Origin of the sequence: Shewanella sp. CG12_big_fil_rev_8_21_14_0_65_47_15, from assembly GCF_002783505.1 — a bacterium.
Taxonomy (GTDB): domain Bacteria; phylum Pseudomonadota; class Gammaproteobacteria; order Enterobacterales; family Shewanellaceae; genus Shewanella.
In genome coordinates this window covers 1-57,671 of sequence record NZ_PFGL01000025.1, presented here as the reverse complement: position 1 = coordinate 57,671, position 57,671 = coordinate 1, and the positions used below count along the sequence as shown (strand labels likewise).

General features: G+C 49.5%; 56 protein-coding genes and 1 pseudogene. 35 read left to right on the top strand and 22 right to left on the bottom strand.

All coding sequences use genetic code 11. The features are described 5' to 3' along the window. The first annotated feature begins 163 nt into the window (after positions 1-163). The 7 genes from COW15_RS07575 to COW15_RS07545 all read left to right on the top strand — a co-directional run bounded on the left by COW15_RS07575 (position 164) and on the right by COW15_RS07545 (position 5,442). Positions 164-340, top strand: a complete 177-nt coding sequence (locus COW15_RS07575; RefSeq protein WP_293631430.1) for a hypothetical protein — start codon at positions 164-166, stop codon at positions 338-340. Between the two features lie 94 nt (positions 341-434). Continuing rightward, entirely contained in the window at positions 435-617 is a 183-nt protein-coding gene (locus COW15_RS07570) for a hypothetical protein (protein ID WP_293631429.1), read from the top strand. 86 nt (positions 618-703) lie between these two features. Then, positions 704-1,708 carry an MvdC/MvdD family ATP grasp protein gene (locus COW15_RS07565; protein ID WP_293631428.1) on the top strand — a complete coding sequence of 335 codons (1,005 nt, stop codon included), beginning with the start codon at positions 704-706 and terminating at the stop codon, positions 1,706-1,708. Further along, positions 1,702-2,568, top strand: a complete 867-nt coding sequence (locus COW15_RS07560; protein WP_293631427.1) for a hypothetical protein — start codon at positions 1,702-1,704, stop codon at positions 2,566-2,568. The genes COW15_RS07565 and COW15_RS07560 overlap by 7 nt, the downstream gene beginning before the upstream one ends. Before the next feature lie 4 nt (positions 2,569-2,572). Beyond that, a complete protein-coding gene (locus COW15_RS07555; protein ID WP_293631425.1) occupies positions 2,573-3,088 on the top strand; it encodes a MauE/DoxX family redox-associated membrane protein in 516 nt (171 codons plus the stop codon). Positions 3,089-3,097: 9 nt separating this feature from the next. After that, on the top strand, positions 3,098-3,667 hold the full coding sequence (locus COW15_RS07550; RefSeq protein WP_293631423.1) for a redoxin domain-containing protein: 570 nt from the start codon (positions 3,098-3,100) through the stop codon (positions 3,665-3,667). Beyond that, positions 3,664-5,442 (top strand): ABC transporter transmembrane domain-containing protein, encoded by a 1,779-nt coding sequence (locus COW15_RS07545; RefSeq protein ID WP_293631421.1) that lies wholly within the window; start codon positions 3,664-3,666, stop codon positions 5,440-5,442. The genes COW15_RS07550 and COW15_RS07545 overlap by 4 nt, the downstream gene beginning before the upstream one ends. Before the next feature lie 57 nt (positions 5,443-5,499). Here the strand turns inward: COW15_RS07545 and COW15_RS07540 are convergent. From COW15_RS07540 to ilvC, 9 genes and pseudogenes are all read right to left on the bottom strand, one after another. Beyond that, positions 5,500-6,126: pseudogene (locus COW15_RS07540) on the bottom strand (IS982 family transposase). After that, a complete protein-coding gene (locus COW15_RS07535; protein WP_293631419.1) occupies positions 6,126-6,389 on the bottom strand; it encodes a hypothetical protein in 264 nt (87 codons plus the stop codon). Before COW15_RS07535 ends, COW15_RS07540 begins: the two are co-directional and overlap by 1 nt. A gap of 188 nt (positions 6,390-6,577) precedes the next feature. Further along, positions 6,578-6,838 (bottom strand): hypothetical protein, encoded by a 261-nt coding sequence (locus COW15_RS07530; RefSeq protein WP_293631417.1) that lies wholly within the window; start codon positions 6,836-6,838, stop codon positions 6,578-6,580. Between the two features lies 1 nt (position 6,839). Then, entirely contained in the window at positions 6,840-7,973 is a 1,134-nt protein-coding gene (locus tag COW15_RS07525; protein ID WP_293631416.1) for an alanine--glyoxylate aminotransferase family protein, read from the bottom strand. A 262-nt stretch (positions 7,974-8,235) separates the two neighbouring features. Then, a complete protein-coding gene (ilvA, locus tag COW15_RS07520) occupies positions 8,236-9,846 on the bottom strand; it encodes a threonine ammonia-lyase, biosynthetic (RefSeq protein ID WP_293631414.1) in 1,611 nt (536 codons plus the stop codon). Between the two features lies 1 nt (position 9,847). Continuing rightward, complete coding sequence (gene ilvD, locus COW15_RS07515; protein WP_293631412.1) at positions 9,848-11,707, bottom strand: dihydroxy-acid dehydratase; 1,860 nt, start codon at positions 11,705-11,707, stop codon at positions 9,848-9,850. 58 nt (positions 11,708-11,765) lie between these two features. Beyond that, positions 11,766-12,023 (bottom strand): acetolactate synthase 2 small subunit, encoded by a 258-nt coding sequence (gene ilvM / locus COW15_RS07510; protein WP_007651625.1) that lies wholly within the window; start codon positions 12,021-12,023, stop codon positions 11,766-11,768. Continuing rightward, positions 12,020-13,693, bottom strand: a complete 1,674-nt coding sequence (gene ilvG / locus COW15_RS07505) for an acetolactate synthase 2 catalytic subunit (protein WP_293631407.1) — start codon at positions 13,691-13,693, stop codon at positions 12,020-12,022. Before ilvG ends, ilvM begins: the two co-directional genes overlap by 4 nt. A gap of 610 nt (positions 13,694-14,303) precedes the next feature. After that, the gene (gene ilvC / locus COW15_RS07500) at positions 14,304-15,776 is read right to left on the bottom strand and encodes a ketol-acid reductoisomerase (RefSeq protein WP_293631405.1); all 1,473 of its coding nucleotides are present in this window, start codon (positions 15,774-15,776) and stop codon (positions 14,304-14,306) included. A 258-nt stretch (positions 15,777-16,034) separates the two neighbouring features. On the opposite strand from ilvC, the gene ilvY reads away from it, so the two are divergent. Continuing rightward, entirely contained in the window at positions 16,035-16,907 is an 873-nt protein-coding gene (gene ilvY, locus COW15_RS07495) for an HTH-type transcriptional activator IlvY (protein ID WP_293631403.1), read from the top strand. Here the strand turns inward: ilvY and COW15_RS07490 are convergent. From COW15_RS07490 to COW15_RS07475, 4 genes are all read right to left on the bottom strand, one after another. Next, positions 16,904-18,220, bottom strand: a complete 1,317-nt coding sequence (locus tag COW15_RS07490; protein ID WP_293631401.1) for a hemolysin family protein — start codon at positions 18,218-18,220, stop codon at positions 16,904-16,906. The genes ilvY and COW15_RS07490 overlap by 4 nt on opposite strands. Positions 18,221-18,529: 309 nt before the next feature. Beyond that, on the bottom strand, positions 18,530-18,943 hold the full coding sequence (locus COW15_RS07485) for a YkgJ family cysteine cluster protein (protein ID WP_293631399.1): 414 nt from the start codon (positions 18,941-18,943) through the stop codon (positions 18,530-18,532). Between the two features lie 91 nt (positions 18,944-19,034). After that, entirely contained in the window at positions 19,035-20,861 is a 1,827-nt protein-coding gene (locus tag COW15_RS07480) for a GGDEF domain-containing protein (RefSeq protein ID WP_293631397.1), read from the bottom strand. 16 nt (positions 20,862-20,877) lie between these two features. Beyond that, positions 20,878-21,900 (bottom strand): ABC transporter substrate-binding protein, encoded by a 1,023-nt coding sequence (locus COW15_RS07475; protein WP_363700012.1) that lies wholly within the window; start codon positions 21,898-21,900, stop codon positions 20,878-20,880. Between the two features lie 273 nt (positions 21,901-22,173). Here COW15_RS07475 and recG point away from each other — a divergent pair, with 273 nt between their 5' ends. From recG to COW15_RS07370, 21 genes are all read left to right on the top strand, one after another. Beyond that, positions 22,174-24,249 (top strand): ATP-dependent DNA helicase RecG, encoded by a 2,076-nt coding sequence (recG, locus tag COW15_RS07470; RefSeq protein WP_293631393.1) that lies wholly within the window; start codon positions 22,174-22,176, stop codon positions 24,247-24,249. Between the two features lie 189 nt (positions 24,250-24,438). After that, on the top strand, positions 24,439-25,341 hold the full coding sequence (locus COW15_RS07465) for a DUF3014 domain-containing protein (protein WP_293631391.1): 903 nt from the start codon (positions 24,439-24,441) through the stop codon (positions 25,339-25,341). Positions 25,342-25,880: 539 nt separating this feature from the next. Further along, positions 25,881-26,630, top strand: a complete 750-nt coding sequence (locus COW15_RS07460) for a beta-ketoacyl synthase chain length factor (RefSeq protein ID WP_293631390.1) — start codon at positions 25,881-25,883, stop codon at positions 26,628-26,630. After that, the gene (locus tag COW15_RS07455; protein ID WP_293631389.1) at positions 26,623-27,483 is read left to right on the top strand and encodes a lysophospholipid acyltransferase family protein; all 861 of its coding nucleotides are present in this window, start codon (positions 26,623-26,625) and stop codon (positions 27,481-27,483) included. The genes COW15_RS07460 and COW15_RS07455 overlap by 8 nt, the downstream gene beginning before the upstream one ends. After that, positions 27,467-27,721, top strand: a complete 255-nt coding sequence (locus COW15_RS07450) for a phosphopantetheine-binding protein (RefSeq protein WP_293631388.1) — start codon at positions 27,467-27,469, stop codon at positions 27,719-27,721. The genes COW15_RS07455 and COW15_RS07450 overlap by 17 nt, the downstream gene beginning before the upstream one ends. Before the next feature lie 9 nt (positions 27,722-27,730). Beyond that, complete coding sequence (locus COW15_RS07445) at positions 27,731-27,979, top strand: acyl carrier protein (protein ID WP_293631386.1); 249 nt, start codon at positions 27,731-27,733, stop codon at positions 27,977-27,979. Further along, entirely contained in the window at positions 27,979-28,527 is a 549-nt protein-coding gene (locus tag COW15_RS07440) for a hypothetical protein (RefSeq protein ID WP_293631384.1), read from the top strand. The genes COW15_RS07445 and COW15_RS07440 overlap by 1 nt, the downstream gene beginning before the upstream one ends. Next, on the top strand, positions 28,524-29,888 hold the full coding sequence (locus COW15_RS07435) for an AMP-binding protein (RefSeq protein ID WP_293631382.1): 1,365 nt from the start codon (positions 28,524-28,526) through the stop codon (positions 29,886-29,888). The genes COW15_RS07440 and COW15_RS07435 overlap by 4 nt, the downstream gene beginning before the upstream one ends. Beyond that, positions 29,881-30,285 (top strand): thioester dehydrase, encoded by a 405-nt coding sequence (locus COW15_RS07430; protein WP_293631380.1) that lies wholly within the window; start codon positions 29,881-29,883, stop codon positions 30,283-30,285. The genes COW15_RS07435 and COW15_RS07430 overlap by 8 nt, the downstream gene beginning before the upstream one ends. Next, a complete protein-coding gene (locus COW15_RS07425; protein WP_293631378.1) occupies positions 30,279-32,138 on the top strand; it encodes a glycosyltransferase family 2 protein in 1,860 nt (619 codons plus the stop codon). The genes COW15_RS07430 and COW15_RS07425 overlap by 7 nt, the downstream gene beginning before the upstream one ends. Further along, complete coding sequence (locus COW15_RS07420; protein WP_293631377.1) at positions 32,135-33,700, top strand: aromatic amino acid ammonia-lyase; 1,566 nt, start codon at positions 32,135-32,137, stop codon at positions 33,698-33,700. The genes COW15_RS07425 and COW15_RS07420 overlap by 4 nt, the downstream gene beginning before the upstream one ends. After that, positions 33,697-34,128, top strand: a complete 432-nt coding sequence (locus COW15_RS07415) for an acyl-CoA thioesterase (protein ID WP_293631376.1) — start codon at positions 33,697-33,699, stop codon at positions 34,126-34,128. Before COW15_RS07420 ends, COW15_RS07415 begins: the two co-directional genes overlap by 4 nt. After that, positions 34,128-34,988: an outer membrane lipoprotein carrier protein LolA gene (locus tag COW15_RS07410; protein WP_293631374.1), complete on the top strand. Its 861-nt coding sequence runs from the start codon at positions 34,128-34,130 to the stop codon at positions 34,986-34,988. Before COW15_RS07415 ends, COW15_RS07410 begins: the two co-directional genes overlap by 1 nt. Positions 34,989-34,990: 2 nt before the next feature. After that, entirely contained in the window at positions 34,991-37,444 is a 2,454-nt protein-coding gene (locus COW15_RS07405) for an MMPL family transporter (protein ID WP_293631372.1), read from the top strand. A gap of 23 nt (positions 37,445-37,467) precedes the next feature. Continuing rightward, entirely contained in the window at positions 37,468-38,757 is a 1,290-nt protein-coding gene (locus COW15_RS07400; protein ID WP_293631370.1) for an NAD(P)/FAD-dependent oxidoreductase, read from the top strand. A 4-nt stretch (positions 38,758-38,761) separates the two neighbouring features. Next, positions 38,762-39,559: a DUF3261 domain-containing protein gene (locus COW15_RS07395; protein WP_293631368.1), complete on the top strand. Its 798-nt coding sequence runs from the start codon at positions 38,762-38,764 to the stop codon at positions 39,557-39,559. A gap of 48 nt (positions 39,560-39,607) precedes the next feature. Continuing rightward, entirely contained in the window at positions 39,608-40,807 is a 1,200-nt protein-coding gene (locus COW15_RS07390) for a beta-ketoacyl-[acyl-carrier-protein] synthase family protein (protein WP_293631366.1), read from the top strand. A 4-nt stretch (positions 40,808-40,811) separates the two neighbouring features. After that, entirely contained in the window at positions 40,812-41,345 is a 534-nt protein-coding gene (locus COW15_RS07385) for a hotdog family protein (protein ID WP_293631364.1), read from the top strand. A 177-nt stretch (positions 41,346-41,522) separates the two neighbouring features. Next, the gene (locus tag COW15_RS07380; protein WP_293631363.1) at positions 41,523-42,248 is read left to right on the top strand and encodes a 3-ketoacyl-ACP reductase FabG2; all 726 of its coding nucleotides are present in this window, start codon (positions 41,523-41,525) and stop codon (positions 42,246-42,248) included. Continuing rightward, positions 42,249-43,508, top strand: coding sequence for a beta-ketoacyl-ACP synthase (locus COW15_RS07375; RefSeq protein WP_293631362.1), 1,260 nt, complete (start codon positions 42,249-42,251; stop codon positions 43,506-43,508). It abuts the gene before it with no gap. A gap of 28 nt (positions 43,509-43,536) precedes the next feature. Next, complete coding sequence (locus tag COW15_RS07370; protein ID WP_293631361.1) at positions 43,537-44,280, top strand: hypothetical protein; 744 nt, start codon at positions 43,537-43,539, stop codon at positions 44,278-44,280. 331 nt (positions 44,281-44,611) lie between these two features. Here the strand turns inward: COW15_RS07370 and COW15_RS07365 are convergent, their stop codons facing one another. Then, positions 44,612-45,274: a hypothetical protein gene (locus COW15_RS07365; RefSeq protein ID WP_293631359.1), complete on the bottom strand. Its 663-nt coding sequence runs from the start codon at positions 45,272-45,274 to the stop codon at positions 44,612-44,614. 408 nt (positions 45,275-45,682) lie between these two features. Here COW15_RS07365 and COW15_RS07360 point away from each other — a divergent pair, with 408 nt between their 5' ends. Beyond that, positions 45,683-46,159: a GNAT family N-acetyltransferase gene (locus COW15_RS07360; protein ID WP_293631357.1), complete on the top strand. Its 477-nt coding sequence runs from the start codon at positions 45,683-45,685 to the stop codon at positions 46,157-46,159. A 52-nt stretch (positions 46,160-46,211) separates the two neighbouring features. Here COW15_RS07360 and COW15_RS07355 read toward each other — a convergent pair whose 3' ends face one another. Beyond that, a complete protein-coding gene (locus COW15_RS07355) occupies positions 46,212-47,399 on the bottom strand; it encodes a benzoate/H(+) symporter BenE family transporter (protein WP_293631356.1) in 1,188 nt (395 codons plus the stop codon). A gap of 162 nt (positions 47,400-47,561) precedes the next feature. On the opposite strand from COW15_RS07355, the gene COW15_RS07350 reads away from it, so the two are divergent. After that, a complete protein-coding gene (locus COW15_RS07350; protein WP_293631354.1) occupies positions 47,562-48,140 on the top strand; it encodes an XRE family transcriptional regulator in 579 nt (192 codons plus the stop codon). A gap of 41 nt (positions 48,141-48,181) precedes the next feature. Then, positions 48,182-48,508 (top strand): rhodanese-like domain-containing protein, encoded by a 327-nt coding sequence (locus COW15_RS07345; protein ID WP_293631352.1) that lies wholly within the window; start codon positions 48,182-48,184, stop codon positions 48,506-48,508. A 71-nt stretch (positions 48,509-48,579) separates the two neighbouring features. Here COW15_RS07345 and azoR read toward each other — a convergent pair whose 3' ends face one another. The 6 genes from azoR to COW15_RS07315 all read right to left on the bottom strand — a co-directional run bounded on the left by azoR (position 48,580) and on the right by COW15_RS07315 (position 52,851). Next, complete coding sequence (azoR, locus tag COW15_RS07340; RefSeq protein ID WP_293631350.1) at positions 48,580-49,176, bottom strand: FMN-dependent NADH-azoreductase; 597 nt, start codon at positions 49,174-49,176, stop codon at positions 48,580-48,582. A 133-nt stretch (positions 49,177-49,309) separates the two neighbouring features. Continuing rightward, positions 49,310-49,747 carry a thioesterase domain-containing protein gene (locus COW15_RS07335; RefSeq protein WP_293631349.1) on the bottom strand — a complete coding sequence of 146 codons (438 nt, stop codon included), beginning with the start codon at positions 49,745-49,747 and terminating at the stop codon, positions 49,310-49,312. Positions 49,748-49,844: 97 nt separating this feature from the next. After that, on the bottom strand, positions 49,845-50,282 hold the full coding sequence (gene dtd / locus COW15_RS07330) for a D-aminoacyl-tRNA deacylase (RefSeq protein ID WP_293631347.1): 438 nt from the start codon (positions 50,280-50,282) through the stop codon (positions 49,845-49,847). 16 nt (positions 50,283-50,298) lie between these two features. Further along, a complete protein-coding gene (locus COW15_RS07325; RefSeq protein WP_293631345.1) occupies positions 50,299-50,898 on the bottom strand; it encodes a hypothetical protein in 600 nt (199 codons plus the stop codon). Then, positions 50,895-51,851, bottom strand: coding sequence for an alpha/beta fold hydrolase (locus tag COW15_RS07320; RefSeq protein WP_293631344.1), 957 nt, complete (start codon positions 51,849-51,851; stop codon positions 50,895-50,897). The genes COW15_RS07325 and COW15_RS07320 overlap by 4 nt, the downstream gene beginning before the upstream one ends. A gap of 22 nt (positions 51,852-51,873) precedes the next feature. After that, positions 51,874-52,851 carry a virulence factor BrkB family protein gene (locus COW15_RS07315; protein WP_293631343.1) on the bottom strand — a complete coding sequence of 326 codons (978 nt, stop codon included), beginning with the start codon at positions 52,849-52,851 and terminating at the stop codon, positions 51,874-51,876. 81 nt (positions 52,852-52,932) lie between these two features. Between COW15_RS07315 and COW15_RS07310 the strand changes: the two genes are divergently transcribed. From COW15_RS07310 to COW15_RS07300, 3 genes are all read left to right on the top strand, one after another. Further along, positions 52,933-53,154: a hypothetical protein gene (locus COW15_RS07310; protein ID WP_198781351.1), complete on the top strand. Its 222-nt coding sequence runs from the start codon at positions 52,933-52,935 to the stop codon at positions 53,152-53,154. Between the two features lie 29 nt (positions 53,155-53,183). Then, entirely contained in the window at positions 53,184-53,837 is a 654-nt protein-coding gene (locus COW15_RS07305) for a DUF2959 domain-containing protein (protein ID WP_293631342.1), read from the top strand. Positions 53,838-54,153: 316 nt separating this feature from the next. Beyond that, the gene (locus tag COW15_RS07300) at positions 54,154-55,368 is read left to right on the top strand and encodes a 4Fe-4S binding protein (protein ID WP_293631340.1); all 1,215 of its coding nucleotides are present in this window, start codon (positions 54,154-54,156) and stop codon (positions 55,366-55,368) included. A 271-nt stretch (positions 55,369-55,639) separates the two neighbouring features. Here the strand turns inward: COW15_RS07300 and typA are convergent, their stop codons facing one another. Further along, a complete protein-coding gene (typA, locus tag COW15_RS07295; RefSeq protein ID WP_293631338.1) occupies positions 55,640-57,451 on the bottom strand; it encodes a translational GTPase TypA in 1,812 nt (603 codons plus the stop codon). Positions 57,452-57,671: the final 220 nt, after the last annotated feature.

The window sequence follows — 57,671 nt, the reverse complement described above, 5'->3', positions numbered from 1 at the left end:
AACAACTACAAAAGAGGATGCCACACATTAACAATAACAACACTTTATGTTGCTTTTAATTTACCTAGTTGTTATAAAAATAACCGAAGGACTTGTGAAGTAGCTGTAGGACAGGGTCTTCTGACTTAAACACTTACTTTAAAAATCAAAAGGAATTACCAGAATGAACAGCAACAAAAAACTTTTCGCTTTTAAACTGGCAGAAAAAAAGCAACTGTCTAACGTGTCTTCACAAAAGAATGATCAATTTAAAGCGCGTGAAGGCGTTGCAATCGCCGGCTGCACAGATCCTACTGGTAGGGGACTGGTTCGCTTTAGCGACACAGGCATGTATTGCTGATTAAGCAGTAAGAAAATACCCCGGTTTCGACCGGGTATTTTTCCCCCGCTTCTATTGTTCAACTCCCACTCAAACATTAAAAGGAATTAACAACATGAACAGCAACAAAAAACTTTTCGCTTTTAAATTGGCCGAAAAAAAGCAACAGGCCCACGTTTCTCAGCAACAGAATGTGCAGTTTAAAGCACGTGACGGCGTGGCAATCGCCGGATGTACTTTGGCGCCTGCAGGCAATGGACATGCTCCCCGTTACAGCGACACCGGCATGTATTGCTGATTTACGTTGTCCGAAAATCCCCGGTTTCTGACCGGGGTAATAGTTTCCCCACTGAAATTTCTCCCTCCCCCTCATTTAAGTGGAATATGAATAGAAAACGGATTTTAATCGTCAGCAACAGCGATGATCTGCATGTCGACGTACTCACTCCCCTATTGACAGCAAAAGGCGATACACCATTTCGTCTCGATCTGGACGCTTTCCCTCGTGACTACCAGTTTCATCAACAAATCGGCCAGCAAGGGTGTGAAGGCTTTATTCAACATCTGCCGACGGGTGACAGACTCGCCATCGAGGACATAGGGGCGGTATGGCTGCGTAAGAAAGGGGAATTTGCGTTTCTCAGTGCAGATTTAGGCCTGCAGGAAAAAGCCTACGCGATCGAAGAAACTGACCACACACTGTTTGGCTTATTGTACGGCCTCGACTGCTATTGGATGAGCCACCCCTTGGCTGTGCGTGGAGCAAGCTTCAAGGGAGAGCAGATGAAAAGGGCCGTCAGGCTGGGCTTCACTATCCCGCCGTCGATCATCAGTAACACTCCCCAGGCCGTCAAGTCGTTCAAACAGGCGCTGGAGGGCGACATGGTGTTCAAGGCGATGTCGTCATCCTTTTTAGCCGCAGACAAGGTATCGCAAGCAGAGCGGGAGTCTGATGGCATTCCAACCACAGTCATCAGCGATGAAGACATGGAGCAGATGGATGCGGTCGCCCTTGTGCCTTGTCATTTCCAGGGGCATATAGAAAAAGCCTATGAACTGCGCGTGACTGTGATAGGTGAGCGGGTATTCGCGGCGAAAATTGATTCCCAGCTGGATGAGCGCACCAAGACAGATTTTAGAGATTTCAGTGTGGAGATCCCCTACAGCGCAATCGAGCTGCCACAGCATATAGAGCAGCGTTGTCGCGAGTTTGTCAAAAGTTACGGCTTGAATTACGGCGCCCTGGATTTAATAGTGACGCCGGAAGATGACTATGTCTTTTTGGAAAATAATCCCGGCGGACAATTTTGGTTTGTGGAACAACTGGTACCCGAATTAACCATGATGGATGCATTGGCCGATTGTCTGATAGAGGGAGCCAGATGCTGAATTTGGACACTATAAGGGCGTTGGAAAGCCAGCGGGACAGCAAGGTATTGGTACTCGCTGCCAGTCAGCTCGATATCGAGTTAATGCCGGCACTCTATAACTGTTTGCGCCAACTCGGTCATGTCGAGCGACTGGATGTTGTGCTCTATAGCCGCGGTGGCATAGTGAACGGTGTCAGGCGCATTGCCTTATTATTGAGAGAATTTTGCCATACCCTTACTTTCATCGTGCCGCATTACTGCGAGTCATCCGCGACTTTGCTGTGTTTGTCAGGGCACGAAATCATCGCCGGGCCTTTGGCGGTTTTTTCTCCGATAGATCCTGCCTTGCATTCGGCCGAACCAAACAATGGCAACACTCCGTCCAGCCTGTCATCTCAGGATGTGCGTTTGTTTTCACAAATGATGAAGGAGTGGTTTGAACTCGATGACGATGAAGCCAGAGCGCAGTCGGCATCACATCTGTGCAGCAGCATATTCCCGACGACACTGACGTCCTTTTATCGCTCGACGCTCGAACTGCAACAGATAGGTGAACAGTTACTGGCGTTTCAGCTACCGGAACAGGAACCAGGCCTGCGCACCAAAATTGTCGCCCAGCTCCAATACGGTTATCACTCGCACACTTATGCCATTACCCGGGAAGAAATGACGCAATTAGGCTTAAAGATAAGGCAAGATCCCCGGCTTGAAGTGAGGGCCTGGGAACTGGCTGAACAAATTCGAGCCAACCTAGGTCCGGGCGCTTGCCAATCACTGGACGACGGTTGGTTTGATGCCATCATAGCCACTGCCCATGACGTCAATGGGCGTTGGTGCCACCCTGAAAGACCTTCTCCCTGCTGGAAAATCGTGAGGTAACATCTTGGCTTATTTGGCAGAATTTTGTCGTTTCCTCATCTTCATCCTACTGGTGCTCGCCGCCTGGGGTAAGACCGCCTCATGGTCCAAATTTGCAGACAGTCTGGCGGCGACATTACATCTGGCCGCGCCATGGCGCAGCGCCGCGGCACTGGGATTAATCACAATAGAGTGGTCGTTGGCGGCCTTGTTAATTCTCGACGGGCCCTGGCGTGCCTTGGCCATGCAGGCTGCACTGCTGTTATTTGTCTGCTTTGCCCTCTTCATAGCGTCGATTCTGCTACGGCACAGGTTGGTTAGCTGTCATTGCTTCGGGCAGGAAAATCGCCACGTCAACGGGCATGATTTTTACCGCGCGTTAATCTTGATAGCGGCTTGTTGCATTATGCTCAATTTTACGTCGAGCGACCTGGTTGTGACTCCGGCTTCACAGTGGCTGCTATTGGGGTGCGCGTTTTTGTTTGCCCGGCTCACAATACACTTGTCAGATGTTGTCATGATATTACGCCATGATGCTTAAGGATTTCATATGATGGACGTGACATTATTACACCTGGTTTTGGCCTGTCTCATTGTTATCGTTGCAATTAACCTTACCCTCACGTTCAGGCTATTCGGCATGATGCGAACCATGAATATGCCCGGTGTCGATGTCCTGCCTTTAACCTTACCTGTGGATGAACAGGTGCCCTATTTCGCGGGTGAAACCTTGATGGATAAGACACCGGTAAGATCGATAAACAAGCCGACTGTGTTGGTGTTTTTATCCACTCAATGTAAGGAGTGTCATGGCAAGCTCCCGGAACTTTGCCGTATACAAGCTGCGCTGAGACGCGCAGAGGTTGAGATCTGGTTGATCATGTCAGAGCACCCGGACAGGATAAAATCATTTTTGGCCGATACGCCACTGTTAAACCTGGTGGTATCAATGGACAACGAAGTACGAAAAAGTTTGAACCCACGTACGGCTTCCCCATTTTATTTATTTCTGGATGAAAACCGGGTGTTACAAGCCAGCGGTATGATAGGTGATCATGACTGGATCAGCTTTATCTCTCAGATGGACGACATATTAACGGAAGCGGAGTCTGCATTATGAACCTGGAGACAAGGAAATTGCACCGGCTCAGGCTGTCACTGATCAGACCCTATATTTATCGGCTCTTGCTTGGTTTCCTCGTGATGTTGGTCACTGTCATCATCCAGCTCAGTTTTCCCAAGGCCGTAGCCTACTTTATCGATAACTCAGCCCAGGCCCAGCAAGGAAGTTGGTTAACTTGGGTTGCGCTGCTCATGATACTGGTATTTTTGATCCACGCAGCGGCGACCTCCCTGCGTTACTACCTCTTTGAGTCGGCGGGCATCTTAATAGTGACCCGACTCAGACAAGCGCTCTATGGCGCGATTATTGGCCAGGGAATAGGTTTTTTTGATCGCAATAATGTAGGCAACCTGAGCAATAGACTTTCTGCCGATGTAGAAATATTAAAAGATACCCTGACCATGGCATTGGCGATCGCCCTGCGCTCCCTGCTGACTTGCATTGGCGGTGCCGTCTTGCTGCTGATGCTGTCGCCCGGGCTCAGTTTATTAATGTTGATCGTCGTGCCCTTATCCATATTGGCTGCCCGACAAGCAGGAAAAATGGTGGGCAGCAGATCAAAACTGGTTCAGGACAACCTGGCAGACTGTAACCATATAGCGCAGGAAAGCCTGACCAATATTCGCTTGATGCATGCCTTTGGCCAGCAAGATGGAGCCAAGCAGCGCTATCGCACGGCAACGGGTAAAACCCAGGACCTCGCCTTAGGCAACACGCGTATTTTCGCCGGCTTTCAAGGCGTCACCAGTTTCATCCAGTATATGGCCTTGCTGGTGACGCTCTGGTTCGGCGGCCAGATGGTGTTGGAAGGCAAGCTGAGTATCGGAGAATTAACCAGTTTTATTCTTTATGCCGCCATGGTGGCCATGTCGGCATCCGGAGTGAGTTGGTTTTGGGGGGAATGGATGAAAGCCGTGGGGGCGACGGAACGCGTCTTCGAATTGCTTTCCCTGCCGCCACAGATCCCGGAAGGGTCAGGCGGAGCAGATTTACCTCAATTAAAAGGCGAGATACATTTTGAAAATGTGGCGTTTGCCTATCCCGCCCGCCCCGAAAACCAGGCATTGAGAGGCTTTACGTTATCCGTTGCTGCGGGAGAAAAAATTGCCTTGGTCGGTGCATCCGGCGCAGGCAAGTCGACCATTGCCAGCCTGATCCTGGGTTTTTATAAGCCAGACGCTGGCCGACTCAAGTTTGATGGGGTGGATGCCGACACCTTGAGCCTGCATGCCATAAGACGAAATATCGCCATTGTGGAACAGGAGCCCAGCCTCTTTTCCGGCAGCATACTGGAAAATATTCAATATGCCCTGTCAGATCGACTGGCGACTGCAGAAGAAGTGATCCAGGCGGCCAAGCACGCCAATGCCCATGAGTTTATCTGCAAGCTGCCCTCCGGCTATGACACCCAACTGGGCGATCGTGGAGTGCAGCTGTCCGGTGGGCAAAAACAGCGAATTGCCATTGCCAGGGCAATTTTAAGGGATGCCAATATTCTGATCCTCGACGAAGCGACCAGCGCGCTGGATGCACACAACGAGTATCTGGTGCAGCAGGGCCTGGAAAACCTGATGAGGGGAAGAACGACTATCATGATCACCCATCGCTTCTCAACAATTAGCAGAGCCCAACGAATCGTCGTTATGGATCAGGGAGAAATCAGTCAAATAGGCTCTCATGATTCACTTATACTGAACAAAAATGGGATATATTGCCGATTGATGCAAAAACAGATCAATGACTTAGAAAGTGCTGTATCCATTCCAGCCTAATTGATATCAGCGAATATAGCTGCCTGCATAAATAACATGGTTTAACCTGAGATCGGTTTAACAAGCCATAATTGCAATAGCATTAAACTCCGAGTTGGTGATGTTCATTTGTGGCTTATTGTCTTTCAATTGGTAGGCGATGAGCCCCGCTACCATATTGAGCATAAAACCATGCGCACTATGGTGTCTGCAGTGCTCTATCTGAGAGATAGTTTTTAACTGGTCGTTGATGGTTTCTATGATAAAATGTCTCGACAGCATGGCCTTATCCCACCACAACATTGCCTTTGCCTTCATATTCTTCCGCACGTTCGTCACCAGCTTGGCGCCTTTCTCCAGTAATTCACCTGACAAGGCTTTGCTGATACACCTTTGTCTGCATAGAGTTTATTCATATCACTGTGCACCATCTCACTTACCGGCTTTGTGTCATGTACATTCGTGGGAGTACACCTTGGCAGCCACAATTCCGCCTTGATGATTGACAATTAAATACAGTTTAAAACCATAGAACCAACTCATGGTGCCTTTGTCTCTGTACGCCAATCCCACCAAGGTTTTATGGCGATTAATCCGTAGGTTGTGACAGACTTTGATACTTGTTGAATCAACAAATTCGATGTCAATGTGTTCACTTTTTAGGCTGGCAAAGTAGCTGCAAAGCGGCACTAAAACAGTGGACATCACTTCAAGAGAGCAGGTATAGCTGAATAAATTTGGGAAAGCTGATTGATAGAAATGAGCCAGAAAGCAGGTCTAGAAGTTTTTGAAATCAGGTGGTGGAACATCTGGAAAAGTATGAGGATAGTCATCACTTCGCTCATTGTCATACGACCAGCACGTTGGCGCTTGCGTGTTCCATCAGTTAACAGCGTTTTTTCCCATTCAGGGATGAAAACAGCACAAAAATCATCGACATCGAAAAACATTTCCACTAATTTATGCATAGGCTCTCCAGAGTGATTAAGTTTCTCTTGGTCGAAAGATCCGATCACAAAGAAGGCCATTAGTTCAAATTTTCTTATCCCGAGTTCAGGTTAATCAGTATGACCTAAATCAAAGCTACACTGGTTTTATAAAAATCCCCGCATTGCGGGGATTTTCAATATATCAAAGACAACTAAGACCCACAGCGTTACACACATTTTCCATCCGCTGACTTATCGGAAGAAAGTGCTCGACTGATGCCGCCGAAGATGACATTCAAGAAGCCGATACCGGCATCTTTTTGTCGCTCATCGGCGCTGCCCGTATCGTGGCCGCTTGCCTCTCGCATGCTTTGGTTATTGTTAGTTCCGCGCACAAAATCGCAGGACGCATTGCTGGTATTGTTCACCGAACAGGCACTGAGCAGAGCGATCATTAGGCCGCAAAGGGCAAAGCGTAATCTTGGCATATTAGTTCAACACCTCTTCTAATGCCTTGAGGCATAAGGCGACATTTTCGCGACGGGCACCAAAACCCATGAGGCCAATGCGCCATGCTTTGCCCGCAAGGGCGCCAAGACCAGCGCCGATTTCGAGGTTGTAATCCTTGAGCAAACGAGTCCGCACTGCGGCATCATCCACACCTGCTGGGATGTAAACTGCGTTAAGTTGTGGCAGACGCGAAGCTTCGGCAACCACAAAGTTTAGCCCTAACTTTTCCAGCCCAACACGCAGCACTAAATGCATGTCATGATGGCGTTGCCACGCATTCTCTAAACCTTCGGCCGCCAACATACGCAGGGATTCATGCAGTGCATAAAGCGCATTCACTGGCGCAGTGTGATGGTAACTGCGTTTGCCGCCCGCGCTGGTCCAATAGGCCATCACCAGACTTTGATCGAGAAACCAACTTTGCACTGGGGTTTTACGATTTTTCAGTTTTTCAACAGCAGCAGGCGAGAAAGACACAGGTGATAAACCCGGCACACAGGAGAGACACTTTTGACTGCCGGAATAAATGGCATCGATGCCCCATTCATCGACTCTTAACTCGACGCCACCAAGGGAAGTCACGGCATCGACGATTGATAAGCAGCCATGTTGTTTAGCTAATGCACACAAGGTCTTAGCATCGGACAAAGCGCCAGTAGAAGTTTCGGCGTGCACAAAGGCTAAAAATTTGGCATCGGGATTGGCTTTAAGCGCCGCTTCAACTGCAGCAGGATCGACAGGCGTGCCCCACTCATTGTCCACCAGCACAGCAATGGCGCCCATACGCTCGACATTTTGGCGCATACGCTCACCAAACACACCGTTACGGCAGACAATCACCTTCTCACCCGGCTCGACTAAGTTAACGAAACAGGTTTCCATGCCCGCACTGCCCGGCGCAGACACCGCCATAGTCATTTCGTTTTTAGTTTGAAAGGCGTATTGGATCAGGCTCTTAAGCTCATCCATCATGCCGACAAACAGCGGATCTAAGTGGCCAACCGTCGGTCTGGCCTGCGCCGCAAGCACTTCGGGATAAACATCCGACGGGCCAGGGCCCATCAAAATACGGCGAGGAGGATTAAAGGCGGTAAAACGCGGTGCTGGTAACATCATGTCTCCTTAATGCGTGCAGGTCGAGGTCTGGATATTAATTCGTATTCGTTAGCCATTCTGTTTTAAAAACCAGCGAGTTAATCGTTAGCGGGTTAAGTCAGCCACTTAACGTGACACGCTAATCGGCGGCTAGAGTATTAAGTCTACAAAACTACCACAAAAAGGGGCGCCTGTGCGCCCCTCCTTTAGCCTAACTTTGACTTAACTTGAGCCTAAAATGTCATTGTGCCGAGTGCAGCTATGTTCTTCATCACTAATGCTATAAGACTTTGTTGCCGTTTCCCGCATTTAAAAACAGCTGATAGGCAGGACTTTGGGTTTCCTCTTGATAGACAAAACCCAAGTCAGTTAAAAACTGTTGGAACGGCAAGGCATCCGCCGCGGGCACTTCAAATCCCGCCAGCACTCTGCCAAAGGCCGCGCCGTGGTTGCGATAATGGAATAAACTGATATTCCATTTGCTCTGCAAGGTAGTTAAAAACTTCAGCAGCGCGCCGGGATGTTCGGGGAACTCAAAGCTAAATAAACGCTCCTCTAAGGGCTCGGGTGGATGCCCGCCGACCATGTAGCGCACATGTAATTTGGCGGTTTCATCGCCGGATAAATCCTGAACTTCGAAGCCATTGGCCTCTAAGGTGGCAATGATTTGTTCTAGCTCACCTTGGCCTCGGCTTAAGCGAATGCCAGCAAACACCACGGCCAGATCGCGACTACTGAAACGATAGTTGAACTCCGTCATCACCCGTTTATCGAGTAACTCACAGAATTTTAAGAAACTTCCCGGACGTTCAGGGACTTTCACCGCTAATACAGCTTCTTTTTGCTCGCCGAGTTCGCAGCGCTCAGACACATAACGCAGACTGTGAAAATTCACATTGGCGCCACTCAAAATCGCCGCGACTTTCTCACCTCTACCGCTGTCGCCACTGGCATTGGCGCTGACATATTTTTTAAGCCCAGCTAAGGACAAAGCCCCAGCGGGTTCGGCTATCGCACGGGTGTCCTCGAAGATATCCTTCACCGCAGCGCAGATTTCATCCGAAGTGACAGTCACGACTTCATCGACATACAGTTTGGCGACTCGAAACGGTTCAGTGCCGATACGCTTTACTGCCACACCGTCGGCAAATAAACCGACTTGCGCCAGTGTCACCGGCTCGCCCGCTTCCATCGCCGCCTTTAAACAGGCGGCATCTTCTGGCTCGACGCCGACAATTTTCACCTGCGGCATCACCGCCTTGTAATAGGCTGCGATACCCGCGATTAAACCGCCGCCGCCCACGGGCACAAATACCACTTCGAGATCGCGCTGCTGCTGCAACATCTCTTGGGCGATAGTGCCTTGGCCTGCGATCACAGCTTCATCATCGAAGGGCGCGATATAGACTCGGCCCTCTTCTTTAGCCATCGCCATCGCAAAACCATTGGCTTGATCGAAGGCTTGGCCGTGCAATACCACGTTGCCACCTAAACGGCGCACCGCATCGATTTTAATGTCGGGCGTCGTCTCAGGCATCACAATCACAGCATCCACACCGCGACTCGCCGCCGACATCGCCACACCCTGAGCATGATTGCCCGCCGAAGCACACACCACGCCGCGCTGACATTCTTCTTTCGTCAACTGGGCAATACGGTTATAGGCACCGCGTAACTTGAAGGAATGCACTGGCTGCATATCTTCGCGCTTCAAAAATACCTGACAACCTAAACGCGCCGATAACTTGTTCATGCTTGAAAGCGGCGTCACTTTCGCTATGTCATACACAGATGACAACAGGATTTTTTGCAGATAGCTTTGTGCCAACTGAAAATGGGCTAAATCCGCCTGAGCTTGCGATGCTGTAGACATAGAGGCAAGTGGCAACATATTAGCCCTCCAGTTTACTGCGATCGCGCACCGCGCCCTTATCGGCACTGGTGGCGAGCATGGCGTAGGCCTTAAGCGCGAGTGATACATAACGCTCTCGACCTATGGGCTTCCACGCCATTGGACCACGCGCTAACATGGCCTCGCGGCGAGCGGCCAATTCGGCATCAGTTAACGCCAGCTTGATACTGCGCTTGGGGATATCAATCTCGATGCGATCGCCATTTTCAATCAAGGCAATAGTGCCACCCGCCGCTGCTTCGGGTGATACGTGGCCAATAGATAAACCTGAAGTACCACCGGAGAAACGACCGTCGGTGATCAGCGCACAGGCCTTGCCTAAACCGCGTGATTTTAAGTAACTGGTTGGATACAACATTTCTTGCATACCCGGGCCACCTTTCGGGCCTTCGTAACGGATAACCACCACATCACCTGCCACCACTTCGCCGCCTAAAATGCCCGCCACGGCGTCATCTTGGCTTTCATAGACGCGCGCCGAGCCAACGAAAGTCAGATTCGATTCATCCACGCCCGCCGTTTTAACGATACAGCCATTCTCGGCCACGTTGCCCGATAATACGGCAAGCCCGCCCTCTTGGCTGAAGGCAAACTCGCGGCTACGGATACAGCCTTCTCGTCTGTCATCATCGAGCGAAGTCCAGCGACAATCTTGGCTAAAGGCTTTAGTGGTCGGAATGCCCGCAGGCCCCGCCATAAAGAAGTGTTTTACTGTTTCATCTTGGGTCTGCATCACATCGTATTTCGCCAGCACCGACTTTAAATTGCCGCCTTCATCGGCAGCCACATGAAACACATCGGTATGCAGTAATCCGGCTCTGTCGAGTTCGCCTAAAATCCCCATCACGCCGCCCGCACGGTGCACATCTTCCATATGATATTTAGGCGTCGAGGGTGCGACCTTACAAAGGTGCGGCACCAGGCGCGACATACGGTCGATATCCGCCATGGTAAAATCAACATCGGCCTCCTGCGCGGCGGCCAATAAATGCAATACGGTATTAGATGAACCGCCCATGGCGATATCTAAGGTCATGGCATTTTCGAAGGCTTTGAAGCTGGCGATATTACGTGGCAATGCCGATGCATCATCTTGATGATAATAACGCTTTGCCAGCGCCATCACCCGCCGACCCGCCTCTAAAAATAGCTCACGGCGATCCGCGTGGGTGGCCAGCATAGAGCCGTTACCCGGCAGCGATAACCCTAGGGCTTCGGTTAAACAGTTCATTGAGTTCGCGGTAAACATACCCGAGCAAGATCCACAGGTTGGGCACGCGCTACGCTCAATTTTGGCACTGTCTTCATCGCTCACGTTCGAGTCGGCGCCCGCCACCATAGCATCGACTAAGTCGAGCTTGATGAGCTTATCCGACAGCTTAGTTTTACCCGCTTCCATCGGTCCACCAGACACAAACACGACGGGGATATTGAGGCGCAGCGCCGCCATCAACATGCCGGGGGTGATCTTGTCGCAGTTGGAAATACAGACTAAGGCATCGGCGCAGTGGGCGTTAACCATGTATTCCACACTGTCGGCGATAAGCTCACGCGATGGCAGACTGTAAAGCATGCCGCCGTGGCCCATGGCGATACCATCATCGACGGCGATCGTATTGAATTCTTTGGCGATACCGCCCGCTTCTTCGATGGCGCTCGCCACCAGTGAGCCCATGTCTTTTAAGTGCACGTGACCCGGTACAAACTGAGTAAAGGAGTTAGCAATGGCGATAATTGGCTTACCAAAATCATTGTCTTTCACCCCTGTGGCGCGCCATAACGCACGGGCACCCGCCATATTGCGGCCTTCGGTACTGGTAGCTGAACGTAACTTTGGCATTGACTGTATCCTTTATCTCAAATCGAAAAATCGTATTCTTAATTCTTATGGCGCAGGCTTACGCATTCGCCGTTTGTTGCAAGCTCAGTGGTAACAATACCTTACACTGAGTCACATCAATCAGTTTATTCAGCTGATTACTTAAGAGTTCGATGGCACGTTCGCTATCGACCTCCATATCCAGCGACAGGCTCGCATCGTCGTTCATGCGCATCTGCATTTGGGTAATCCTAAAGCCACGATGGCGAGTCACGCGCAGGACACGCTCAAGCACTTCGGGGCGTTGTTGAACCGTTAATTCCAGAGAGTGGATCATGTTTGTTTCTCCATTTCGTCCATCATATCGCTGTTTGATGCGCCGGGGGGCACCAGTGGCCAAACGTTAAAAGCATCGTCGATTGCAACGTGTAATAAATACGGGCCCTTAGCCGCTAACATTTCGGTTAAGGCTTCTTCCACTTCGTCGGAAGAGAAAATCGTGCGGCCGGGGATATCGAAGGCGGAGGCCAATTGCACAAAATCTGGGTTATCGGATAAATCCGTTTCGCTGTAGCGCTCTTCAAAAAATAGCTGCTGCCACTGCTTCACCATGCCGAGTTTTTGATTGTCGATAAGCACGATTTTCACTGGCAGCTTGCGGCGTTTGATGGTGGTCAGTTCCTGCACATTCATCATAAAAGACCCATCACCAGAGACAGTCACCACAGTGGCATCGGGGCGGGCCACTTGCGCGCCAATGGCGGCGGGCAAACCAAAGCCCATAGTGCCTAAGCCCGCGCTGGACAGATGATCCTCTGGGCGGCGGAACCACATATGCTGGGCGACCCACATTTGGTGCTGGCCTACATCACAACAAACAACATTGTCTTCGGGTAATTTATTGGCTAAACGGCGCAGCAGTGCGGGGGCGTAGATCAAACTGCCGGGGTGTTGATAATCCCATTGATGCTTACGGGATAAATGCTCCACCTCGGCCTGCCAAGGCGTGATGTTCATCGACATGGCTAAGGCGGGGAGGATTTGGCGTAAGTCACCGGCGATTGCCACCTCTGGCATACGCAGTTTGCCCAGTTCGGCGGCGTCTATGTCTAAATGGATCACTTTGGCCTTGTCGGCAAAGCTCGCTAAACGGCCAGTGACTCGGTCGTCGAAACGAGCACCCACCACGATCAACAAATCGCAATCCTGTACCGCTAAGTTGGCAGCCTTGCCGCCATGCATGCCTAACATGCCTAAGTAACCGGGCGTGCCGTGGGCGATACTGCCCAGTCCTTTCAAGGTCGCGACCGAAGGTATACCCGTTACTTTAATAAACTCACGCAGTTGATCGACCGCGCCCGCCATGCCGACACCACCGCCGACATACAACATAGGTTGTTTCGCTTCAGCCAACAGCGCACGGGCGGCGTCGATATCATTCATCTCGGCTTGGGGTTCGTTCATGACGGCCAGCAAAGGTGTGCGATATTCGAGGTGAGCGAGTTGAATGTCCTTCGGGATATCGACCAGCACAGGGCCAGGGCGACCGGATGCGGCGATTTCGAAAGCTTGATACAAGGTTGGGATCAGGTCGTTGACGTCTGTCACCATAAAACTGTGCTTAGTGCAGCTCAGTGACATGCCCAACACGTCGATTTCTTGAAAGGCGTCGGTGCCGATAACGGCGGTAGAGACTTGGCCTGTGATGGCCACCATAGGCACAGAATCTAACAGCGCGTCGGCAAGGGAGGTGATCAGGTTAGTCGCGCCAGGGCCTGAGGTCGCAAAGCACACGCCAGTTTTACCGCTGGCTCTTGCGTATCCTACTGCGGCAAAGGCGGCGCCTTGTTCGTGACGACTGAGCAGATGTTCGACGGGGCTGCCATAGAGGGCATCGTAGATTGGCATAATGGCACCACCTGGGTAACCAAACACTGTGGTGACGCCATGTGCTGCTAACACTTTGATTACCGCGTCTGCGCCTCTGATCATCTGCCCTGGTTCCATATTCTTTCTCGCTACGTTAGTCCTGAATTGCCGAAAATCGACTATTTTTACTCTTTCGAAACTGGTCTAAAAAACTTAGGTTTTAAAACTTAGCCCCTGAAACGAAGAACCCCCCGGTCCTTTCGGAGCGGGGGGTTCTTTCGAAACTTTTAACCTTTTAGGTCTATCAGTTCGCCATGCGCCGCCCCCGCTGTGATTTAATAATCACGACGGTAATAATCACGAGAATGAGCTTGGCAGCTTGGTTAAACATCAATATGGATCCCTAATCGGTGTTTTCTGAAATATGAGTATCGCTTAAATAATAAGTCGCAGGGCTCTGCCCGTTGCGAGCTATTAGCTTTACCATAAAGCGACAGCCAAACACAATAAAAAATATCTTTTGTCAAAAAAAATTCAGCTTCCCTGCCGAGACAATGCAAAACAACAAGGTAAAACGTTAACTGTTGAGCCTCAGTCGGCGCGATTCACCTACTGAACCATAGACTCACTAACTGTGTCGTTTTTGCCCGCTCGACAACCCACGAAGCAGGTAAAATTTTCAACAATGCCAAGCACCTGATCCTAGTGTCTTGGCATTTTATATCAGCCTTTATTTGGTCAATTTAACTCAAACAATACTTTTCATTTCAGTCATATAACCGCGAAGTTCGGCACCAATATATTCCACATCTGTGTGGCGAATCGCATCATTGACGGCAATGAGTTTCAGGTTATCGACGCTGTTGGAACTATCCTTAAGACCCGCACCTAAATACTCAGGTGACATGGCATTAACGTAATCGCGCAGCAGTGGCACGGCGGCGTGATTGAACAGGTAGCAACCGTATTCGGCCGTGTCTGAAATCACCACGTTCATTTCGTACAAACGCTTACGGGCAATAGTGTTGGCGATAAGTGGTGTTTCATGCAGTGACTCGTAATAAGCCGACTCTTCCACTATACCCGCAGACACCATAGTATCGAACGCCAGTTCCACACCCGCTTTGATCATAGCGACAAGGAAAATACCTTTGTCGAAATAGGTTTGTTCGTCGATATGCTCGCTCGATACGGGGGCATTTTCGAAACCTGTTTCGCCAGTTTCGGCTCTCCAACGCAGCAGGTTCGCATCGTCGTTCGCCCAATCTTGCATCATAGTGCGAGAGAATTCGCCGCTGATGATGTCATCCATGTGCTTTTCAAATAATGGCTGGAGGATTTCTTTTAAATCTTCTGCAATTTCAAATGCTTTAATCTTGGCTGGATTAGACAAACGGTCCATCATGTTAGTGATGCCGCCGTGTTTCAGCGCTTCAGTGACCGTTTCCCAACCTTGCTGGATAAGCTTGGCCGCGTAGCCTGGCTCAACGCCATCGGCGATCATTTTCTCATAACCTAAGATGGCACCCGTCTGCAACATACCGCACAGAATGGTCTGCTCGCCCATCAGATCCGACTTCACCTCGGCGATGAAAGACGACAGTAGAACACCGGCTCTGTCACCACCCGTGGCGCTGGCGTAGGCTTTAGCAATCTCTAAGCCGTCACCGTTTGGATCGTTTTCTGGGTGAACCGCGATAAGGGTAGGTACACCAAAACCACGTTTGTATTCTTCACGCACTTCAGTGCCTGGGCACTTAGGGGCAACCATCACCACAGTGATATCGGGACGAACTTGCATTCCCTCTTCAACAATGTTGAAGCCGTGGGAGTAGGACAAGGTAGCACCTTGTTTCATCAGTGGCATAACCGCGTTAACCACGTTGGAATGCTGCTTGTCCGGCGTCAGGTTAAGCACCAGATCCGCCGTAGGGATTAATTCTTCAAAGGTACCGACACAAAAACCGTTGTCGGTCGCTTTCTGCCATGAGGCACGTTTCTGTTCAATCGCCTCAGGACGCAGGGCAAAGGAGATATTCAGACCCGAATCACGCATGTTCAAGCCTTGGTTAAGGCCTTGGGCACCACAACCTAAAATAACAATATTCCAATCTTTGATGTAGTGACAGCCGTCGGCAAATTCAGAGCGATCCATAAAACGACATTGGCCAAGCTGTGCTAATTGTTGACGTAAATTCAGAGAGTTAAAATAGTTAGCCATCTGATATACCACCTATAAGTCAGAAATTTTGGACGCAACCAAACTAACATAATGTTACGACTTGGTTGTGATTGAAATCACTATAACCCATGCTTATCATTGCTTAAAATGATATATTCGAAACCTCATATTGCGTTTTTAGCAACGTCAATTGCAATCATGATCAGTAACACTGGCAGTAATATCGGCACCAATATGCAGCACCGAATCACGCCGTCACTCAAGCTAGGCTTAAGTTCAAACTAAACAGGATAAGCTATGGATATTCGTACCCTCAAATTGTACCTGCACTTATGTGACAGTTTGCACTTCGCCAAAACGGCGGAGCAGATGCATGTGAGCCCATCGACCCTAAGCCGAGCACTGCAAAGATTAGAAGAGGAAGTGAACGCGAAATTGCTCGAGCGGGACAATCGCAGCGTGACCTTAACCCATGCTGGGCGTGAGTTTAAGCTGTTCGCCGAGCAGACCTTGAACCATTGGAGCACACTCAAGCACAGTATCGATCTTAAACAGGACGTGCTGCGCGGTCGGTTAAATCTGTATTGCTCGGTCACCGCCGCCTACAGTCATTTACCGGGTTTGTTGGATCGATTCCGCCAAGAGCATCCCTTCGTCGAAATAGCCTTAACCACAGGAGATGCGGCGAACGCGCTGGCCGAAGTGCAGCAGAATCGCGCCGATATCGCCATCGCCGCCCTACCCGATCCGTTTCCGAGCAGCTTACACTTTGCCAAAATCGACGATGTGCCGCTGTCGATTATTGCGCCGACTATCCGCTGCGCGGTGCAGCAGCAAATTAGCCAAACGCCCATCGATTGGTCGAGCGTGCCCTTTATCATTCCCGATCATGGCCCCGGACGGCGCCGCGCCGATAACTGGTTTAAACAAATGGGCATCAGCCCTAATATCTATGCCCAAGTGTCGGGCCAAGAAGCGATCGCCTCTATGGTAGCGTTAGGCTGCGGCGTGAGCATCAGCCCAGAAGTGGTGATCAATAACAGCCCAGTGCGGGATCGCATCCAGTTACTCGCCTCTCCCGTTGCGATACCGCCCTTTGAACTCGGCTGCTGTTGCAAGGTGAAACGACTGGATGACCCCATACTGAGCGCTTTCTTAGAAGTGATTTAGGTATCTGGCGACATCAATTTATCGTTAGCATCGATACGAGTGACCAATAGCTGATCGACCTTGTACGAATCGATATCGACCACCTCAAACTTGTAGCCGGCATAGTTGACGAAATCGGTACGCTTGGGGATTTTACGCAGCATATACATCATAAAACCGGCGATGGTTTCATAGTTCTGATTGTGCGGGAATTCTTCGATGCCGAAGGCGCGCATCACGTCGGTAATAGGCGTCACCCCGTCGACTAGCCAAGAGTTGCTATCACGGGCGATGATCTGCTCTTCGCTCTCGTGCAGCGACCACGCGCCCATCACGGCGCGCTGTAAATCGTTGGTGGTCACAATCCCCACTACTAGGGCGTATTCATTCATCACCACGGCAAAGTCGGCGCGGCTATTTTTGAAGTATTCCATCGCCTCTGACAGGCTTAAGGTATCGGGAATGATCAGTGAGGTATGCACTAAGCTACTGTCTTTGAGCGTGATGTTCTCGCCATTGATCACGCGGATCAGCAGTTCTTTCGCATCCACAAACCCTTTGATCATATCCAACTGACCATCACAGACTAAAAATTTAGTGTGGGGATCTTCGGCGATCTTACGTTTAATATCTTCTTCACTGTCCTGCAGTAAAAAGTACACTAGACTCTCGCGGGCCGTCATGGCGGATGTGACTGAAACGGTTTGCATTTCAAACACATTTTCCATCATTTGTTGCTCACCCTTATCCAGTACCCCGGCTTCGGCTCCGGCGTTCATCACGGCATAAATATCGTCGGAGGTGATTTCGTCATTGCGGGCGGTCGGAATTTGCAACAGTTTAAAAATGCCACTCGCCATGCCATTAAAAAACCACACTAAAGGCCGCAGCAGCGTAATGCAGATGCTCATGGGGCCAACCACCGCTAGAGCGACAGGTTCAGGCATCGCCATGGCAATACGCTTTGGCATCAAATCGGCCACCAGAATAAAGGCGCTAGTGACCAACACAAATGACAATAAAAAGCTGACTTGGCTCAACCAAGGATCGCTTATCCAAGGGGTTAAGAATTGATAGAAATAGGGACGAAAAGCCGATTCACCCACAATACCGCCCATAATGGCGACGGCATTCAAGCCAATTTGAACCACAGTAAAAAAGCTCCCCGGATGGGCCTGCAAATGCAGCACTTTTTCTGCTCTAGTGTCCCCCTCATCGGCCAACTGACGTAGACGAATTTTTCGCGAGGCGGCTAGGGCAATTTCTGACATAGAGAAAAAACAACTCGCGCCGATCAAGCACAATATAATCATCACGTTATCAAAGAGACTCATGTAACACCTTTTGTTTAACACTGGACTAACTAGGACCAACCCGCGTTTTAGGGCTCGCGTGTCAGTTGAATTCAAGACGATAGTAAATATGTGTCTAGTATATCTGCTAATCGCTCAGTTATGCGTGACTCTGCTCTCGCCACCCGTCTGTCATGCCGATGAGCGTCCATCATTTAAGTGACATTTTGGTGTCGAAAAGGCTGAAAACTCACCCGTTAATTATTTTATCAGAATCTATAAATAGATAATTATAAAAGAATTACTACATCAGCGTTTACAGAGAACAAGCAAACCTGAGCACTCAACAGATCACACCCGCGGGCGATAGGGGCAAAAATTTGGCTTAGGGCCAATTTGAGGATGATTACGGCAAGTCTCGGGGCGTTGGTGGTAAATAGTGCAGCGGCGAGTGTTGCTATCCAAAAACAGGCAATCATCATTCGCCATACGTGCTAGGGTAAAAATAGCGGTTTTATGATTAAAATTATCGATTAAGCGGGCTTTTTGTAGGCGCTTAGCAATCGCTTTTAGATCGCCTTCGGCTTCAAACTCATCCACTAATGCCATACGCACTAGATCACTGGCAGTGACTTCGACGGGCAGGGTGCAGCAAGTGGCATGGCAAGTGTCACACAGACCTTTACGGTACTTTTGCCAGGTAGACAAATCATCGATATTAAAAATCGACACCACATTTGCCGCATTTTTACCACGTTTTGACACGCTCAAACCTAAAGATGGGAAATAAAGGGCGGCAATTATAGCAGGCAAAAATCAGAAATAAACCCGCTAACACCCGCTCAGTAAAAGCGACTTAGCCCCATGGGTTTATCTCGACCACCACAGTGTTACGCCCTTTGTCCTTCGCCTGGTAAAGACACATATCCGCCCGGCGAAGCACATCCGCCATTTTCAGCCCAGATTGGGTATCGAGCGCTAGATAAACCCCGCCAATGCTAGTGGTCACTTTGGCCATAGGCGAGCCGCTATGGGGAATATTTAACTCCGCAACTTGGTAACATAATTGGTTCGCAATCGCCCCTAATTGACCCGGCGTGACTCGCTCGAGCACTATGGCAAACTCTTCACCACCAATTCTTGCGAGTAAAGCCCCCTGCGGTAATATGCCGCTGTGCATTAACGCCTCGGCCACCCGCTTTAGCACTGAATCTCCCTCAAGATGGCCATAGGTATCGTTGTAACGCTTAAAATAATCGATATCCAGCATTAACAATCCGGCGGGCACTTTGCCCTGCAATACGGCTTCTAAGGTGTGGGTAAAGGGACGTCTATTGGTTAATCCCGTCAATTCATCCGTTTCGGCCATGACCTGCAACTGTGCATTCACTGAGACTAAGGCTTGCTGCAAGCCCAACATTTGCCGCTCTTTTTCTGCGCGTAACAATAATTCGTTTAATGCGGCGGCAAATTGCGTCAACATGATGTGCTTTTGCATGTTCCAATTTAACGGGCGAGTCACAGTCGATAACGACAATAATCCCAGCAAGTTACCCGCATTTTTAATCGCAAAAGCGGCAATGGCGCATATGCCCACCGAACGCATCACGCCATATTCCTTCGGTGAAAGCGACTTTAAAGAGCCAATATCTTCAATCACTAGGATCGATTCCGTTGCAAATTTTTGTGCCAGTAGGGTGACATTTTCAACGGAAATACCTTGGATCTGCTCGGCATTAGGCTCACTCGCCCACAGACTGCGATACTGTGCCTGCCCCTGAGTAAATTCGAGTATACTCACCCTCTGGACATCGAATAACACCCCAATTTTACGGCTGATCTCGGCCAAGCCTTCATCCAGCCTGAGCGTATCCATATTGAGAAATTGCAGTGAAATTTCAGCCAATAATTGGTTCGCCCGCGACTGCCAATTGAGTTCTTGAGTGCGCTCCTCGACCAGACGTTCCAGTTGGTGTTGCTGTTGTTGTAACGCCCTCTGCTGCCACTTATTCAGGGCTAAATCGTTACGGATCCTCTGGTACATGGCCTGCAGTGACTGGGCGACATGGCCGATTTCATCGGGGTTTGCCACAATCGCCTCGGGAACCGACAGCTTTTTAAGGGAATGAAGATTGATTTGGTTGGCAAAACCTTCTAATGCCGACAAACGGCTCGTAACCAGTAAACGTACGAGAGTGAGGATAAGATAAATCATCAGTAGGGTTTTAAGCCCATTGCCTAGGACGATAATGATCAACTGCTGCCATAACTCGTAGTACAGCTTATTCGTATCTAGACCCACGGTGAGAGTTCCAATCTGCTGCTCTTGATATTCAACCGCATAATGAAACAGCGTCTGACTCCCATCACTGCCACGGATAGGCCTCCCCAGTTGCATAGCAACTCCGTCAATACTCTCCAAATTCACGCTCGATACCATAGGCATCATACCTAAGCCCGATAGCAAATCGGAGAGTAAACTACGGTCAACATCCCAGAGTGATTTGGCAATACTAGGGAGAATAGACTCGGAATACTCCCGAATATCCGCCGTCGCATTGTCGATGCTGTCCTGATAATTCCATATCAGTTGCACCAGCATAGTTAACACCGCAAAAAATGAACTCACACCGATAATGGTGAGCGTCATTCGGTGACTAATGGAATGATTCTTATGTTTCATTGAGACCTATTAGGTATTATTGTGGCGGCAATTTATCCAAAATTTCAGCCTGAAAAATGGCGGGCCAATCCCTAGCGACTAGCATCTGATAAAAAGCCGAATCTGGCCTGAGCACATCGAATAACGCGACCCCTTCATAGGGAATATATTTTCGCGTCCGTTGATAGTGCTGCAACTGTACTAAGCCTAAGGCTCCCGCTAAAAAATGCCCACCACCGAGCACGCTTATCGCATGTTCACGGCGGAGATGTAAAATGTCAGGTGAAGTGTTAATCGTGCTGACGAATACCTCTTTACCCGACTGTAGCCCTTTTTCTTTCAATGCCTTAAGCACACCTATTGCCATACGATCACTGGCGGTCCAAATCACATTGAGATCGGGATAACGGCCAAGCAATGTCAACGCCTGACCATAGGCAATATCCTCACTCCATTGGCCATAGACCGTTTGCACCACAGTTGCATTAGCCTGCATAAAGAAATAATCATGGGCGCCTTGGGTGCGAAACACAGATGCTGGCGTCGATTTATCGCCCGAAATTAATAAAACCTTAGCCTCTTTATCCTTTAAATCGGCCAGCAAAGATTTAGCGGTTGCCGAACCAATCGCATAATTATCGGGAATAATGGCGGGTAATAGGTATTCCTGCCAGTGGGGATCCTGCAGCAAGATATCACGCTCACCAACGGAGATATCATTTAAAATTAACTGCACATAAATGGGATACGGATAAAGCATTTGTAGCATTTTAAGTGCCGATTGCTTTTCATTTACCAAGATAACGTAATGGGGAAGAGAGGGTGAATTGTCTAATAATTCAGCGAACTGGGTGATCATTTTGAAGTGATTACGATCGGAGTGAATAATATTGAGATTAATATCCAGCTTGGTCGATGCGACTAACATTAACTTATCGACATCGCCCCAAAAACTGTCCTCTGCGGCACCGGGATTAAAGAACACGACATCGAGTTTAGCCATCGCCGATACGCTAAAAAAAACACATATAGAGAGACAGCATAATGTCCATAAACGCATAGGCGAGATCTCCTCGACCGTGTTCCCCCAAACGTTATCCTTCATCCGAGATCACTTTATTATTATCGATTCACAACCCTGTTACCGCATCGTTGCCTAAATATCCCCAATAGCAACAGATAGTTCGATTAAACCACAAAATGATACAAAGTGAACTTTATGGGCAGAATATTTATGAAACGGGCCACCAAGCGTAAAGCCCACCCTAAGATTGCCTTACGCATATACTCTGTTAGTATATGTATAAATTAACAGTGATTGAGTGCTAACGACTTGCAGCAATTGGATCTTGTTCCGATCACCGACCTCAAAGGCGTCGCTAAACGGGTCGCAGAGAAACTCGCCAAGCTTGGTATCACGACAGTACAAGATCTGCTGTTTCACCTTCCCCTGCGCTACGAAGACAGAACCCAAATCTATCCGATTGCCGCCCTAAGCCTAGGCGGTTACGGCACGATAGAAGCCGAAATTCAATCGACACAAATCATCCAAGGCCGCAAACGCATGTTGGTCTGCAATGTGCGCGACGACACTGGCAGCTTAAGCCTGCGCTTCTTTAACTTTTCCGTCGCCCAGCGCAATGCCATGCAAAATGGTTTAATGATCCGCGCCTACGGTGAAGTGCGCCGTGGTAGCCATCAGGCCGAGATAGTGCATCCAGAATATAAAGTCGTCTATCCCGGTGAAGATGTTCACCTAAGCGATACCCTAACGCCAATTTACCCCACCACAGAGGGCTTAAAGCAGGCGAGCTGGATAAAGCTAACGGAACAAGCCTTAGTGTTACTGGAAGAGGGTGGTTTAACTGAGCTACTGCCACCGCAGTTGCAACCTAACAATATCAGCCTTAAACAAGCGCTGCAGACGTTGCATCGCCCTCCAGCGGGGATCTCTCAGTTCGATTTAGAGTTAGGCCAACACCCAGCCCAGCAGCGCCTCGTGCAGGAAGAATTACTCGCCCATAATCTCAGCATGTTACGCCTAAGGCAGCGCAGTAATTTAGACGCAGCTGTCACCATGCCCGTCACCGGACAGTTGCTTAATCCCTTCCTCGCCGCTTTGCCCTTTAAACCCACGGGAGCACAGCAAAGAGTCGTTGTCGATATAGGCAAAGATTTAGAAAAGCCCCATCCCATGATGCGCTTAGTGCAGGGGGATGTCGGCTCAGGTAAAACCTTAGTCGCTGCGATGGCCGCGCTGCAAGCGATTGAAAATGGCTATCAAGTGGCCATGATGGCACCGACCGAATTATTAGCCGAGCAACATGCGGCCAACTTTGCCGCCTGGTTTGAGCCACTCGGGCTAAGGGTGGGCTGGCTTGCGGGTAAACTCAAAGGCAAGGCCAGAACCCAATCCCTTGAGGATATTGAATCGGGCGCAGCCCAGATGGTGATTGGTACCCATGCCATCTTCCAGCAGCATGTAATCTTTAGCAAACTCGCGTTAATTATCATAGATGAGCAGCACAGATTCGGCGTGCACCAACGCTTAGGTCTGCGGGAAAAGGGTGTGAGCCAAGGTTTCCATCCGCATCAATTGATCATGACGGCAACGCCGATCCCGCGCACGCTGGCAATGACGGCCTATGCGGACCTCGACACATCCATTATCGATGAACTGCCGCCGGGACGGACCCCAGTGACCACAGTCGCCATTGCCGATTCACGCCGCAACGAAGTGCTCGAACGAGTACGCAATGCCGTTATCACAGATAAACGTCAGGCCTATTGGGTGTGTACCCTGATTGAAGAATCCGAAGTGCTCGAATGCCAAGCCGCCGAAGACACCGCCGAAGAACTGCGCCTCGCCCTGCCCGAACTGAGTATCGGCCTAGTGCACGGCCGGTTGAAGAGCGCCGAGAAACAACAAATCATGGCCGACTTTAAGGCTGGGGTGATTCATCTGCTGGTGGCAACAACTGTGATTGAGGTCGGCGTCGATGTGCCCAATGCCAGCCTGATGATCATTGAGAACCCTGAACGTTTAGGCTTAGCGCAGCTGCATCAACTGCGTGGACGAGTCGGCCGCGGCGCCATAGCGAGCCATTGTGTGTTACTCTATAAGGCGCCGCTGAGTCACACTGCCAGCCAACGGCTCAATGTGCTCAGACAAAGCAACGATGGCTTTGTGATTGCCCAAAAAGACTTAGAAATTCGCGGCCCGGGTGAAGTGCTCGGCACAAAACAAACTGGGCTGGCCGAACTGAAAATTGCCGACCTAGTGCGGGATCAAGCCCTCATTCCCCACATTCAAAAACTGGCGAACCATGTAATGTTGCAAGCTCCCGAGCGAGTCGATGCCATCATTCATCGCTGGCTAGGGCACAGACAACAGTATGTACAGGCTTAGGTAGCAAATGCACAAGACCGCCAGCCTCAATACTCAAAATAAATGCGATATGTTCAGCTAGGCGCTATAGACAAGCGCATGGAAACTTGCAAAATGAACCAACGGCCTTCAAATAAGTCCGTCCTTGCACTCTAATGTTAGCTGCATGTATTCACCACGTTACCTTGACGCCCAAGCGAAGGATATAAAATGCAAGTTAATCAAGACGATAGAATAACACCTCAAGAAACTTCTTCTAGTAGTAGCAATCGCTTCGCGCTTTTTGCGATAGTGCTCGTCGTACTCCTTTCCGCCGGTGGATATTATTACTATAGCGGTGGTTCAGACTCGCCTAAATTGATCCCTAACGCACCTATTGTGCTGCCCGAAGCGCCATCATCCGAACCTATGACGCTCGAAAGCACACCCGAGCCAGAAACCACACAGTCCCTACCCGATACACCTGAGACCCTAGCGGAAACGACCGATAGCCCGGCCACCGAGGCTGAACCTGCCGTCGTGGTTGAACCTATACCTACACTGGCGGAGAGCGATGAATTTGTTCACCAAAAAGCACTCGCCATCATCAATAACAATGTCGTGGGCTCATCATTAATTACTCAGGATCTCGCCCGTCAATTTGTGGTGTTCGTGGATAACTTGGCCCAGGGCGAATTGACCCGTAAGGTAAGCCCAATTAAGGGGCCTGAAAAGCTCTTCACAGTGTCGGAAATCACCAATAAGGTTTATTTAAATCCAGACAGTTACCATAGATATGATGCCTATGCGACTGTGATAGCCAACATGGACGAGCAGAGTTTACTGAACACCTATAAGCAACTGACGCCGTTACTCAACGAGGCCTTCACAGAACTTGGCTATAGCAATGCCAACTTCAACGACAGAATGCTGCAGGCGATTAAAATATTACTCGCAGCCCCCATTATTGAAGAACCCATCGAACTTAACTCTATTAGTGTTAACTACCAATTTGTTGACCCAAATTTAGAGGCCCTACCCAGCGCGCAAAAACTACTGATCCGCATGGGACCAGAAAATACCCGCAAAGTAAAAATTGCGCTGCGTAAACTCGAAAATCAACTAGCGCAGTAATTGCCCTAACGACTGTGGTTAAAAGGCGCCTAAGTGCGCCTTTTTGATTAATTTGACCCAGCCGAACTAAATCGTTTCGAATTGTAGGCCACTTTATAGGGTGAGCAGGGCATCGGTAAGCAGGCCCTCTGCGCCATGGTGAGCATCGCATAGCGATACGCTGCGAACGTGAGCCATGGAGGGCGAACTGGCTTTTGTGTATGGATACATTTGGCGCGGTGGAGCCCTCAGGAAGAGTTAATGGTGCCTGCATGGATACCCTGCGATGTAGCATCATTATGAGCAGTTATTTAGGCATACAACACTGAAAAGAGTGTTATTCAACTGTGATTCACGCGAGCTTGATTGCATTTTATTAACCCACATTAAGCAAATGGCTTCATAAAAATGGGGGGCTTGGTGTAGAATGGCGCCCACTAAAAGGCGGATTGAACGCGCTATATCCAACGCGTAAATAGCCAACGACCGCTCCATTCACCAAAGTGTTAACTTAGTTAGGGATAACTAAGACAGCTGCAAACTAGTGTCGAGGCAAAGTAGTGCAACTAACATTCAGCATTCTCTCCTGGGGCGCATGGACGCCTCAATATCCGCATAGTGATAGCTGGCAAAGTTGGTGCGAAGACTCGGCTGCCTCCAGTCTCGATACAACTCCGTCAGACACCATACTTTCAGAGAGTGCGGCCCCGGCACTCAAACAAGTGCCAGCCATGCAGCGTCGCCGCTTTAGCCGCTTGACTAAGATGATGCTAGAGGCGGGTTTTCAGTGCAATATGGCGCCAAACTGCCGCTCTATTTTTGCCTCGCGCCACGGCGAGTTGCCGCGCACTATTGGACTACTCGAAGACATTATCGCCAAACAGCCCTTATCGCCCTTAGGCTTTAGTCAGTCGGTGCACAACACCGCCAGCGGCATTTTCGGCATAGTAACGGCCAATACCGCGCCTTCAACCTCAGTGGCGGCGGGCACAGAAACCCTGTCCCAAGCTATGGTTGAAGCCTTCGCCCAGTTACATCAATCACCCGAGCCATTGCTATTGGTCTTCGGTGATGATCCTGTGCCACCTGTGTACGATGAGTTTACCCAAGAAACTGAATTGCCTTTGGCCCTAGGTCTACAGCTCGCGCCCTTCGATGTCCCCGCTGCAGCCAAGCTCACAATCAGCCGCATCTCTGAGACAACGACATTAAGCCCTCTGACCTATGGCGCATTTATCCACGCCCTGGCGACGGCGCAAAATATTTCTGGCTGCCTGTCCCAATGGCATTGGAGCCTAGAGCATGTCTAACCCGGCGCAGAGTCCGCAAAAGTGTTTTGGACTCAATGTGGCTTATGCGACGCCAGAACCTCGCCGCGAAGGGCTACATTATCTCCCCCGTTGGCTCGGCGGCGTAAGTTGTTATATCGCCTTTGGCTTAGGCGGTTTATTAAGTTCCTTGACCATTCTGCCGCTGCTACGCTTTTGGCCAGGCACACCCGAGGCGCGGATTATTCGAGTACAAAAGGCCGTGCATCTGATGTTCAAAGGCTTTGTCGCTATGCTTACTTGGGCGGGCGTGATTAAGGTCAGCCGCCACGGCGCGCAAAAATTACATGATGCTAAAGGTGTTATCGTTATTGCCAACCATCCCAGCTTAGTGGATGTGGTGGTGTTGATAAGCCTAATACCCAATGCGGGCTGCATAGTTAAACAGGGGCTGTGGCGTAATCCATTTTTGCGCGGTGTCGTGTCCTGCGCGGGTTATATCCCTAATCGCGGCGCCGAATTGATGCTAGAGGATTGCCGCCAAGTGCTCGCTCGGGGCACTAACTTGATTATTTTCCCCGAGGGGACTCGCACGGTTTTCGGTGCGACCATTAACGACTTTGCCCGTGGCGCAGCCAATATCGCCTTAAGGGCAGAAGCCGATATTTTACCTGTGGTTTTACGTACCAATGTGCGTGGTTTGACAAAGGAGCAGCCTTGGTATGAGATCCCAAGGCAAACCATGGGTATGGCCGTTGAAATCGGCGCAACAATTTCTCACCTAAAGTACCCAGCGGCTTTAGGTGAGCATGCAAAAATGGCCCGGCAACTCACGCGGGATCTTGAACATTATTATAAACAACAACTCGAAAATAATTATGAACTTAAACAATGAAATTAAACAGTTAATCATCGACTGCCTCGATCTTGAAGACGTCAGTATTGATGATATTGAGACAGATGCGCCGCTCTTTGGCGAAGGTCTTGGTTTAGATTCCATCGATGCCCTCGAACTCGGTTTAGCCATCAAGAAAAAGTTTGATGTCAAAATCGAAGCAAACTCTGATGCCACTAAGGCCCATTTTTACAGTGTCGCCAGTTTAGCGCGCTTTATTGAATCCCAGCGTCCATAGGAGAGGAATATGCAAAATCGTGAACAAATCCTCGCCATGCTGACCAGTATTTTAGTGGACGAATTCGAAATTGAGGCCGAGGCAATTACGCCTGAAGCCAACCTGTATGAAGAGCTCGATCTCGACAGTATTGATGCCGTCGATCTGGTAATTAAGCTGCAACAACTGACGGGCAAAAAGATCCAACCCGATGACTTTAAATCGGTGCGCACAGTCAAGGATGTAGTCAATGCCATCGAAGGGTTAGTTAAAGGCTAATGCGAGTCTTACTGCAGGCGTTAACCGCCCTCACAGTGCTGGCCTATCCGGTTGCCGTGTATTTAGGGCTGAATTATTTGCCCGCTGGCACCATAGCGCTCATGTTGTGTTTATTGCTGATAGTGCGGTTAATGTTACAAAAGCAAAGAGTTAAGACATTAGTTTTACCACTTTTAGTGGGGATTGCGCTCACGGCAGGCAGTTATCTTGCCAAGCGCAGCGACTGGCTGCTGTATTATCCTGTGGTGATAAATCTCACTATGCTGGCGCTGTTCAGTTATTCACTGCACAGTGGGCCTAGCATGATCGAGCGTTTAGCCCGCTTGAAAGAACCCGATTTACCGGATGAAGCCATTGGGTACCTTAAGAAAGTCACCCTACTCTGGTGCGGCTTATTTATCTTCAATGGCACTATGGCGGCTTATACCGCAGGCTTTACTAGCTTAGCAACCTGGACCTTGTATAACGGTTTGATTGCATACGTACTCATGGGACTGCTCCTCGGTGGGGAATGGTTATATCGCAGCTTTTGGTTGAAGAAAACATGACACAGCTACTCAAAAACTGGTTAACCCAAGGGCCCTTTGCCCAACAACTGATCAGCTTTAATCACCACGACATAGTCACAGGTGCATTATTTACCCATCAGGTGGCGCATTTTTATGAGCAACTGCAGGCCGCACCCGAGAAGAAATGGCTGCTCGCCAGTGATACCAGCGATCTGTTCGCCGTGGGTTTGTGTGCCGCACTATTAGCGGGCAAGGAAATTATCCTGCCTCCCAACACCCAAACCGGCACCTTGAGCGAGTTAACCCACCAGTTTGAAGGTATCTTGTCGGACAAGCCATTGTGTGAAAGTCAGGCTTTTGTGCTGCTAAAAAAAGAGCTGAGCCTACCGAGTAAACCTTGGCCCGTGAGTGCGGCTATCGGCGAGTTAGTGCTCTTTACCTCCGGTAGCAGCGGCGAACCTAAGGCGATCCGTAAAACACTCAGGCAATTAGATGTCGAAGTATCAGTGCTCGAACAGACTTTTGCAGAGCATTTGCCCCATTGCAGTGTGGTTTCAACGGTTTCTCACCAGCATATTTATGGCCTGTTATTCAAGATTTTGTGGCCGCTCGCCGCCAGTCGACCGTTTTTAAGCGAGCAAATTGAATACCCAGAAACCCTAAGTTATTACACTGCCTTGCTGCCAAACCTGTGTTTGATCAGTAGCCCTGCCCAATTGTCGCGCCTGCCTAAAGCGCTAGAACACGAGCGGCAACTGCGCTCACCGAGCCTAGTGTTTAGCTCTGGCGGGCCATTAAGTTTTGCCGCGGCCAAGGGCGTCAACCAGTGCTATGGTCACCTGCCCATCGAAATTTTTGGCAGCACAGAAACCGGTGGCATCGCCTATCGCCGTCAACATGAGGCCGATGAACCTTGGCAAGTGTTTGACCGCATCTCAATAGACCAAGATCCGAGCGACGGCGCCCTGCTGCTGAAATCGCCCTATTTGGCCGACGATGAATGGTTGCGCTGCGAAGATAGAATCGAACCAACCGAGAATGGCCAGTTTAGACTCAAGGGCCGACTCGATCGCATCGTTAAGATTGAGGAAAAACGCCTGTCGCTGGCGCAGATGGAAACGTTATTGTGCAGCCACAGCTACGTCGAACAAGCCGCACTTGTGGTACTGCCGCAGTTTAAATCCCAATTGGGCGCGGTCGTAACCCTCTCGGCACTGGGGCGTAGCGTGCACCAAGAACAGGGTAAACTCAGTATTAACAATGCCCTAAAAGCACATTTACTGACCCAATTTGAGCGCGTCACCCTGCCACGCCGCTGGCGTTATCCGGATATTTTGCCGCTGAACACTCAGGGTAAGCGTGTCACCGCCGAGTTAATTGAGTTATTTGACCATGATTAAATCGAGTCTACCGCCGATCCTGCATTCCAATATCGGCATTGATACAATTGAATTTCGCCTCCTTGTGGCGGCCGACCTTGAGTATTTTAAGGGGCATTTCCCCGAGCAAGCCGTGTTGCCAGGCGTGACCCAATTAGATTGGGCGGTGCGTTTAGGCTGCCAACATTTCGGTTATTCAGAGGCGGTCGCTAACTTAGAAGTGCTTAAGTTTCAGCAACTCATACTGCCGGGCCAAGAAGTCACCTTAAGCATTAGCAATAATGCCGCTAAGGCAAAACTCACCTTCGCCTATAGCGATGGTGACAAGCGTTACGCGTCTGGCCGTATCGCCTTTGATGCCTCGTCATGGGTCAATCAGTCTTCCGATGTCAACAATAACGGAGCGAGCCAGTGTTAACGCCACCCAGCGACCTCGTTGAGTCGGCGCCCATTAAGCTCGCCCTAGTGATCCCCAATTACAATCACAGCGCCGCGATTGCCCAGACCTTGGCCGAACTCGCCCAGTTTAATCTGCCCTGTTATTTGATTGATGATGGCAGCAATGATGAAACCCGTTATCTGCTGCAATCCTTAGCCCAAACCTATCCTTGGGTGACGCTGCTGCAACATCCTTACAATCGCGGTAAGGGCGCCGCCGTGATGACGGGGCTGCGCCGTGCCTACCGCGATGGCTTTAGCCATGCGCTGCAGGTCGATGCCGATGGCCAACACAATCTCGCCGATATTCCGGCTATGCTAGCAAGGGCGCAGGCTAAACCCGATGCGCTGATTTCAGGCAAACCTGAGTACGATGAATCCGTGCCTAAGGGCAGGCTTTATGGACGCTACTTGACCCATTTTTGGGTATGGGTCGAAACCTTAAGCTTTGATATTCAAGATTCTATGTGTGGCTTTCGCGTTTATCCGCTGGTCGCCACCGAACGATTACTCTGCCAGCAAGCCTTAACCGAGCGAATGGATTTTGATATCGAAATCCTAGTCAAACTCTACTGGCAAGGGGTGGAGATTTTATTCCAACCGACTAAGGTGATTTACCCCGAAGGCGGCGTCAGCCACTTTCAAGCTGTGGCCGATAATGTGCGCATCTCTAAGCTACACACACGACTGTTTTTCGGCATGCTCAAACGCCTGCCCTGGCTGCTGAAACGCAAACAATCGCAGCAACAAGCCTATATTTCAGAGACCTCATCGAAGCCGCAAACAACTGCGACCACCCATTGGTCGGGCATGAAGGAGCGCGGCAGTTACTGGGGCATCAAACTGCTCGCCGAGAGCTATCGCTTTGGCGGCCATTGGTTGTGCCGCGCCATTATGTATCCGGTGATTTGCTATTTTTTCCTCACAGGCAAAGTCACCCGTGAAGCCTCGTTAGATTTTCTGCGCCGCGTGCAAAAACTTGAGCCGCAACATCCTAAACTCAATCGGCCCGTGGGCTGGCGCGATAGCCTGAATCACTTTTTAGCCTTTGGCAATGCGGCGCTCGATAGAATCGATGCCTGGTGCGATCGCATCCAATTGAGCCAAGTGGATTTCCCCGATCGCCAAGTGCTGGCCGACCAGCTCGAAAGCGGCAAAGGCGCGGTGTTATTAGTGTCGCACCTTGGCAATTTAGAACTTTGCCGCGCCATTTCAATCCACCAGCGCAAAGTCAAAGTCAACGTCATGGTGTTAACGAGCCATGCGGAAAATTTTAATAAGGTACTCAAACAGTTAAACCCAGATAGCACGCTCAATCTTATTCAAGTGACCGAACTGAACCCTGCAACGTCTATGCTGTTGCAGCAAAAGATAGAAGACGGTGAATTAGTGGTGATCGCGGGCGATAGAACCTCATCCAATACCCAAGGCCGCGTCATGTACGCACCCTTTATGGGCCAAGATGCCGCGTTTCCCCAAGGGCCGTTTATTTTGGCGGGCTTACTCGATTGCCCCGTATTTTTAATGTTTTGCCTGCGGGAACAAGGGCGTTATCGGGTGCATTTAGAACGCTTCGCCGAAACACTGAAAGGCCCAAGGGCGGGCAGAATGGACAGATTACAGCAGGCGGTAAATCGCTACAGCGAACGTTTAGAATACTTTGCCAGACGCGAGCCTTTGCAATGGTTTAACTTTTTCGATTTTTGGCGCAAAGACAGCGAGCAACAACGCGCCCCATCGCAGTTAGTACAGCCTAATCCATTACCGACAACTTCAGCATCATCGCCGATCCCAGAGCAGGATCATAAGACAGACAGGACACAGCATTTATGAGCCACGCAGTTACTCAAACGACAACCACTGAGCCGCCAATCGAATTTGGCCGCCAGTTACTCACATTAGAGCAAGTCGTCGCCGTTGCTAAGGGTGCTAAAGTCAAACTCTGTGACGATGCGGATTATCAAGCATATATCCAAAAAGGTGCGCGCTTTATCGATAGCCTGCTGCATGAAGAAGGCGTGGTCTATGGCGTAACCACAGGTTATGGCGACTCTTGCACAGTCAATGTGAGTTTAGATCTGGTCCACGAATTACCGCTGCATTTAACCCGCTTCCACGGCTGCGGTTTAGGCGAGACCTTAAGCATAATGCAGGCCCGCGCTGTGATGGCTTGCCGTTTAAACTCCTTAGCCATTGGTAAATCTGGCGTGACCTATGAGCTATTAAAGCGCATCGAAACCTTGCTCAATCTCAACATAGTGCCAGTGATCCCAGAGGAAGGTTCGGTCGGCGCCAGCGGGGATTTAACGCCGTTGTCGTATTTGGCCGCAGTATTAGTCGGCGAGCGCGAAGTGATTTACCAAGGTGAGCGCCAAGCGACTCAAGATGTGTACGCAAAGCTCAACATCACCCCGCATGTCCTGCGCCCAAAAGAAGGCTTGGCCCTGATGAACGGCACCGCCGTAATGACGGCTTTAGCCTGTTTAGCCTTCGATCGCGCCCAATATCTTGCCCGCTTAAGTAGCCGTATTACCGCTATGGCTTCGTTAACCCTAAAAGGCAACTCGAACCATTTTGATGAAATCTTATTTGCCGCTAAACCGCATCCCGGACAAAACCAAATCGCGACTTGGATACGGGAAGACTTGAATCACCACGAACATCCACGTAATTCGGATCGCCTGCAGGACAGATATTCCATCCGCTGCGCGCCACACATTATCGGCGTATTGCAGGATGCGCTGCCGTTTATGCGTCAGTTTATCGAAACCGAAGTCAACAGCGCCAACGACAACCCAATTGTCGACGGCGAAGGCGAGCATATTCTCCACGGTGGCCATTTCTACGGCGGCCATATCGCCTTTGCGATGGATTCACTCAAGAATACTGTGGCCAACTTGGCCGATCTTATCGACCGCCAAATGGCGCTAGTGATGGACCCTAAGTTTAACAATGGCTTACCTGCCAACTTATCCGGCTCAACCGGCCCGCGCCGCGCGATTAATCATGGTTTTAAAGCGGTACAAATTGGCGTGTCGGCTTGGACGGCAGAAGCGCTCAAACACACTATGCCCGCCAGCGTGTTCTCTCGCTCGACCGAATGCCATAACCAAGACAAGGTGAGCATGGGCACTATCGCCGCCCGCGACTGTATGCGCGTGCTCCAATTGACCGAACAAGTCGCCGCAGCAGCCTTGCTCGCCATGACCCAAGGCATTGGCCTGCGTATCGCCCAAAATGAATTAGACGAAGCCTCGCTCACGCCATCGTTAGCAAAAACCCTCGCTCAAGTGCGCGCCGATTTTGAGACCTTAATCGAAGATAGGCCGCTCGAAGCCGTGCTGCGCCAAACCATAGCTAAAATCCAAGCGGGCGAATGGGAAGTGTGCCGATGAAATCATTGCTCACTATCGATATGGAAATGCAAATTCCCTTCCACGATGTGGATTCTATGGGGATCACTTGGCATGGCAATTACCTGCGTTATTTCGAAATAGCCCGCTGTAAACTGCTCGATGAACTGGGCTACAACTACCGCCAAATGCAAGCATCTAACTATGCCTGGCCGATTGTCGATGTGCAGATTAAGTACGTCAAAGCCAGCACCTTCGAGCAAAAAATCACAGTGCGCGCCGAGCTAGTCGAGTGGGAAAACCGCTTAAAAATCAATTATCAAATTCGCGATGTCGAAACCGGTGCGCGCATCACTAAGGGTTATACCATTCAAGCGGCGGTCGATATGAGCACCCAAGAATTGTGCTTTGTTACCCCTGATGTGTTCCGTGACAAAATCGCCACCCTGCTCGCTAAGGTTGAAGACTAATGAACGCCTTGCTGACGAAGAGCCCTGTACTGGCGAAGAATCCTGTGTTGAGAAAGTGTGCATTATTTCTCTGCTTAGCTTTTGCTTTAATAAGCCAGCCACTCAAGGCTGAAACCTTAAGTGACAAGCTTGCCGCGCCCGGCGTTTATCAAGCACTCTTTAGCCAAAGTGCGGATACCTCGCAGCTTGTGACCCTGAGCCAAAAACTTAACTTGGGCGAAACGGTGCGAGGTCAGTTTGTGCAATCCCGGCAATTAAAGGTGCTCAAAAAGCCGTTAATCAGCCAAGGCCAGTTTATCTTCGACAAAGAGCAAGGGCTGATCTGGCAACAGATAAAGCCCTTCGAATCCCTGCTGATTTTAAAGGATAAGCAACTGATCCAGCGCGATAGCCAAGGTCGAGTTCAGGTCAGTAAGGCCGATGCCTCGGCGAGCGCTGCCGCTATGGGGGATTTATTACCCAGCCTAGTGCGCGCTATGCTCGGCGGTGATATCTCCGGTTTAAGCGAAAACTTCGAGCTGCACTTCCTCAGCACAGACAAGTTAAACACAGACAAGTTAAACACAGACAAGTTAAACACAGACAAGTTAAACACAGAAAAGTTAAGCCCTGAGAACTTGAGTCCAGACAGCCAATGGCAATTGGGTCTAACGCCCAAAGATCCCTTAATGAAAAAAGCCATCGCCAATATGGTGTTAGAGGGGAGCGATGTGTTGCAATCCTTAGTGCTGCTGAGCGCAGCGTCGAGTGTGAGCCCACAGGATATGACCCGCATCGACTTTAGTGCGCTTTCCCAGGGCGCACTCAGCGAAACCGAATTGGCGCAGTATGCGTTGGCGAATGGGGCGAATAAACCTTAACCATGGCCGCCAACTTCGCCGCGCGCGCCAATCAAGCGCTAATGCAATCATCCCCCAAGTGGCGCCTCGCCATTTGGTCGCTATTGATGCTCTCTGCCAGTCTGTGGACGCTGCAACTCTGGCAAAGTGGTGCACGGGTGCAGAGCGATATTCTCGCCATGCTGCCGCATTTACAGCAGGACAAACTCACAGAGCGCGCCCTTAACCAAGTTGAAGCCACGCTCGCCGATCGAGTCTATATTGCGCTCGTCGCCAAGGATGAAACCACGGCAATCGCTGCGGCTAAGCTGTTGATGCAAAAGCTTGAAACTGACCTTGCTACTACTGGCAGAAATGCTGCACTCACAGAGATTCGCAGCGCCGATATGCAGCTCGGCGAAGCGTTGGGGCAATACTATTTCCCCCACAGATTTAAATTACTGACTGCGCCGCAAGCCGAAGCGTTAGCAACGAAAGACATTGGAAATCTGATTGAGGCGGCCACAGCGCAGCTTTACAACGCCTTTAGTTACGCCAATAGCAACTTGCTCGCCCAAGATCCGCTGCTGTTATTCCCCGCCAATTTACTCGCCCTCACGCCGAGTTCAAAAGTCAGAGCCAGCCAAGGTATTCTGCTGGCTAATCGAGGCGATAATGTCGCTGCGGTTGTTATGGCAAAGGGGCGAGAAAGCGCTTTTAATCCCAATGCGCAATTAGCGCAGATAACGGTATTAACCCAAGGATTGGATGCGGTTAAACAAAGCTATCCCGATATCAATGTGCTTAAGGCTGGCGCTCTGTTTCACGCGATTGCGGCGACGCAAATGGCTAAGAGTGAAATCTCGATCCTTGGTCTTGCATCCCTACTTGGGGTGATTGCCTTAGTCTGGTTGGCGTTTCGTTCTGTGATGCCGCTACTGTTGGCAATCGTCACCATTTCCAGCGGGCTGTTGCTGGCGGTGACTTTTACCTTAAGCGTGTTTGGCGAGCTGCATTTACTCACCTTAGTGTTTGGCACTAGCTTGATTGGCATTGCCATCGACTACAGCTTTCATTTTTACTGCGAGCGCTTAAGCGATAGCGAGCGGAGCGCAAAGGCCACGGTGGCGTATATCTTCCCAACGGTGACGCTTGCCTTTATCACTAGCGCTTTGGCTTATGTGGGCATAGGTTTAGCGCCATTTCCCGGCATGCAGCAAGTGGCGATTTTCTGCGCCGCGGGGCTGTTTGGGGCCTATCTCACCCTCATTCTCGCCTACCCACTGTTAGCGGGAAGTCGCTTGCCATCGGGCTCCCGCCCATTAGCGCTCGCGGGGACTTACCTTGCTAATTTAACTAAGTTATCCAACAAATTGACCACGCCGTTAGGCATGGGCCTATTTGCTTCGGTGATAGTGGTGTGGTGTCTGATTGGCGTAACAAAGTTAACCGTCGATGACGATATTCGCCATTTGCAGCAAAGCCCAGCGAGCGTGACTGAGCCAGAAAACCTGCTACGCCAGTTACTCAGCGGCGGCACAGATAATCAATTCTTATTGGTACGTGCCGCGAGCGAAGAAGCGTTGCTGCAACAGCTTGAGCGAGTGTCGCCACTGCTGGATGCCGCTATCGCCAATCAAGAGTTAGGCAACTATGTCAGCCTCAGCCGGTATCTGCCCAGCCAGCAAAGGCAAGACACGGCTTACCGCTTACAGGGCGAACTCTATCAAACTCAGCTAGATACTGTGCTCACGGGCCTTGGGTTGGATGAGAACTTAAAGCCAGAACTGCAAGCCGCCTATTTGGCCGCGAAAACAGAGTACATCACGCCAGCAGCATTCTTTAAGCTAGAGGCAGGCAAGCAACTCGCACCGCTATGGCTCGCGCCGAATGACAAAGCCACCGATTATGATGCTGATCAGGGTGCAATAGTCCTCCTTGGCGGCATTCAGCAGATCGATGCGCTTAAGGCGCGCTTTGCCGAGGATGAAAGCGTACAGCTTATCGATAAAGTCGCGGATATTTCTGCCGTCATGGGTCATTACCGACTGTTAACCCTAAAGCTGTTAGCCCTTGCACTCGGCATCGCACTCTTGTTGTTTAGCCTGAATTTCGGCATTAAAAAAGCCGCGGTTGTGGTTGCAGTCCCAGCCCTTGCAGCCTTGCTAACGCTCGCAACCTTAGGCTTAACGGGCTCGCCGCTGAGTCTGTTCCATGCACTCGCACTCATTTTAGTGTTCGGGATTGGCATAGATTACAGCTTGTTTTTTGCCTCAGCCCAGAACCACGGCAAGGCAGTGATGATGGCGGTGTTTATGTCCGCCTGCTCGACCCTGTTGGCCTTTGGTTTACTTGCTTTTAGCCAGACCCAAGCGATTCACTACTTTGGCTTAACCCTGTCGCTGGGCATAGGCTTTACCTTTTTACTTTCGCCGTTGATTTTGACTACAACGCAGGCTTTAACCAACAATCAGCTTCTAACGACTAAAAAGTCCTGAAAACGACAAGGAACGTACTTTACATGCCTACACCCGCTCACGATTTATCGGTTATGCCAAATTCACTTGATGTCGATGTGGCCATTATCGGCGCAGGGCCTTCGGGCGCCATCGCCGCCAGCTTGTTACACCAACAAGGCAAGCGTGTGCTGGTGTTAGAGAAACAGCATTTTCCTCGCTTCTCCATCGGCGAAAGTTTACTGCCCTGCTGCATGCAATTTATCGAAGAAGCCGGCATGTTAGAGACGCTCAATGCCGCCGGATTCCAGCATAAAAATGGCGCCGCCTTTCGTCGCAATGGCACTTATACGACCTTCGATTTTACCGATAAATTTACCCCAGGGCCGGGCACCACATTCCAAGTGCAGCGCGCCAGTTTCGATAAACTGTTAGCCGATACCGCCCAAAGCCAAGGGGTCGACATCCGCTACGGCGAAACGGTCGAGGCGATCGATTTAACCGAGAACCCACGCTTAACGGTGCACAATGAACAGGGCGAGCTTTATCAAATCAATGCCCAATATGTGCTCGATGCCAGCGGGTTTGGGCGCGTGTTACCCCGCTTGCTCAACTTAGAAAGTCCGTCTTGCCTGCCACCACGCAGCGCCATCTTTACCCATGTGGAAGACAACATCAGCGATGCTAACTTCGATCGTAATAAGATTTTGATCAGCGTCCACCCTGAGCATAAAGACATTTGGTACTGGCTCATTCCCTTTAGCAATGGCCGCTGTTCACTCGGCGTGGTTGCCGAGCCACAATTACTTGCGCGTTTACAGGGTTCGCTTGAGCAACAACTGATGAGCATAGTCAACGAAGAACCGGGACTAAAAGCCCTACTGGCAAAGGCGAAAGTGGTACAGGAATGCGCCACACTCAAAGGTTATTCCGCCAATGTGTCACGCCTTGCGACCGACAAGTTCGCGCTATTGGGTAATGCGGGCGAGTTCCTCGATCCGGTTTTTTCCTCCGGTGTGACTATCGCTATGCAATCGGCGTCTATGGCGGCAAAATGCCTAACGAAACAACTCAATGGCGAAGCGGTTGACTGGCAAGCCGATTACTCAACGCCTTTGATGCAGGGGGTGAATGCCTTTCGCACCTATGTGCAAGCTTGGTATGATGGCCGCTTTCAGGACGTGATCTTCTATGAAGCACCGAACGAGCGTATCAAGCAGATGATTTGCTCTATTCTGGCGGGTTATGCTTGGGATACGAATAATCCCTTCGTTAAAGACTCGGAGCGCCGCCTGAATATGATAGTCGAACTGTGCCGAAATCCAGCCGCCACTCCAGCATTCGCAGAGGTCTAACCGCATGCCGCTAAACCTTAACACTCAATGGCGAATGATCCTCCTGCTGCTCGCAAGCCTTGGGCTGACGGGCTGTAGCGAACTGCTGTTCAGACAGACCTGTGTCGGGCTCGCTAAGGATATGCGTTATTGTTTGGCTCCACTGCCCCATAACTTTGCTCCCACGACCGATAGGCCGTTGACTCAGCCAAGGATAAAGTCCACGACCAAACCCGCGACTGAGCCTACAACTAAGCCCGCCATCATGGCGAGTCAGCAAACCGACAGCAATACGGGCGTATCTTCCCCCCAGTCCTTTAGCCAAAAAGTCAGTATTAAAGTGGGTAAAGAGTCCCACGAACTGCTCACTCAGTTGGAGTTAGAGGGCGAGCGCATGACGCTCGTGGGTTTAGCGCCACTCGGACAGGCGTTGTTTACCTTAGTTTATGATGGGAATACACTCAGCAGTGAGCAAAGTGTGCTGCTGGGGGACAATTTTAAAGCCGAATATTTAATGGCGATGATGCAACTGATCTATTGGCCCGAGCAGAGCATTCGCGCCCATTTGGAAGGTGGCCATTTAGTCACTGGTCTTTGTGATACGGTTGGGGGGAATCAGAACGACACGCTTGAAGGCACCCGAATGAACACAATCCCCTGTCGCCAGATCTATAGCCAAGATACCTTGATCAGTAAAAGTGAACAGCAAACCCATGTGGTGCAAATCCGTTATCAACAAGATGTCGGCGATGCCCTATGGCAAGCCCACATCAGCTTAACTATGCCACAGGCCAAGTTTGAGCTAGAAATCGAACCTATTTAACCTTTTAACACCCGCACTTCACTGTGCCATGGTAAAAAACGATACGCAATGATGAACAGAGTAGCCATTACACAAATTGGACTGTGTACCCCGCTAGGGCAAGATCCCCAGCAGGTTTTAGACCGCCTGATCGCGGGCGATACCAGCGCGATGCAGCGCAGTGACACACTCCTGTTCGAGCACCCAACCTTAGTTGCGCCAGTGACGGCTGCGCTACCGGCGATTCCTGAAAAACTCATCCAGTTCGATTGCCGCAATAACCAGTTACTGCTGTGCGCGGCGCAGCAAATTGCCGCCACGGTTGAGCAAGCTAAACGGGATTTTGGCCATGCCCGCATTGGCGTTGTGCTAGGCACTAGCACTTCAGGGATTTCTAAGGGTGAAGCGGCACTTGCGTATCGAAATGAACACGGCCACTTTCCGGCGGGTTACCACTATTTCCAGCAGGAGCTAGGCAGCACTAGCGACTTTTTGCGTCAATATTTTGAGCTAGATGGCCCTTGCTACACGATTTCAACCGCCTGCTCCTCCAGCGCCAAAGTCTTTGCCAGTGCCAAACGCCTATTACAGGCTAACCTCTGCGATATGGTGATTGTTGGTGGTGTCGACAGTTTGTGCCAACTCACAGTCAATGGTTTTAATGCTTTGGAATCCGTGTCCAAAGGCCACTGCAATCCTTTTAGTATCAACCGTGATGGCATCAATATCGGCGAAGGCGCAGCCTTATTTGTACTGACGTTGGGCGAGTCTGATGTGATGCTGGCGGGCATTGGTGAGTCGAGCGATGCCCACCATATTTCGGCGCCACACCCCGAAGGCGCAGGCGCAATCACCGCCATGCAAGCGGCTTTGCAAGATGCAAATATTGCAGCACAAGACATTGGTTACATTAACTTGCACGGCACAGCCACACCCAAAAATGATGCGATGGAAAGCCGCGCTGTGGTTGAAGTGTTTGGCGTTAACACGCCGCCCTGTAGCTCGACCAAACCCTTAGTCGGCCACACCTTAGGCGCCGCTGGCGCAATCGAAGCCGCCTTCTGCTACTTATTACTTTCGGCACATAATCGCGACCAAGCCCTGCCGCCCCATCAATGGGACGGCCAAGTCGATCCACAGGATCCGCCCATAGCCTTAGTCGAACGTCATCGAGTCACCGCCAAAGGCGCACTTAATTATGTGATGAGCAATTCCTTCGCCTTTGGCGGCAGCAATGCCAGCCTGATTTTTTGCCGTAACGAGGCCTAGTACCATGCAGTTACTTAAAATTAACCAACCCTTTGCCGAACAAGATATTGCCGACTTTATTCCCCATAGGGCACCGATGATTTTGCTCGATAAAGTCATTGGCTATCGCCGTGATAACCTAGAGACCGAAGTCACTATCACAACCCAGAGCCCCTATTTCGACGCTAAACATCAAGCCGTACCCAATTATGTAGGCATCGAATATATGGCCCAAAGTATTGCCGCACTGGCCGGAGTAGAAGCTAAGCTGCGCAATGATAAAATCCGCGTCGGTTTTCTATTGGGCTCGCGTAAATTAGCGCTCCATGTCAAACAATATGAACTCGGGCGCACCTATCGCACTCAGGTGAATCGCCTCTATCAAGAGGAGTCGGGATTAGCGGTATTCGATTGCCAGATTTATCTGCTGCCCGAAGCCGGGAGCGATCAAGAGAAAATCTTAGTCGCCACAGCGAATGTGAATGTGTTCCAACCTCAAGACACGCAAGCCTACCTTGCTGGCAATCAAGAAGTAGCCAATAGAAGCCTTGGGCACTGACTTAGACACTAATATCGAGGCAATACTGAGAGCATGCTGAGACCATACAATCGCAGCAAACTGAATTAGCCTGTCGATAAAAAACGTTACATTAAGCGTATTAGCAAACAGCTTCTTACCATAAATACATGAAGCCCCATACCGACTCCTAAAGATAAAATGGGGTGGAGAAAACAAATGAATAACAGAGTATTAGTCACAGGTTCGAGCCGCGGCATAGGCAAAGCCATCGCCCTAAAACTCGCCGCTGCAGGCTTAGATATCGCCCTGCATTACCACAGCAACCAAACGGCAGCCGATGACACTGCCGCGCAAATCCGCGCGCTTGGGGTGAATGTGAGCCTGCTAAAATTTGATGTTGCCGAACGCGCAACCGTTAAAGCCGCCATCGAAGCCGACATCGAGGCCAATGGTGCCTATTACGGCGTGATCCTCAATGCGGGCATCAACCGCGATACCGCCTTTCCTGCTATGACAGAAAGTGAGTGGGACAGCGTCATCCACACTAACTTAGACGGCTTTTATAATGTCATCCATCCCTGCGTGATGCCTATGGTACAAGGCCGCAAAGGCGGGCGTATCATCACCTTAGCCTCAGTTTCTGGGATCGCGGGCAACCGTGGCCAAGTGAATTACAGCGCCTCCAAAGCGGGTATTATCGGCGCGACTAAGGCATTGTCATTAGAACTGGCAAAACGCAAAATTACCGTCAACTGTATCGCCCCAGGCTTGATAGAAACCGACATGGTGGCCGATATTCCTAAGGACATGGTCGAGCAATTAGTGCCAATGCGCCGCATGGGTAAACCGAGTGAAATCGCAGCCTTAGCCGCATTTTTAATGTCTGACGATGCCGCCTATATCACCCGCCAAGTGATATCGGTCAATGGAGGCATGATCTAAATGAGCGAGGCGACAAATCAAACCCGCTTGGGTAAACGAGTGGTCATCACTGGCATTGGCGGCATTACCGCCCTAGGCCATGATTGGCCGACCATTGCGACAAGCCTTAAGACGCAGAAAAACTGCGTCGTCACTATGGGCGAATGGGATAGATACGACGGCCTCAACACCCGTTTAGCCGCGCCCATTACAGACTTTGAAGTGCCAAGCCATTATTCGCGCAAGAAAATTCGTTCCATGGGCAAGGTTTCTATTATGGCAACTCGCGCCAGCGAACTGGCATTAATCGATGCGGGATTGTTGGATGACCCTATCGTGTCCTCGGGTGAAATGGGCATCGCCTATGGTTCATCCACGGGCAGTACCGATCCTATTACCGCCTTTGGCGATATGCTGAAAACCGGCGATATGTCGGGCGTCACTGCAACGAGTTATATCCGCATGATGGCGCACACCACAGCGGTGAACGTTGGCGTGTTCTTCGGCTTAAAAGGCCGAATTCACACCACGAGCAGCGCCTGTACCTCGGGGAGCCAAGGCATAGGTTACGCCTATGAAGCGATCAAATACGGTCAGCAAACCTTAATGTTGGCGGGCGGCGGCGAAGAACTCTGCCCCACCGAAGCCGTGGTGTTCGATACCCTGTTTGCCACCAGCACTAAAAACACCACACCCGAACTCACGCCACGCCCCTTCGATGCAGATCGCGATGGCCTCGTCATTGGCGAAGGCGCCTGTACCCTAGTGCTCGAAGAGCTAGAACACGCTAAGGCGCGTGGTGCAAAAATTTATGCTGAGCTAGTCGGTTTTGGCACAAATTCCGACGGTCAACACGTCACTCAACCGAATGCGCAGACCATGGAGATCGCCATCAGATTGGCCCTCAAAGATGCGCAGCTTGAGCCTAGCGCCATAGGTTATGTGAACGCCCACGGCACAGCGACCGACCGTGGTGATATCGCCGAGAGTCACGCGACCCACGCGGTATTTGGCACTAACATGCCGATTTCATCCCTAAAAAGCTACACGGGCCACACCTTAGGTGCATGCGGCGCGTTAGAAGCTTGGGTGAGTATTGAGATGATGAATGCTGGCTGGTTTGCGCCAACACTCAATCTTGAGAATATCGACCCACAATGCGCCGATTTGGACTATATCCGTAACGAACCGCGCCCAATCGATACAGATTATGTGATGAGTAATAATTTCGCCTTTGGCGGTATTAATACCTCGCTGATTTTTAAACGCTGGACTAGATAACACCTAAAACCCACATAAGGACATAGCAATGAAACCACTGTTTGCAGGGATGCTGCTGAGCATCAGTTTATTAACCGCACCACTGTTTGCCAAAGAATACACGGTAGAAACCTATCAAGAAGTCTTTAAGGGCGACAACGAATTTAAGCAGAAGCAAGCCATCGAATCCTTAACCCTTGCAGGTTTATCCGATCCTGCGATATACGATGTGCTCGAAGCAAAGCTCCTCGCCTCTTTACCCCAAGCGACTGAAAAAAATGCCATCGACTACAGTGCTTGGTTAGTCAAAGGCTTAGCCTACTCGGGTAACGACAAGTACAGCGAAACAATTAACAGTATTGTGAATGGCAACTATCACAAAAAACTCAAAAAATACGCATCTCAAGCCAATGAAAATCTAGCGCAATATAAAAAGTGGAATGCCATTCTTGGGGATAAAAGCCAATATGCTGCCGACCAAAATCAGCAAAATAATGCCTTTGCCAATGCACTACACAGCGATGATTTAGAGTTAATGCGACTGGCGGCTAAACGCATTATGGATGACCGCCAGTACGATGACTTTATCCTAGCCGTACTCAGTAACGAATTGAAAACACCACGCTTAATGGCCGATGACAAACTCGCCATCGATACCTATGCCAACATGGCCAAAGCCCTAGCAAGTTCAGGCAACGCAGATTACCGCGACGTGATTGAGAATATTGCGACCACAAGTTCGAACCGAAAACTGCAAAAATACGCAGCAAGCTACCTGAAGAAATTCTACTAAACCAGCCCGTTTCACGCTGAATCGAGCAAATCATGGCCGAGCTTACTCGGCCATTTTTATATTTGCTTCGACAGTTTTGCGTTTGGAGAAAGGAAATTAACAGTGGGTGGATTAGAGAACAGTTTAGAGAGCTCATTCCATCGCATTGATATAAAAAGTGTTAAAAAATAGTACTGAGCGATCTGTCACTTCAGCGGTTTGGATCTTAGTGTTTGCTGGTACCCCACTCATACAGGCTGACCATTTAAGCATAATTTTTCGTCAGATTAGAATAAAAATATTTCACATATCCCTTATCAAATATCAATGTTTATTAAGAGCCTATAACGCTCTAATCCGCCGCACCGCTATTTGGCGTCGGATGCATTTGCTTGCTAGCAGTGCCTTTAACTTGACTAACAGTTAACAGTGCCACCAAGAAAATTAGCGCGAGAATATCTACCCCAATATATTGAGTAGGTGAGATCCCTGTGAACTTCAAAAAAGAAAATCCAGGGGAAAATGATGCAGAAAAACCAAACTGAACATCATTAGTCCAGTCTATGTAAAGATAGATGGCACCTAACCCTGAATAAGCCGTTTTAACCGAACCAATAGCCAAGCTAGGAACTTGAATCAATTGGTTTAGAACAGAAACCCAATATTTGTCATACATTTCATTTATTGCGGTATAACCAGCGACTGCGTTCAATGCGATCGCGATAATTGCTATTGAAGAGTTTAACATGGTCGCTGAACCATCAATAACTAACAGTATGAGCATGAACAGTACGACTACAGCAGCAGTCAGTTGGAAATAGCCGATAATTTTTACTCTGTTTTCTGCAATCGAAAATGCCTGTTGCTCTTGCTGCTGTGAATACTCATCTATCTTGTCTTTCCTAATATCTAGCTCTGCAATTAACGCCTGATAGTTTGGCGAATCTGATGATATGTGTGACCTTACGTCGAGCAGCTCCTCGACAGAATATGTAGAATAATCAACGGTATTCATAACTTTCCTTGTACTGCTAACATTTTAATATTTATGTGCTGTTTACTGGACATAAATCGCTTGAGCAGTATTTTACCTGTACGTCTCGTTAAACCTAAACAAAAATATACTAGGATTTGACCTTCTATGACAAACTTCTTTAAACATGACAGTAAGTTATCAACGCTATCGCATCAAGTTCAACACTTTGTTGGACAAAAAACGCAGAAGAAAACAGTGCTTTTTGCTGCAAAAATTTAGCGATAAGTATCGAGTAAAATAAGGCAATTTAAAACTCCTCAGAGATGACTTCGTTAATGGCTTAAGATTTGCTTATCCACTGCGGCGCAATTGCAAACAGATAACAAAGCGATGACGCCATTATGGATAAGCCAAAATAATAGGGACCGATCTGCCATGAGACTCACCATGAAAGCCACCATAAGAGCCATGAAAATCATCCTAGATGACCTTAAAGGGCCTGAAATAGCGGCATTGCTGCAGGAACACCTCGACGATATGCGGGCAACCTCTCCGCCTGAAAGCGTTCACGCATTAGATCTTGACGGCCTGCGGCAACCCAATATTCGCTTTTGGATCCTATGGGATGGCAACAATTTAGCGGGTTGCGGTGCACTAAAATGGTTAGATGCCGAGCACGCCGAGATCAAATCCATGCGCACCGCCGCGCCCTATAAGCAGCAAGGTATAGCGTCTAAAATATTGCAGCACTTAATTAACGATGCCAAAACCGCTGGTGTCAAACGCCTCAGTCTAGAGACAGGTTCGATGGACTTCTTCAATCCCGCCCGCCTGCTCTACTGCAAATTTGGTTTTGAAATTTGCGGCCCCTTCGACACCTATCAACTCGATCCCAATAGCGTGTTTATGACGAAGAAAATCTAAAACACATGCGCCTTAGTCTTTGAAATTCATCTCTAAGGCGCTTTTGCTGCAGTTAAGTATTCGCTCGCTTAACTACTGATGCAGTTCTGTGCCCGTTCCACCAATGGATGATAAACCCAAGCAACAGCCCCCAAAATGCGCTGCCGATACCCAGTACACTAAAACCCGATGCCGTGACCAAGAAAGTGATCACCGCAACTTCACGATCTTCGGTTTTAGCTAATGCAGCGGTCAGACTATTGGCGATAGTGCCGAGTAACGCTAATCCGGCGATGGCCAGTACTAATTCCTTCGGGAAAGCGGAAAACAGACCAACCACAGTGGCGCCGAGTAAACCTGTGATAAAGTAAAACACGCCGCCCCATACTGCCGCCCAGTAACGGGTCGCCGAATTCGGGTCCGCTTCTTTACCCATGCAAATAGCCGCTGTGATGGCGGATAAGTTAAAGGCAAAACCGCCAAAGGGCGCCAGAATTACCCCGATTAGCCCTGTACTGGTGATCAAAGGTGAGATGGGCGGCCTATAGCCATTACCATGCAGCGCAGCAACGCCCGGCATATTTTGCGAGGCCATAGTCACCACAAACAGCGGCAGAGCCACGCCAATCACACTCGCCAGCGAAAACTCAGGCGTGGTCCACACTGGCATCGCCAGTTGCAACTGAACCGCATCTAACTTAAGCAAATCTAATTGAAAGCTCATGCCTATGCCCACCAGCAAGGTCAGCAAGATGATGTAGCGCGGCGCAAAAGGCTTAACGACGACAAACACCAGCAGCATGATCAATATCAGACTCAGCTGAGTTTGCATCGCCTGAAATAGCCCGAGGCCAAATTGCAGCAGAATCCCCGCCAACATAGCGGAAGCCACCGACTGCGGCATGATACGGATAAGCTTATCCATCCAGCCCGCCACGCCGCAAAGGGTGATTAACAGAGAGCTCACCAGAAACGCGCCTATGGCCTGGTTGACGCTTAATCCTGCTAAGCTAGTCACCATCAGCGCGGCGCCCGGTGTCGACCAAGCCGTTAGAATAGGATTCTTGTAGTAAAGCGATAACCCTATGCTGGTCACGCCCATGCCCACACCTAAAGCCCACAGCCACGAACTGATCTGTGCCGGTGTCGCCCCCACGGCCGCCGCCGCTTGGAAGATAATCACAGCCGAGCTGCTATAACCCACTAATACCGCAATAAAACCCGCTGATATTTTTGACAAACTCCCTGCCTCTCGCCACATATCCACTCCCTTCCTCTGCAATTAGTGTCGCCACCGCTTTGTGCGCTATAACTTATAAAATGAACAAGATAGCTTTTGTGCGCTATAACGTACGAGATGGACAAGATAGCACCTGTGCGTTATAACGTACAACTAAATTTTCATAAAAATGATGGGGCCATTGTGCAGACGATAAACAGCTATCTCGCCACCACGCTTAAAGCACTTCGCAACCAAAAGGGATGGAGTTTAGATAAAGCCGCCCAAGAGACGGGCGTTAGTAAGGCCATGATAGGACAAATCGAGCGCGGTGAATCAAGCCCAACCATTGCAACCCTGTGGAAAATAGCCAGTGGATTCAATATCTCGCTGTCGACCTTTCTCGAACCCACGCCCCAGAGCCAAGGCGCAGTATTCCGTAAGCCAGACGAGTTACGCCAACAACCCGCCACCGACGGCATGTTAGTCGCCTCACTGTTTCCCTTTGAAGACCGTTTCGGTTTTGAGATGTTTGAACTCACGCTACTGCCACACTATGAGCGGCTTTCTGAGCCCCATGAAACTGGTGTGACTGAGCATGTGATTGTCTTGAGCGGTACTATGGAAGTGTTAGTCGATGGACAGTGGCAAACGCTCAAACAAGGTGAAGCGGTACGATTTGCGGCCGACAAACCCCATGGCTATCGCAATCTCAACGACCAAGCCGTGGTCTTCCACGATTTAATTCACTATCTGCCACGCTTGCACTCGCCAACCCATTAGAATAAACTTATTGAAACTTTTCTAATGGTAGGAGCAATGCTATGTTTCAATCTTTACTGGCAAAATTATCCGGCAGCCACTCGGGCGAGAAATGCTGGCAATTGATTGAGCAAGGTGCGCAGGTGATAGATGTGCGTTCGCCAGAGGAATTTGCCTCGGGGCATCTTCCCCAAGCCATTAATGTACCGCTGCCAACGCTCGACCAATGGTTGCACCAAGTCGACAATAAACAGCATCCCTTCGTGCTCTACTGCGGTGCAGGCATTCGAGCGCAAAAGGGTTGCGATATCCTCAAGGCCAATGGTTTTGAATGCGTTATCAATGGCGGTTCACTCAAGGATCTTGTTTGCTGCCAGCCAACCCGATAGCGAGCAACCCAGCTAACAACCGTAAAAAATGCCAGCATCTTAGCTGGCATTTTAGTTAAACGCTTTAAATATTAAGCCGTTAATAAATCGATACTTTCCTTCGCTTCGCGAATGCCATTTTGATTGGCTTCTGGCCCCATATTCAATGCTTCAGCGTAAATCACTTCAACGTTTGTGATACCAATAAAGGCCAAGAAGGTTTTTAAATAAGGCACTATATGGTCCGTTGGGCTGTTTTTATGGGCGCCGCCACGGGTAGTGATCAATACCGCACGTTTACCTTCGACTAATCCCTTTGGACCATTTTCAGTGTAAGTAAAAGTCACACCGGCGCGGGCCACAAAGTCGATCCAGTTTTTAAGTTGGGTCGGAATGTTGAAGTTATACATAGGCGCGGTGATCACAATAGTGTCGTTCGCTTTTAACTCTTCCACTAAGGCGTTAGAGAGATCGAGCATCTCTTGCTGGCGTGGAGTTAAATCGGCACCGCCACGCAAACCAGAAGCGATTTCACCATCAACCATAGGCAGCACATCTTTACCGCCTAAGTCGCGGATTGTGATGGTCGCGCCTTGGTCTTCCCATTTACCGATCAGGTGGTCAACTAATAAGGCAGATTGTGAATAACCGCCAAGAATACTGGATTTTAACACTAAGACTTTAGACATAATCTGCTCCGACAATAATTAACGACTGAGAGTCAGACGAATGTTCTCGACTCTATGGCGCTAGTTTATTAGCCCATAAAAAAGAAAAAAAGCGGATAAAATTTGAGATTACATTCGATTTTTTAGAAATGTTTTACGCTTTCGGGGTGCTAACGTAGAGGCCCTCAAAGACAGCACAGAGCTTGGCCTCACAAAAGAGTTGAACCTCAAGCCTCACTTTCACCCTTCTCCCCCGCTGTAATGGGCTCAAATCGGTATCGGGCCAGCGCACTTTAACCTCGGGCGACTGGGTCACGGGTGCCATATAACGGATATGAGCATCCGCTAATACTATGTCACCCTCAACACTAAGCATTTGCTGTTGCAGCCACACCATGCCCCAGCCCGTCAGTGTCATTAGGGTATATATACTGCCAGCAAACATGGTTTGATGCAGGTTAAGATTAGGCATAATGGGTGCTGTGGTAGAAAACTCACCCCCGGAGAAATTGAGCGGCCTTATCTGCATAAACTCACTGACGGGAATAGTGCTGTGCCATGTTTGACATAATTTAGTCAGTAATTCATCCATATATTCTCCCATTACCGTGATTTTCCATTCAATAGGTTTTGCCATAAGACTAAGGGAGATTAAAGACTCTCCTTAACTTACAGCCTCTTAGCTCAAATTATACCTGCAAGTTAAAGGTGACTGGGCCGTCATTCACTAGCTCTACTTTCATATCGGCACCAAACTGCCCTGTTTCGGTTATGACTCCCTTGGCACGACAAAAGGCGACAAACTCTTCATACAAGCCTAAGGCTTGCTCTGGTGTGCCAGCGCCGGAGAAGCTCGGCCTAAGGCCACGGCCCGTATCGGCGGCCAAGGTAAATTGCGACACGACTAACAAAGATCCACCGACTTGCTCTAAGTTAAGGTTCATCTTGCCATTTTCATCGCCAAACACGCGATAGCTCATCACCTTAGTCGCCAGTTTTTCCATCTTCTCCCGGGTATCTTCACGTTCGACACCAAGAAGGACTAATAAGCCTTTATCGATTGCGCCTATGGTTTGATTATCGACAACCACGCTGGCGCGGCTCACTCTTTGAATTAGGGCGATCACAGGGTTTCCTTTTAGATTAAGACTTAGCAGGCTGAATGAGTGGAATGGGGCGAATATATTGGTCTATACCTTCGGGGAGAGACATGGCAATTTGTGTTAGACCCGAGTTAGTCCACAGCATAAAGCGGCGCAGCTCTTCGATCTCAACACTGTCGGCGAAGGTGACTACGCCCTGGACTTGGATAACAGCGCCCTGCTCGAGCAAAATAAATTTAGCAAAATTAAGCTTGGCATTAAGCTCGCCTATTATTGCGGGTAATTCTTGGCTGGCCTGTAACTGTGGATGTACCGCATAGAAACGGTTCATTAAAATACGATCGATCCCCGTGGCATTCATGCTCGGCTCCAGCATAAACTGGTTATCACCGAATTGAACTGCCACCTTATCCGATGCCACCTTGGTCGCCAAATAATTTGCATTGAGTAGAGTATAATACAAGGCATCGGCGGCCAAATCATTGCTCAGCCCCGCCAAATGTACAACCTTAGGAGCCACTGGTGCCTGCTTTTCAAGTGGTTCAGTTTCAATGGATTGAGTCGGCACAGCCAAGGCCGAAGGGGTGGCGCTGCAGGCACTTAAACCCAAAACACCTATGATGAGCAATAATGATTTCATGCTAACTCCTGTCGGTTTATCCACGACCACATGCCCTGGATTTCGAGTGTGACGGCGAGGAATAAAATCTCACTACTGAGCGAATGTCCTCCCTCGACAATAGTGCGAATTTCGATGTTATGCTCTCCCACCTCGGCCACAAACTCATTTAAGAGCATAGCGGGACACACGGCATCCTGCGTGCCTTGTAATAGCAGAGTACGTGCAGCGACCTTAGATGTCACCTGCTGCAACATACTGAGCGTATTGAAGTAATTATTTATCGCATAGTGTAACTCAATTTTAGCGAGTGCTAATAACTCAGGGGATAAGCGTTGAGGCAATACACTCTTTGCGCCCGCGAGCGTGAGTTCCCAGCGGATCCAGCGGCGTGCAAATTGATGGCGCACAGCCTTATCGGCGGCATTAACCCCTTGTCGATAGCGCTCAAAAATAGACTGCTCCGGCGAGGCGTTATCACAAAAATCCCGATAGGCCTGGGGATGCAAGCGGGCAGCACCAGAGCCACCATAGAGCCATTCAATCCCTGCCGCCGATGGGATAAAGAGCGCCCATAACACCTGTGCTATGACCCTTTGGGGAAATAAGCCGCTATAAATGAGGGCGAGTGTAGCGCCAAATGAACCACCAGCCAAACACCAGCGTTCAATATTGAGGGCAATGCGAATGGTTTCGATATCACGGATAAGCCCATTGAGGTGGTTATGCTGTAACTCACCCGCAGGCAAAGATTGCCCTGCACCACGTTGATCTAACAATAAAATCCAATAATGATCGCCATTAAATAAAGCAAGTTCGCTGGTATCGACTCCCGCACCTGGGCCACCGTGTAGATATAGTAAGGGGATCCCATGGGGATCCCCATATTGCGCTAAATGCAGCCGTTGGCCATCGCCAACATTAAACCAATCACGGCGAATAAAAGGCGGAAAAGCGTGGGAGTTATGGGTCATAGCCTAGTCTATACCGCTAAGATCATTCTGGTTTTACACCGGTATTGTCGCTAATTTGCTGTTTATTCAGTGTAGTAGAATCTGTCTCATTGACCTGTTCCGTGCCTGCTAAAGGTTGGCCATCTAGATTGGTCTCCTTCGCATCCGAACTCGATTCATAATCCAAATATTCGGGCATAGCCGCGGTAATTTCAGCGCCGAGTAACACTATCATCCACGACAAATACACCCATACAAACACGATAGGAATCGTGGCCAAAGCACCATAAATGGCCTCATAGCTTGGAAATTGAGTCACATACAAGGCAAAGGCTTTTTTACCTAATTCGAATAGCAGCGCCGCCACTATCGCACCTAAGAGTGCGTGCAAAAACTTCACCTTCTGATTGGGCACCACCATATACAACAGCAAAAATGCCGCCACGGAAAACAACATAGGTAGACGCTCAATAAAAACAGGCACCATCCCCGACAGGGCCTGATCTTCAAAGACCTTTAAGGATACGACATAGGAAGTCGCCACCAAACTCGCCCCCACCAAGACAGGGCCTAAGGTGATCACCATCCAATACATGGAAAATGCGACCACCACGGAGCGCTTCTCTTTGGTGCGCCAGATATTATTGAGGGACTTATCGATAGCGGATATCAGCATAATGGCGACCACCACTAAAGCGGCAATCCCGACAGCTGTGCCCTTAGAAGCATTGCCTACAAATTCATTGATATAGACTTGCACTGTATCGCCGGCCGCGGGCAAAAAGTTTTCGTAAACAAAACTTTCTATCTGGCCACGAATACCCTTAAATACCGGAAAGGCCGATAACATAGACATAGTCACTGCGACCAGAGGCACGAGTGACAATAGCGTGACATAGGCTAAGTGTCCGGCACGGATATTGATTTGATCCTCGACCAATCTTTGTCTTAAATGCAGCAGGAAGTGCCAGATCCCGAGGAATAGGACGCGAATTTGTGCCAGTTCTATCTTCTTAGTCACGGGTTTCTCTTGATTCTGTTGGTATAGACTCGTTATCTTCGTACAATAAACACTTAATTTACAAGTCTAAGGAGTGAATTGATGTCGCAACAAGGATCCGCTGGCAATGTTATCGCCGCTATCGCCAGTCTATTTTTTCCAGGATTAGGCCAACTGCTGCAGGGCAGAATCATGGCAGCACTGCTATTTTTTGTGATTACCGTGGTCGGTTATGCCCTCTGGTGGTTGATTGTCCCCGCCGTAATAGGGGCGATTTTTCATCTGTGGAGCATTATCGATGCGGCGCGGTTTAAGGCCGATTAATGTCATTTCACTCAGCAACGGAACCCCCAATGAAAAGATTGCTCACCTCTAGCCTGATTGCCACCAGCCTTTTACTGACAGGCTGTCAAACTGCCTATTACGGCGCGATGGAAAAAGTCGGTTACCATAAACGCGACATTATGGTTGACAGAGTCAAAGACGCTAAAGAATCCCAAGAGGACGCCCAAAAGGAGTTCAGTTCGGCCCTCGAAGAGATGCAAGCGCTACTTAACCACGATGGCGGCAGCCTCGAAAAGGCCTACAATAAGGCCAAAGATGAGTATGAATCGGCCCAAAGCGCCGCAGATAATGTCAGCAACCGCATTAACAAAGTGGAAGATGTCGCCGAAGCTTTGTTTGATGAGTGGCAAGCTGAAATCGGCGAGATCAGCAAAGCTAACCTGCGTAGGAATAGCGAAACTAAATTGAAGGAAACCCGCCGTGCCTATCAGCAACTGATAAAAAGCATGCGCCGCGCCGAATCCAAAATGCCCCCTATCCTCACCGCCATGAAAGACAATATGCTGTATTTAAAGCATAACTTGAACGCCCAAGCCATTGGTGCGATCAAAGGTGAATTTGCGAGTCTACAAACGGATATCTCGGGCCTCATCAAAGAGATGAATAAGTCGATCAACGAGTCGAACAAGTTTATCGAAGCCCTAGAGAACTCAAAGGGTTAATACTGTTTAGCCAACTCAAAAAAGCTGTTAATTCAGCCATTCAAATCTGAATTAACAGCTTAGCCCTGATACTTAACGCCCATTTTATCAGCACTTTAACGAGTCGCAATGGCGGTTTTGCTGTTGATTTTACCTTCCCTGCATTCCAGCTTTCTCTTGTGCAAGGCTAAGATCTTTGGCTTTGTGAGCTATGGCGCGCTTTAGTGTGACCATTCAATAAATCTTGGATCTACCGCACAAATTCACTTTAGGCTCAAAAACTTATCCCACAAAGATAGCTCAGATTGAATACGTGTATTCTATTTGCAGTATTAATATGACCTTTATTGAATCCCTTACCCTAATGCTAGCCCTGATGTATATCGCCTCCCTGAGCTATTGGAGCGGTAAAAAGTGGGGGGCGCTGGCCACTCTACTACTGAGTTTCACAGCCGTGGCTGTCAGCCTGTATTGGCCACTGGCATTGGCCCTCCTCATCGCCCTGCCCTTCAGCCTAATTGCCCATAAGTTAGCGCCGATGGAGTTTAAAGCCGAGATAAAAATCAATACCCTACGCGAGGCCTGCCAACATCTGCTCGCACTTTCACTCTTCTTAGTCGCTATCCAATACAGCATCAACGCCATACAGCTTAAGCAGGGAGTAACCCCTTGGTTAATGCGTCCCGATGTAGGCGATGCCTTCTTACCCATAGCGGGTGGTATTGAATTAAAAGCCATTATTAGCCTGAACTTATGGGATCAAACCCACCCCGCAGCGGCGGTATTGCTCGCAGCGGTATTGCTCACAGGTTTACTCTGCAAGCGAGCCTTTTGCGGCTGGGCCTGCCCTTTAGGTCTGGCTGGGGAATATTTATATGCCCTAAGAAAGCGCTTTATCAAGGCAGAATTAGCCCCACCAGCCTGGCTAGATTGGCCACTGCGCATGCTTAAATATCTGTTATTACTGGCACTTTGTTATATTGTTATCGGCATGCCGAGCGAGTCCATTCCCTATTATCTGCAGGGCAATTATCACAAGATTGCCGACTTGAAGATGGCGTTATTCTTTGTCACCCCAGGGCTGATTACCTTAGTGTGCTTTGGCCTTATCCTCGCCTTAGCAGCATGGCGACGCCAAGGTTTTTGCCGCTATTTGTGCCCCTACGGCGCCATGCTTGGGCTGTTAAGTTTCGCCAGTCCACTTAAAATCCGCCGCAATACCCAGCACTGCCTGATCGAAGCGAAAGGGATGAAGTGCGACAAATGCACCCGTGCCTGTCCTGCGAATATTATTGTGCACACCCAAAGCACGGTTCGCAGCGATGAATGCCAGGCCTGTATGCGCTGCGTTGCTGCTTGTCCTAAGTCCGCCGCGCTCAGCTTTAGCCTCAAATCGGGTCGCAGATTAAGCCACAAAGGACTGTTAACCTTGATGCTACTGGCCTTATTTGCCCTGCCACTGATCAGTTATTTAGGCGGATTCTGGCATAGCCAAACACCGGATAGTATTCGAATGGAACTTATCCAAATGATTGATAGGGTTGGCCATTAGCATAAAGAAGCACAGCTATTTGCACCTATAAACTTAGGCTTAGGGTTCTGGAGTATAAAATTTAGACTAACTACTTTTAATTCGATTGGTATAAAGCGAGTTTTATAGCTTGCACCAATCTGTTTTTGAGATTAGTGACACAGGGTCGCTTTTAGTCGAACTCTACCTATTAATCTTTGCCAACCAGATAAGAAGGCAAAAAAGCCCCGCTGAGGAAACTCAGCGGGGCTTTTTATTAACAGAACGGCTGGTATTTCAGCCGCAACCATCATTAACCGCGGTTATTGCGCTTACGATCGTTTTCGGTCAAGTGTCTCTTACGAACACGAATGCTCTTAGGTGTTACTTCAACCAATTCGTCATCATCGATGAACTCAAGCGCTTGCTCAAGCGTCATTGTGATTGGCGTAGTCAGTACTTGCGCTTCGTCAGTACCAGAGGCACGCATGTTGGTCAGCTGCTTACCTTTCAAACAGTTAACTGTTAGATCGTTTGAGCGAGCGTGGATACCAACCACTTGGCCTTCGTATACTTCGGCGGCATGACCGATAAAGAGACGACCGCGGTCCTGTAGACCAAACAGTGCGAAGGTCAGAGCCTTACCCGTTGCGTTAGAGATCAATACACCGTTAGCGCGTTGACCAATATCGCCACCTTTATGTGGACCGTAATGGTCGAACGAGTGGTAGATTAAACCTGTACCTGAAGTCGCAGTTAAGAACTCAGTTTGGAAACCGATTAAGCCACGGCTTGGGATGATGAAGTCGATACGTACACGACCTTTACCATCAAGCTGCATATCTTTCATTTCAGCTTTACGGGTACCCAGCTTCTCGATCACTGTGCCTTGATCTTCTTCTTCAACGTCAACAGTTAATGTTTCGAATGGTTCACACAGTTCGCCATCGATGGTTTTCAGAATAACTTCTGGACGTGATACCGCTAATTCATAACCTTCACGACGCATGTTTTCGATCAGGATAGATAAGTGTAATTCACCACGGCCCGATACGCGGAAGCGATCTGGGCTATCGGTTTCTTCAACACGCAGTGCCACGTTGTGGACTAATTCCTGTTGCAGACGCTCAAGAATATTACGTGAAGTTACATACTTACCTTCTTTACCTGCGAAAGGTGAAGTGTTGACTTGGAAAGTCATGGTCAGTGTAGGCTCATCAACTGACAGGGGTGGCATAGCTTCAACATTACCAGCTGCACACACAGTGTCAGAAATCTTAAGCTCACCTAAGCCAGTAATCGCAACGATGTCGCCGGCGTTAGCAACTTCAACTTCGGTACGCTCTAGACCCATGTAACCTAATACTTGGCCCATTTTACCGTTACGCGTCTTACCATCGGCACCGATGATAGTCACTTGTTGGTTAGTTTTGATGCTACCACGGTTGATACGACCCACACCGATAACACCGACGTATGAGTTGTAATCCAGCTGTGAAATTTGCATCTGGAACGCGCCATCGGCGTCAGCATCTGGGAAAGAGACTTTTTCAACGATAGTTTGGAACAGTGGCGTCATATCTTCACTGACGACATCTGGATCTAAAGTTGCAAAACCGTTTAACGCAGAGGCGTAAACGATTGGGAAATCTAATTGCTCGTCGGTCGCACCTAAGTTGTCGAACAGGTCAAACACTTGGTCGATAACCCAATCAGGGCGCGCACCGGGACGGTCAATCTTGTTAATAACAACGATTGGCTTTAGGCCTTGGGCGAACGCTTTCTTGGTTACGAAGCGAGTCTGTGGCATTGGACCATCAACGGCATCAACCAGCAATAATACTGAGTCAACCATAGACAGAACACGCTCAACCTCACCACCGAAGTCGGCGTGGCCTGGGGTATCAACGATGTTAATGCGGTAATCGTTCCACTTGATGGCAGTATTCTTTGCCAGAATCGTGATCCCACGTTCCTTCTCAAGATCGTTGGAGTCCATCACCCGCTCAGTAGCTTCTCCCCGGGTTGCAAGGGTTCCTGATTGCGACAGCAACTTGTCTACCAGGGTCGTTTTGCCATGGTCAACGTGTGCAATAATGGCGATGTTACGTAAATTCTCTAGCACGGATAAACCTCTTACCATCAAACAAAAATAGGGATATTACAATATTCGTTATAGCAATCTACGTTGAGTCGCCATAAAAAAGCGTGCCATTCTACTCCAGAGCGGCCTTGGCGCACAGGATTATTTTTGAACACTTATAAAACAATGTGCCTTGACGCACCGCTAACGCACCAATAATACCAATCGTATTAAATATCTGTTCATTCAGCGGGAGTTCAAC

Bases quoted from the DNA above. Each gene is read 5' to 3' on its own strand.
- COW15_RS07560 (WP_293631427.1), top strand. From the start codon at position 1,702: ATGCTGAATTTGGACACTATAAGGGCGTTGGAAAGCCAGCGGGACAGC.
- COW15_RS07450 (WP_293631388.1), top strand. From the start codon at position 27,467: ATGAACTTAAACAATGAAATTAAACAGTTAATCATCGACTGCCTCGAT.
- COW15_RS07405 (WP_293631372.1), top strand. From the start codon at position 34,991: ATGGCCGCCAACTTCGCCGCGCGCGCCAATCAAGCGCTAATGCAATCA.
- ilvY (WP_293631403.1), top strand. From the start codon at position 16,035: ATGGATATTCGTACCCTCAAATTGTACCTGCACTTATGTGACAGTTTG.
- COW15_RS07480 (WP_293631397.1), bottom strand. From the start codon at position 20,861: ATGAAACATAAGAATCATTCCATTAGTCACCGAATGACGCTCACCATT.
- COW15_RS07570 (WP_293631429.1), top strand. From the start codon at position 435: ATGAACAGCAACAAAAAACTTTTCGCTTTTAAATTGGCCGAAAAAAAG.
- ilvM (WP_007651625.1), bottom strand. From the start codon at position 12,023: ATGATCCACTCTCTGGAATTAACGGTTCAACAACGCCCCGAAGTGCTT.
- ilvA (WP_293631414.1), bottom strand. From the start codon at position 9,846: ATGTTGCCACTTGCCTCTATGTCTACAGCATCGCAAGCTCAGGCGGAT.
- COW15_RS07380 (WP_293631363.1), top strand. From the start codon at position 41,523: ATGAATAACAGAGTATTAGTCACAGGTTCGAGCCGCGGCATAGGCAAA.
- COW15_RS07325 (WP_293631345.1), bottom strand. From the start codon at position 50,898: ATGAAATCATTATTGCTCATCATAGGTGTTTTGGGTTTAAGTGCCTGC.
- COW15_RS07355 (WP_293631356.1), bottom strand. From the start codon at position 47,399: ATGTGGCGAGAGGCAGGGAGTTTGTCAAAAATATCAGCGGGTTTTATT.
- COW15_RS07395 (WP_293631368.1), top strand. From the start codon at position 38,762: ATGCCGCTAAACCTTAACACTCAATGGCGAATGATCCTCCTGCTGCTC.
- COW15_RS07440 (WP_293631384.1), top strand. From the start codon at position 27,979: ATGCGAGTCTTACTGCAGGCGTTAACCGCCCTCACAGTGCTGGCCTAT.
- azoR (WP_293631350.1), bottom strand. From the start codon at position 49,176: ATGTCTAAAGTCTTAGTGTTAAAATCCAGTATTCTTGGCGGTTATTCA.
- COW15_RS07490 (WP_293631401.1), bottom strand. From the start codon at position 18,220: ATGAGTCTCTTTGATAACGTGATGATTATATTGTGCTTGATCGGCGCG.
- COW15_RS07465 (WP_293631391.1), top strand. From the start codon at position 24,439: ATGCAAGTTAATCAAGACGATAGAATAACACCTCAAGAAACTTCTTCT.
- COW15_RS07575 (WP_293631430.1), top strand. From the start codon at position 164: ATGAACAGCAACAAAAAACTTTTCGCTTTTAAACTGGCAGAAAAAAAG.
- COW15_RS07390 (WP_293631366.1), top strand. From the start codon at position 39,608: ATGATGAACAGAGTAGCCATTACACAAATTGGACTGTGTACCCCGCTA.
- COW15_RS07410 (WP_293631374.1), top strand. From the start codon at position 34,128: ATGAACGCCTTGCTGACGAAGAGCCCTGTACTGGCGAAGAATCCTGTG.
- COW15_RS07385 (WP_293631364.1), top strand. From the start codon at position 40,812: ATGCAGTTACTTAAAATTAACCAACCCTTTGCCGAACAAGATATTGCC.
- COW15_RS07415 (WP_293631376.1), top strand. From the start codon at position 33,697: ATGAAATCATTGCTCACTATCGATATGGAAATGCAAATTCCCTTCCAC.
- COW15_RS07565 (WP_293631428.1), top strand. From the start codon at position 704: ATGAATAGAAAACGGATTTTAATCGTCAGCAACAGCGATGATCTGCAT.
- ilvD (WP_293631412.1), bottom strand. From the start codon at position 11,707: ATGCCAAAGTTACGTTCAGCTACCAGTACCGAAGGCCGCAATATGGCG.
- COW15_RS07420 (WP_293631377.1), top strand. From the start codon at position 32,135: ATGAGCCACGCAGTTACTCAAACGACAACCACTGAGCCGCCAATCGAA.
- ilvC (WP_293631405.1), bottom strand. From the start codon at position 15,776: ATGGCTAACTATTTTAACTCTCTGAATTTACGTCAACAATTAGCACAG.
- COW15_RS07535 (WP_293631419.1), bottom strand. From the start codon at position 6,389: ATGCATAAATTAGTGGAAATGTTTTTCGATGTCGATGATTTTTGTGCT.
- COW15_RS07400 (WP_293631370.1), top strand. From the start codon at position 37,468: ATGCCTACACCCGCTCACGATTTATCGGTTATGCCAAATTCACTTGAT.
- COW15_RS07475 (WP_363700012.1), bottom strand. From the start codon at position 21,900: ATGCGTTTATGGACATTATGCTGTCTCTCTATATGTGTTTTTTTTAGC.
- COW15_RS07300 (WP_293631340.1), top strand. From the start codon at position 54,154: ATGACCTTTATTGAATCCCTTACCCTAATGCTAGCCCTGATGTATATC.
- COW15_RS07435 (WP_293631382.1), top strand. From the start codon at position 28,524: ATGACACAGCTACTCAAAAACTGGTTAACCCAAGGGCCCTTTGCCCAA.
- COW15_RS07345 (WP_293631352.1), top strand. From the start codon at position 48,182: ATGTTTCAATCTTTACTGGCAAAATTATCCGGCAGCCACTCGGGCGAG.
- COW15_RS07320 (WP_293631344.1), bottom strand. From the start codon at position 51,851: ATGACCCATAACTCCCACGCTTTTCCGCCTTTTATTCGCCGTGATTGG.
- ilvG (WP_293631407.1), bottom strand. From the start codon at position 13,693: ATGGAACCAGGGCAGATGATCAGAGGCGCAGACGCGGTAATCAAAGTG.
- COW15_RS07305 (WP_293631342.1), top strand. From the start codon at position 53,184: ATGAAAAGATTGCTCACCTCTAGCCTGATTGCCACCAGCCTTTTACTG.
- COW15_RS07530 (WP_293631417.1), bottom strand. From the start codon at position 6,838: ATGCCAAGATTACGCTTTGCCCTTTGCGGCCTAATGATCGCTCTGCTC.
- COW15_RS07370 (WP_293631361.1), top strand. From the start codon at position 43,537: ATGAAACCACTGTTTGCAGGGATGCTGCTGAGCATCAGTTTATTAACC.
- COW15_RS07545 (WP_293631421.1), top strand. From the start codon at position 3,664: ATGAACCTGGAGACAAGGAAATTGCACCGGCTCAGGCTGTCACTGATC.
- COW15_RS07335 (WP_293631349.1), bottom strand. From the start codon at position 49,747: ATGGATGAATTACTGACTAAATTATGTCAAACATGGCACAGCACTATT.
- COW15_RS07365 (WP_293631359.1), bottom strand. From the start codon at position 45,274: ATGAATACCGTTGATTATTCTACATATTCTGTCGAGGAGCTGCTCGAC.
- COW15_RS07360 (WP_293631357.1), top strand. From the start codon at position 45,683: ATGAAAGCCACCATAAGAGCCATGAAAATCATCCTAGATGACCTTAAA.
- COW15_RS07550 (WP_293631423.1), top strand. From the start codon at position 3,098: ATGATGGACGTGACATTATTACACCTGGTTTTGGCCTGTCTCATTGTT.
- COW15_RS07310 (WP_198781351.1), top strand. From the start codon at position 52,933: ATGTCGCAACAAGGATCCGCTGGCAATGTTATCGCCGCTATCGCCAGT.
- COW15_RS07455 (WP_293631389.1), top strand. From the start codon at position 26,623: ATGTCTAACCCGGCGCAGAGTCCGCAAAAGTGTTTTGGACTCAATGTG.
- COW15_RS07430 (WP_293631380.1), top strand. From the start codon at position 29,881: ATGATTAAATCGAGTCTACCGCCGATCCTGCATTCCAATATCGGCATT.
- COW15_RS07375 (WP_293631362.1), top strand. From the start codon at position 42,249: ATGAGCGAGGCGACAAATCAAACCCGCTTGGGTAAACGAGTGGTCATC.
- COW15_RS07525 (WP_293631416.1), bottom strand. From the start codon at position 7,973: ATGTTACCAGCACCGCGTTTTACCGCCTTTAATCCTCCTCGCCGTATT.
- COW15_RS07445 (WP_293631386.1), top strand. From the start codon at position 27,731: ATGCAAAATCGTGAACAAATCCTCGCCATGCTGACCAGTATTTTAGTG.